Origin of the sequence: Brevibacillus sp. HB1.2 (assembly GCF_013332495.1) — a bacterium.
Classification (GTDB): domain Bacteria; phylum Bacillota; class Bacilli; order Brevibacillales; family Brevibacillaceae; genus Brevibacillus; species Brevibacillus porteri.
In genome coordinates, this window is the sequence record NZ_JABMIU010000008.1 from 173015 (window position 1) to 230685 (window position 57671).

The 57671-nt window shown below is 43.9% G+C and carries 52 protein-coding genes, 1 other RNA gene and 1 pseudogene (2 of these 54 running past the window's edge); 30 read left to right on the top strand and 24 right to left on the bottom strand.

The features are described 5' to 3' along the window. The 3 genes from HPY28_RS19075 to HPY28_RS19085 all read right to left on the bottom strand — a co-directional run. On the bottom strand, positions 1-581 hold the 5' portion of the coding sequence (locus HPY28_RS19075) for a response regulator transcription factor (protein ID WP_017251702.1). Its footprint begins 100 nt before the window's first position; the window shows 581 of its 681 coding nt (coding positions 1-581); it begins with the start codon at positions 579-581; the stop codon falls past the left edge of the window. Positions 582-832: 251 nt separating this feature from the next. Next, on the bottom strand, positions 833-3403 hold the full coding sequence (locus HPY28_RS30835; RefSeq protein ID WP_174231176.1) for a winged helix-turn-helix domain-containing protein: 2571 nt from the start codon (positions 3401-3403) through the stop codon (positions 833-835). A gap of 241 nt (positions 3404-3644) precedes the next feature. Beyond that, positions 3645-4763, bottom strand: coding sequence for a hypothetical protein (locus HPY28_RS19085; RefSeq protein ID WP_174231177.1), 1119 nt, complete (start codon positions 4761-4763; stop codon positions 3645-3647). Positions 4764-4900: 137 nt separating this feature from the next. Here HPY28_RS19085 and HPY28_RS19090 point away from each other — a divergent pair, with 137 nt between their 5' ends. Further along, the gene (locus HPY28_RS19090; RefSeq protein ID WP_174231178.1) at positions 4901-5974 is read left to right on the top strand and encodes an RDD family protein; all 1074 of its coding nucleotides are present in this window, start codon (positions 4901-4903) and stop codon (positions 5972-5974) included. A gap of 106 nt (positions 5975-6080) precedes the next feature. Here HPY28_RS19090 and HPY28_RS19095 read toward each other — a convergent pair whose 3' ends face one another. The 4 genes from HPY28_RS19095 to brnQ all read right to left on the bottom strand — a co-directional run bounded on the left by HPY28_RS19095 (position 6081) and on the right by brnQ (position 12560). Next, the gene (locus HPY28_RS19095; protein WP_174231179.1) at positions 6081-8402 is read right to left on the bottom strand and encodes a S9 family peptidase; all 2322 of its coding nucleotides are present in this window, start codon (positions 8400-8402) and stop codon (positions 6081-6083) included. A 205-nt stretch (positions 8403-8607) separates the two neighbouring features. Next, positions 8608-10200 carry a sensor domain-containing diguanylate cyclase gene (locus HPY28_RS19100; RefSeq protein WP_174231180.1) on the bottom strand — a complete coding sequence of 531 codons (1593 nt, stop codon included), beginning with the start codon at positions 10198-10200 and terminating at the stop codon, positions 8608-8610. 190 nt (positions 10201-10390) lie between these two features. Beyond that, positions 10391-11038: a 2OG-Fe(II) oxygenase gene (locus HPY28_RS19105; protein ID WP_174231181.1), complete on the bottom strand. Its 648-nt coding sequence runs from the start codon at positions 11036-11038 to the stop codon at positions 10391-10393. Between the two features lie 175 nt (positions 11039-11213). Continuing rightward, positions 11214-12560, bottom strand: a complete 1347-nt coding sequence (brnQ, locus tag HPY28_RS19110; RefSeq protein ID WP_174231182.1) for a branched-chain amino acid transport system II carrier protein — start codon at positions 12558-12560, stop codon at positions 11214-11216. 778 nt (positions 12561-13338) lie between these two features. Here brnQ and HPY28_RS19115 point away from each other — a divergent pair. The 4 genes from HPY28_RS19115 (at position 13339) to HPY28_RS19130 (ending at position 17231) form a co-directional block, all read left to right on the top strand. Continuing rightward, a complete protein-coding gene (locus HPY28_RS19115; protein ID WP_254613158.1) occupies positions 13339-14817 on the top strand; it encodes a hypothetical protein in 1479 nt (492 codons plus the stop codon). A gap of 184 nt (positions 14818-15001) precedes the next feature. Further along, positions 15002-15418: a DUF6220 domain-containing protein gene (locus tag HPY28_RS19120; RefSeq protein ID WP_174231184.1), complete on the top strand. Its 417-nt coding sequence runs from the start codon at positions 15002-15004 to the stop codon at positions 15416-15418. Continuing rightward, positions 15415-16038: a DUF2306 domain-containing protein gene (locus HPY28_RS19125; protein WP_174231185.1), complete on the top strand. Its 624-nt coding sequence runs from the start codon at positions 15415-15417 to the stop codon at positions 16036-16038. The genes HPY28_RS19120 and HPY28_RS19125 overlap by 4 nt, the downstream gene beginning before the upstream one ends. A gap of 497 nt (positions 16039-16535) precedes the next feature. Continuing rightward, complete coding sequence (locus HPY28_RS19130) at positions 16536-17231, top strand: hypothetical protein (protein ID WP_174231186.1); 696 nt, start codon at positions 16536-16538, stop codon at positions 17229-17231. A 623-nt stretch (positions 17232-17854) separates the two neighbouring features. Here the strand turns inward: HPY28_RS19130 and HPY28_RS19135 are convergent. The 3 genes from HPY28_RS19135 to HPY28_RS19145 all read right to left on the bottom strand — a co-directional run bounded on the left by HPY28_RS19135 (position 17855) and on the right by HPY28_RS19145 (position 20224). After that, positions 17855-18916, bottom strand: a complete 1062-nt coding sequence (locus HPY28_RS19135; protein ID WP_174231187.1) for a hypothetical protein — start codon at positions 18914-18916, stop codon at positions 17855-17857. 217 nt (positions 18917-19133) lie between these two features. Then, positions 19134-19820 (bottom strand): restriction endonuclease, encoded by a 687-nt coding sequence (locus HPY28_RS19140; RefSeq protein WP_174231188.1) that lies wholly within the window; start codon positions 19818-19820, stop codon positions 19134-19136. Between the two features lie 290 nt (positions 19821-20110). Beyond that, positions 20111-20224: a flagellin gene (locus tag HPY28_RS19145; protein WP_371813511.1), complete on the bottom strand. Its 114-nt coding sequence runs from the start codon at positions 20222-20224 to the stop codon at positions 20111-20113. 330 nt (positions 20225-20554) lie between these two features. Between HPY28_RS19145 and HPY28_RS19150 the strand changes: the two genes are divergently transcribed. After that, a complete protein-coding gene (locus HPY28_RS19150; RefSeq protein WP_174231189.1) occupies positions 20555-21904 on the top strand; it encodes a hypothetical protein in 1350 nt (449 codons plus the stop codon). Positions 21905-22540: 636 nt separating this feature from the next. Here the strand turns inward: HPY28_RS19150 and HPY28_RS19155 are convergent. Further along, the gene (locus HPY28_RS19155) at positions 22541-23173 is read right to left on the bottom strand and encodes an HNH endonuclease (RefSeq protein WP_174231190.1); all 633 of its coding nucleotides are present in this window, start codon (positions 23171-23173) and stop codon (positions 22541-22543) included. 157 nt (positions 23174-23330) lie between these two features. Here HPY28_RS19155 and HPY28_RS19160 point away from each other — a divergent pair, with 157 nt between their 5' ends. After that, positions 23331-24476: a DNA-methyltransferase gene (locus tag HPY28_RS19160; protein WP_174231191.1), complete on the top strand. Its 1146-nt coding sequence runs from the start codon at positions 23331-23333 to the stop codon at positions 24474-24476. 121 nt (positions 24477-24597) lie between these two features. On the opposite strand, the gene HPY28_RS19165 is transcribed toward HPY28_RS19160, so the two are convergent. Further along, the gene (locus HPY28_RS19165; protein WP_174231192.1) at positions 24598-26841 is read right to left on the bottom strand and encodes a hypothetical protein; all 2244 of its coding nucleotides are present in this window, start codon (positions 26839-26841) and stop codon (positions 24598-24600) included. 16 nt (positions 26842-26857) lie between these two features. After that, positions 26858-27247, bottom strand: coding sequence for a hypothetical protein (locus tag HPY28_RS19170; protein WP_174231193.1), 390 nt, complete (start codon positions 27245-27247; stop codon positions 26858-26860). A 980-nt stretch (positions 27248-28227) separates the two neighbouring features. Here HPY28_RS19170 and HPY28_RS19175 point away from each other — a divergent pair. Both HPY28_RS19175 and HPY28_RS19180 read left to right on the top strand, forming a co-directional pair. Beyond that, positions 28228-28632, top strand: a complete 405-nt coding sequence (locus tag HPY28_RS19175) for a hypothetical protein (protein ID WP_174231194.1) — start codon at positions 28228-28230, stop codon at positions 28630-28632. A gap of 108 nt (positions 28633-28740) precedes the next feature. Then, entirely contained in the window at positions 28741-28947 is a 207-nt protein-coding gene (locus HPY28_RS19180) for a hypothetical protein (protein WP_174231195.1), read from the top strand. A gap of 146 nt (positions 28948-29093) precedes the next feature. Here the strand turns inward: HPY28_RS19180 and HPY28_RS19185 are convergent, their stop codons facing one another. Further along, positions 29094-29447: a helix-turn-helix domain-containing protein gene (locus HPY28_RS19185; RefSeq protein WP_174231196.1), complete on the bottom strand. Its 354-nt coding sequence runs from the start codon at positions 29445-29447 to the stop codon at positions 29094-29096. 194 nt (positions 29448-29641) lie between these two features. On the opposite strand from HPY28_RS19185, the gene HPY28_RS19190 reads away from it, so the two are divergent. The 13 genes and pseudogenes from HPY28_RS19190 to HPY28_RS19250 form a co-directional block, all read left to right on the top strand. Next, positions 29642-30127, top strand: a complete 486-nt coding sequence (locus tag HPY28_RS19190) for a hypothetical protein (RefSeq protein WP_174231197.1) — start codon at positions 29642-29644, stop codon at positions 30125-30127. A gap of 128 nt (positions 30128-30255) precedes the next feature. Then, the gene (locus tag HPY28_RS19195) at positions 30256-30423 is read left to right on the top strand and encodes a hypothetical protein (RefSeq protein WP_174231198.1); all 168 of its coding nucleotides are present in this window, start codon (positions 30256-30258) and stop codon (positions 30421-30423) included. Positions 30424-30542: 119 nt separating this feature from the next. Next, positions 30543-30983, top strand: coding sequence for a hypothetical protein (locus tag HPY28_RS19200; RefSeq protein WP_174231199.1), 441 nt, complete (start codon positions 30543-30545; stop codon positions 30981-30983). Next, a complete protein-coding gene (locus HPY28_RS19205) occupies positions 30980-31225 on the top strand; it encodes a hypothetical protein (protein ID WP_174231200.1) in 246 nt (81 codons plus the stop codon). Before HPY28_RS19200 ends, HPY28_RS19205 begins: the two co-directional genes overlap by 4 nt. A 70-nt stretch (positions 31226-31295) precedes the next feature. Beyond that, positions 31296-31847, top strand: a complete 552-nt coding sequence (locus HPY28_RS19210) for a JAB domain-containing protein (RefSeq protein WP_174231201.1) — start codon at positions 31296-31298, stop codon at positions 31845-31847. After that, positions 31835-31987: a hypothetical protein gene (locus HPY28_RS19215; RefSeq protein ID WP_174231202.1), complete on the top strand. Its 153-nt coding sequence runs from the start codon at positions 31835-31837 to the stop codon at positions 31985-31987. The genes HPY28_RS19210 and HPY28_RS19215 overlap by 13 nt, the downstream gene beginning before the upstream one ends. A 627-nt stretch (positions 31988-32614) precedes the next feature. Then, complete coding sequence (locus tag HPY28_RS19220) at positions 32615-33103, top strand: hypothetical protein (protein WP_174231203.1); 489 nt, start codon at positions 32615-32617, stop codon at positions 33101-33103. Positions 33104-33433: 330 nt separating this feature from the next. After that, positions 33434-33913 carry a hypothetical protein gene (locus HPY28_RS19225; protein WP_174231204.1) on the top strand — a complete coding sequence of 160 codons (480 nt, stop codon included), beginning with the start codon at positions 33434-33436 and terminating at the stop codon, positions 33911-33913. A 188-nt stretch (positions 33914-34101) separates the two neighbouring features. Next, positions 34102-34590, top strand: a complete 489-nt coding sequence (locus HPY28_RS19230; RefSeq protein WP_174231205.1) for a hypothetical protein — start codon at positions 34102-34104, stop codon at positions 34588-34590. 108 nt (positions 34591-34698) lie between these two features. After that, positions 34699-36819, top strand: a complete 2121-nt coding sequence (locus HPY28_RS19235) for a hypothetical protein (protein WP_174231206.1) — start codon at positions 34699-34701, stop codon at positions 36817-36819. Continuing rightward, complete coding sequence (locus HPY28_RS19240; protein ID WP_174231207.1) at positions 36774-37277, top strand: hypothetical protein; 504 nt, start codon at positions 36774-36776, stop codon at positions 37275-37277. Before HPY28_RS19235 ends, HPY28_RS19240 begins: the two co-directional genes overlap by 46 nt. A gap of 335 nt (positions 37278-37612) precedes the next feature. Then, entirely contained in the window at positions 37613-37786 is a 174-nt protein-coding gene (locus HPY28_RS19245; protein WP_174231208.1) for a hypothetical protein, read from the top strand. Positions 37787-37866: 80 nt separating this feature from the next. Further along, positions 37867-38886 (top strand): annotated as a pseudogene (locus tag HPY28_RS19250) (recombinase family protein); the annotation flags it as partial. A gap of 497 nt (positions 38887-39383) precedes the next feature. Here HPY28_RS19250 and ssrA read toward each other — a convergent pair. The 4 genes from ssrA to secG form a co-directional block, all read right to left on the bottom strand. Then, positions 39384-39739: a transfer-messenger RNA gene (gene ssrA / locus HPY28_RS19255) on the bottom strand. Between the two features lie 153 nt (positions 39740-39892). Then, positions 39893-40366, bottom strand: coding sequence for an SsrA-binding protein SmpB (gene smpB / locus HPY28_RS19260; RefSeq protein WP_017251652.1), 474 nt, complete (start codon positions 40364-40366; stop codon positions 39893-39895). A gap of 148 nt (positions 40367-40514) precedes the next feature. Beyond that, positions 40515-43037: a ribonuclease R gene (gene rnr, locus HPY28_RS19265; protein ID WP_174231209.1), complete on the bottom strand. Its 2523-nt coding sequence runs from the start codon at positions 43035-43037 to the stop codon at positions 40515-40517. Between the two features lie 142 nt (positions 43038-43179). Further along, positions 43180-43422 (bottom strand): preprotein translocase subunit SecG, encoded by a 243-nt coding sequence (secG, locus tag HPY28_RS19270; protein WP_007728789.1) that lies wholly within the window; start codon positions 43420-43422, stop codon positions 43180-43182. Positions 43423-43704: 282 nt separating this feature from the next. Between secG and HPY28_RS19275 the strand changes: the two genes are divergently transcribed. The 5 genes from HPY28_RS19275 (at position 43705) to HPY28_RS19295 (ending at position 47556) form a co-directional block, all read left to right on the top strand. Further along, the gene (locus tag HPY28_RS19275) at positions 43705-44100 is read left to right on the top strand and encodes a YqzM family protein (protein WP_007728788.1); all 396 of its coding nucleotides are present in this window, start codon (positions 43705-43707) and stop codon (positions 44098-44100) included. An 82-nt stretch (positions 44101-44182) separates the two neighbouring features. Continuing rightward, complete coding sequence (locus tag HPY28_RS19280; protein WP_174231210.1) at positions 44183-44935, top strand: ABC transporter ATP-binding protein; 753 nt, start codon at positions 44183-44185, stop codon at positions 44933-44935. Continuing rightward, positions 44932-45696, top strand: a complete 765-nt coding sequence (locus HPY28_RS19285; RefSeq protein ID WP_017251648.1) for an ABC transporter permease — start codon at positions 44932-44934, stop codon at positions 45694-45696. The genes HPY28_RS19280 and HPY28_RS19285 overlap by 4 nt, the downstream gene beginning before the upstream one ends. Before the next feature lie 107 nt (positions 45697-45803). Next, the gene (locus tag HPY28_RS19290) at positions 45804-46328 is read left to right on the top strand and encodes an RNA polymerase sigma factor (protein ID WP_017251647.1); all 525 of its coding nucleotides are present in this window, start codon (positions 45804-45806) and stop codon (positions 46326-46328) included. Next, the gene (locus HPY28_RS19295) at positions 46318-47556 is read left to right on the top strand and encodes a YjgB family protein (RefSeq protein WP_017251646.1); all 1239 of its coding nucleotides are present in this window, start codon (positions 46318-46320) and stop codon (positions 47554-47556) included. The genes HPY28_RS19290 and HPY28_RS19295 overlap by 11 nt, the downstream gene beginning before the upstream one ends. Positions 47557-47598: 42 nt before the next feature. Here the strand turns inward: HPY28_RS19295 and HPY28_RS19300 are convergent, their stop codons facing one another. Further along, positions 47599-48609, bottom strand: a complete 1011-nt coding sequence (locus tag HPY28_RS19300; RefSeq protein WP_017251645.1) for an ABC transporter substrate-binding protein — start codon at positions 48607-48609, stop codon at positions 47599-47601. Positions 48610-48792: 183 nt separating this feature from the next. On the opposite strand from HPY28_RS19300, the gene HPY28_RS19305 reads away from it, so the two are divergent. The 3 genes from HPY28_RS19305 (at position 48793) to HPY28_RS19315 (ending at position 52140) form a co-directional block, all read left to right on the top strand. Next, positions 48793-49800, top strand: coding sequence for a FecCD family ABC transporter permease (locus HPY28_RS19305; protein ID WP_017251644.1), 1008 nt, complete (start codon positions 48793-48795; stop codon positions 49798-49800). Next, complete coding sequence (locus HPY28_RS19310) at positions 49800-50837, top strand: FecCD family ABC transporter permease (protein ID WP_174231211.1); 1038 nt, start codon at positions 49800-49802, stop codon at positions 50835-50837. Before HPY28_RS19305 ends, HPY28_RS19310 begins: the two co-directional genes overlap by 1 nt. Positions 50838-51312: 475 nt before the next feature. Further along, complete coding sequence (locus HPY28_RS19315) at positions 51313-52140, top strand: ABC transporter ATP-binding protein (protein WP_017251641.1); 828 nt, start codon at positions 51313-51315, stop codon at positions 52138-52140. 172 nt (positions 52141-52312) lie between these two features. On the opposite strand, the gene eno is transcribed toward HPY28_RS19315, so the two are convergent. From eno to gap, 5 genes are all read right to left on the bottom strand, one after another. After that, entirely contained in the window at positions 52313-53599 is a 1287-nt protein-coding gene (eno, locus tag HPY28_RS19320) for a phosphopyruvate hydratase (protein WP_174231212.1), read from the bottom strand. A gap of 85 nt (positions 53600-53684) precedes the next feature. Continuing rightward, on the bottom strand, positions 53685-55226 hold the full coding sequence (gene gpmI, locus HPY28_RS19325; RefSeq protein WP_017251639.1) for a 2,3-bisphosphoglycerate-independent phosphoglycerate mutase: 1542 nt from the start codon (positions 55224-55226) through the stop codon (positions 53685-53687). A gap of 12 nt (positions 55227-55238) precedes the next feature. Next, entirely contained in the window at positions 55239-55997 is a 759-nt protein-coding gene (gene tpiA / locus HPY28_RS19330) for a triose-phosphate isomerase (protein ID WP_017251638.1), read from the bottom strand. A 21-nt stretch (positions 55998-56018) separates the two neighbouring features. Further along, positions 56019-57203 carry a phosphoglycerate kinase gene (locus HPY28_RS19335; RefSeq protein ID WP_017251637.1) on the bottom strand — a complete coding sequence of 395 codons (1185 nt, stop codon included), beginning with the start codon at positions 57201-57203 and terminating at the stop codon, positions 56019-56021. Positions 57204-57302: 99 nt separating this feature from the next. Next, positions 57303-57671 carry the final stretch of a type I glyceraldehyde-3-phosphate dehydrogenase gene (gene gap / locus HPY28_RS19340; protein ID WP_007720484.1) on the bottom strand. 636 nt of this gene lie beyond the right edge of the window, so the window shows 369 of its 1005 coding nt (coding positions 637-1005); its start codon lies beyond the right edge, outside the window; it ends in the stop codon at positions 57303-57305.

Sequence of the window (57671 nt, forward strand, 5' to 3'; positions counted from 1 at the left end):
ACGGTGCGATGGTCGCCAAAGTAGTCCATCCCCCAAACCCCATTCAAAATGCTATCTCGGGACAAGACCGTCCCTTCATGCTTAATGAAGAACAGAAGCAGCTCATACTCTTTTGGTGTCAATGAAATCGGGACGCCTGCAATCGTAACGGTGTGAGCTCGTTTGTTTACCGTCAATGCTCCAAACTGAGCGATATCATCTCCCCTCCCGATGCTCCCCTCTGCCCTTTTCATCAGAGCTTTGGCACGGGCCACTAATACTTTTGGGCTAAACGGTTTGGTGACGTATTCGTCCGCGCCAAGCTCGAATCCCATCAACTGGTCATCATCGTCTACTCTTGCTGTAATGATCATGATGGGAATGTCGGATTGTTGGCGGATTTTTCTGCACACCGACCAGCCATCCATCTCGGGCATCATAATATCTAGCACAACTAAATCGACAGGGTGCAGAGCGAAAAGTTCCATCGCCATTTTTCCGTGCTGCGCTTCGTACACTTCCCAAGCTTCTTTTTTAAAATAATCCGATACAAATTCACGTATGAGCTCGTCGTCCTCTACGAGTAACACTTTCCGTTTCATTTCCGCACTCCTTACTCGTGGTTGTGCTTTTATTGCATAGATTACCAGTTTATTGTGAAACTTACGAATCCATATCTCACCGTCGCCATTCCGATGACCGCCAACCTTGGTTTTACAAGATGAGTATAGATGGCTGATGTGACCGTTGTGTGTACATGAGATGGATTTGTAAAGAAAACAAACACCCGAAAATGGCTGAGGCCACTGAAAGAGTGGACTTTTTCAGTGGCCTCCGTATAGGCGGGGTGATTCTAATGGTCGATCTCACTTTCTCTTAATCTGACGATGGCTTGTGCCCGATTTTTCACCTGGAGCTTGCTAAAAACTTGATGCACATGCCCTTTTACCGTCCCCAGTGTGAGATGCAGCTTGTCCGCAATCTCCGAGTTGGACAACCCTTCACCGATCAGTGCCAGTACTTCCGACTCTCTTTCCGTCAATTTTTCCAATGCGGGGGATACCCGGATTTGAATATCTAGCGTAGGAAATTCCTTCTCTACACTTTTGAGCAGCATCGAAAGATAAGCCATCTCTTGCTTGGATACGTTTTTGCTTTTATAGAGCGAATAGAGCATTTTGGCAGCGCCAGGGCCTTCATCCAAAAAAGTGCGTACATAGCCTTCTGGCGCGGCTAACGTTACCGCCATGCGCATACACGCCGTCGCTTCATGATGCTGTTTTTGGATCATGTATGCTTGGCTGAGCAGAAGAAAGGCTTCAATCCTACTCCCGAGCCGATCCTTTATTTCCGCTTCGTGCTTTAAGCTGGTTAGTAGCATGATGGCTGCACTGTCGTTTTTTAAATAGATGTATGCCCGGGCCAACGTCATTCGCTCAAATTCATGTCGGGAAGCGACAATATCGACATTCATTTTCGTGTAAGGCTCGGCCCATTTTTCTATTTCTTCCCGTCGATTTTCTTCGATCCATAATCGAACGCGGAATGTTTCTACAAAAGACATCCAATGGGGAGGCGCATCGTGCTGGCGGCATAGCAATGTGATTTCCTCCATGGCCAGCCACATCTCGTCGTGACGATGCTCTGCTTTTCTCCATCGAGCCAAAGTCAGATACACGGGGACCAATACGCCAAAATTCAAGGAGATGGTGCCTAACTGGATTGCTCGCGGTACAAAATATTTTAACTGCTCAAAATCATTTTTCTCATAATAGAGCTCAGCCATCACGATGGAACCGTAGGCTAATATGCCAAGACCACTGTGCTTCCAGATCGCCCGTAGTTTTGGATAGTATTCATTCACGTTGGACAAATACCCGCTCAAGGCCACACGACTACGCAGCACGTACGGCTCATCCGAATTCAGCTCTATACCGACGATGAAGTAGCGGCTGAATTTTGGCTTCATTTGAACTGATTCTTCCATATATTTGAGGGAAAGATCTACATTTCCCCGCATCACTTCGATATATCCCCGAAGCACACACATTTCTACTCGACAGTCGTCAAAGCTCCCATGATTGGTCCGTGTTGCTTCGTCAGCCAATTGAAGGAGGATTTCCGCCTGATCAATTTCGTTGGATACAGCATGCAGCCAAGCAAAAGCAATGCACAGCTCGGGGTTGCATTCCAACCAGGACTTCTCAAAGTATTTCATCCATCTGCGCAGTGTTATATTTTCGTACTGTTTCAACATCCACGGCGCATGTGCGACGATCAAACGGCTCGCCCGGGTCCAATCTTTTCCGAGAAACGCATGCTCAGTCGCCTCCATTATCCACCCGTGACTTTCAAACCAACAGCTTGCAGAGATATGTAGGGCAGGAAGCAATTCGTTATATGTTTTCCTTACATGGGAAAGCAGAAGTTCTGCGAACAAATGGTGATAACGATACCACTCATTTACGCCATCCAGTGCGATGACAAATGAATTCGTTCTCTCCAGCATGCGAAGGATGTCGTGAGCATCCGGTTCTCCCGTAACGGCTGCGCATAGATCGCCTGTCAGACGCGGCAGTATGGACGTTTTCAACAAAAACTTCTGCACCTTTTCTGGAAGTCGTTTCAATACTTCTTCCGACAAATATTCCCCGACATACTTGTCATTACCGGAAAATTGATGAATGACCTTAGACGCTTCGGGCTTTCCTTGCATGGACAAGGCTGCTAACTGCAAACCGGCCACCCATCCCTCCGTTCGTTTGCTTAGCATGCCAATATCTTGTTCCGACAGACTCAGACCCAGTTGCTCATGGAATAAGCGTCGACACTCCTCCTCATTGAACCGTAGAGTGTCTGAGCCCAGTTGCTTCAACTGTTTCCGAACGCGTAGACGGTGTAGGGCAAAAGGAGGTTCCTCCCGCGTAATTAGAACGACATGCATATATAAGGAAGCATGCTGAAGCAGTGTCTGCAGTCCTTCATGAATGGAAGGCTCCTTAATGAGATGGTAATCGTCCAATACCAGATAAAAATCACGTTCAAATCCCGCAATTTCTTCGAGTAACACGGACATCAACTGCTCAGCAGAAGCCGTGTACTGTGGGTGGAGCACCGAGGAAGATTCTTTGCCCAAGTCTTCCTGAGCCATATCAATTGCCCTAGCAAAATATCGCCAAAAGCGCACGGGATCATTATCTGATTCATCCAGAGAGATCCAACCGGTCGGTTTGCCAGAATTTTGCGTCCATTGACTGACTGCTGTCGTTTTACCGAAACCGGCTGGCGCGCACACGAGAATCAATCTTGCAGCGCCCGCTTCATCGATTTCTTTCAATATCTGATGTCGAAGTAACAAGTCCGAACCATACTTCGGAACATGAAGCTTGGTTGCGATAAGTGGACTGTACGTTAATAAATCCATACGCATCTCCTGCCTAGAAGTAAAATGACATTCATGAAGGAAACATGGAAAGTAGCCTTGCTATCGATGACCTGAAGCGCAATGAGGTTGGCTAACGAGGAAAAAGAGTCTATATAAAGATAGGAAATATTGCTCAGATTAAAGATACAGCAAAGTGATCCATGAGTGGATATTTTTTTTATGAACGTTGCTTCCAAACAGAGAAAAACCCGACCATTACAGATGCCGGGTTTACTTTGAGTCATCTAAACATTCTGTTGATTCGTCTGGCTTCTATTGCGACTTTTTTACTGTACAGCCTTTTATCCTGTTTGAGTTGCAGCATCTTGGCACACTGGTGCGCCTTTCTCAAAACGTTACTGCTGTAGTTGTTTGTCGATTTCAACATCTGGTCGGCCCAGCGATACGCTTCTCTAGCCAAAGACTCGTCGCTATCCTTTGCCTTCAAGCTGATATCCAACAAGGTCTCGCTCAAGCTTCTGCCCAAACCGGCACTCCTCCAGGAGGAAAAGAGTTTGAGCTCTGGCTCGCACTGTTTAACGCTGGCAAAAGCCTTGACCAAGTCCTGCTTGAGCAAATGGATTTCGGCCATTTTTAACCAAAGAAATACTTTGTCAAACGAATCTTCCTGTTCCGGGAGATCCTGTGTGAGATAGTGAAGTGCCTTGTCGTACTCTTCCAATTGTTTTGCCTGATGATACAACAGAGAATAATTCTTTTTGTCAGAGCCCAGTTGCTCTTCTAGCTTCTCCAGTAATTTCCTGGCTTTTGCCATGTTACCGAAATCGCTTGCTCTGTCCATTAACGTAATCAAGGACTCATCCTCGCGATTGGCAGGGTAATTCCTAGCCTTGGATTGAAACCATCGCTCCATATGTTCAGCCGTATACATCGTTTCCAGTTCCTCTTTCTTATCCTGAAAGAAAGAGCTGATTCGGTACAGATCGTTCTCTTTGATATACGTGATCGCCTCTTCAATCCCCGCCGAAATGATATACTCGGTGTCAAAGCCATAGTAGGTATCGAAATTACATAATTTTGCCTGCTCAAACAGTGGGATATGGTTCACATCCTTACACTTCGCCAACAAATAAGCCACAATGTCCATGGATTCATGTAATCCTTGATACGGATGGGATTTATGCATCTCAATCTCTTGGCTCATCAAATAGTGCAGGAACTCTTTGTCTGCTTCTGTCACAGTCTGATCGTATTGAAGCTGAACAATCAGTGCGTATCTTTTCAGCCCGTTCTTGTCATAACCGTATGCATCCTTACACTTGCTATATGCAAAAGAGCCCCAGATGTCTTTGGAATGTTTGATCAATGGCAATTGCTCGGGTATTTGGTGGATTTCCATATGCTATTCTCCTCTCCCCGGAATGGGACGGCAGCGCCTTACTCATCTTTTTCCATTCTAATCGTCTACATTTGACAATACAATTTTCAAAGTGGTTAAATGTAATATGTTTACATTTTTTCAGGAGGTGCACAAAATTGGAGCAACAACCGTCATCATCATCGGTACCGACAGAATTTTCTCCTCTTGCCCAACAAGAGCCACCAAAAAACATGGGGGATTTATTGAAATCGTACGACAGGGCGACGATTTTTTTCACGAGATGGGGAGCCCATGTTCTGGATCATATTCTTCTCGCTTGTTTTCTAATCGGTTTACTCTCCCTTGGGATTTCCATTGATAAAGACGCCAACAGTCTTTACTTCTTCATCCTAGCCGCCATTATCCTATGTTCTTATTATGTACTGTTAGAAGGACTTACCGGATATACGATCGGAAAATTTACTTTTCGCATCATTGCTGTCAATGCAGAAGGACGGCCGCCGGGGTTATGGAAATCATTCATCCGTTCCCTCATTCGTCTATTCGAAGCAAATGCGTTTCTTCTAGGCGGGTTGCCAGCCGGTATCAGTGTGTTGGCTTCCGACAAAAAACAACGGTTAGGCGATCTAGCAGCGAATACATACGTCGTTAAGGTGAAGGATCTGAACAACGTCAGCAAAAAGCAAACAACCGTACTCGCTGTTGTCTTCTCCAGCGTTGCTGTTTTATCCATCATTAGTATGATTTTTGGGATAATCGATCTCGCATCAAGAACGCCTACCGAAGAAATTTTCTATAGCAAGGATAAAAAACTTCAAATAACAGCCCCTTCCGATTGGAGCAAGGATTCAGCCCTTCATGATGAGGCTGATATAGCCATCTCCAATCGAATCAGCGAAAAGTATTTACTAGTACTATCAGATGCCAAACAGAATCTCGACAGTTCATTCACACTTCAGGACTATGCAGACTTCGTTGAAGCAAACATTGAAGATTCAGTAGAAAATGTATCCGTTGATAAACCGATTCGTACCGTAGTAAATAACCAGGTCGCCATCCAATTCAATGCCAAAGGGGAAGGTGACGGCGTCAAAATCGCGTATATTGTGACAGTGTTCGAAACGCCTACACATTTTTATCAAATCATGGCTTGGACTGAGCAGAAAAGGTTTGATTCGCTCAAACAAGAACTGCAAAAGGTCAGTGCAAGTTTTCGCGAGGTAAAATAGCGACTGCCTTCTCCTCGGAAAAAAACTCCATAGTTTTAATAAAAAAGGAAAAGAGGAGCTCTTCTTAGGGCTCCTCTTCGCAGTTCACCGTTTTCTTTCCCACACACTATTTCTCTATCGGCTCTTTATCAATGGCCTTTTTGCTGGCTATTTGATTCCCCCACGGAGGTTCTGCTCTCATCAAGTGCCGTACAAAATAATCCCACTTTCTGCGGATAAAGTACGGTTCCAAAGAAAAGCCGTGATGTCGGTTGGGCAATAGCAGCATGTCAAAATCTTTATCCGCTTTAATCAGCGCATCCGCCATCCGAATCGTTTGGGAAGGATGCACATTTTCATCCATATCTCCGCTCACCAGTAAGAGCTTTCCTGTCAGATTGGCTGCCAGACGTGCATTGTCTTGATCCTTGTACAAGTCCGGGTCATACAGACCTTGATAGCGTTCCGCCCATGCTGCTATATACAGCCGTTGATCATGATTACCACACGCGGAAACCGCAGCCTTGTAAAAATCCGGAAATGAGAGCATGGCCCTTGTTGAAGCGTAGCCTCCCCCTGACGAGCCCCAAATGCCTACCCGATCAACATCCACATACGGGTAGCGCTCAGCCAATTGCCTTACCGCAGTCACATGGTCAAGCAAACCTCCTGCTTCCTCCAATTTTCCGTTCGAGATATCATGGAACCATTTAGAACGATAAGGTGTCCCCATTCCATCTAGGATCAATACGATAAAACCCAACTGCGCCAAAGATTGTCCACCACCCAGCGGGTCATGGCTTCGACCGGGATCGAGCGCGAAAGCTTTCGGCGTATTGATGATCTGTGGTCCCCCGTAAATGTAATCGACGACCGGATACTTGCGTGAAGGATCAAACGGGAATGGACGCAGCATCACCCCATAAAGATCGGTCACACCGTCTCGTGCTTTAACGGTAATCCTTTCTGGAAATTGGTACCCCATCTCGAGCAGCATTTCTACATCAGCGTGCTCCAATTCACGAATCAGGGTGCCATCTATCGAGCGGAGAACAGAAACAGGCGGCAAATCAACTCGCGAAAACGTATCGACGAAATACTTCAGATTGGGAGAAAACACAACATCATGCTCTGCATCTTCTGGCGTCAGCAACGACAGATCCGTTCCATCCAGACGAACGCGATACAGGTGTTGATAATAAGGATCGCGCCCCTCTTCTAGCCCCCCTCCAGTGATATACACCCATCCCTGCTGCTCGTCCACTGCCATCAATTTTCGTACCGTCCAGGAACCCGATGTGATCGGATTGCGAATTTCCCCCGTTTTGCCATCACAATGGTAGAGGTGGCTCCACCCATCACGCTCTGAGTGCCAGATGAACGAACCATCAACCAATAACCGAATATTCGGATTAGTTTCCCCGAGATTATGCAGGTCTTGATTCAAAAACGTATCGCTTTGTTCCCGAAGTAGTGTGCAAACCTCACCGGAGCAAGGATCAGCCACGGAAAAATCGACAGAGCGAGCATCACGGGACATCCGGGCGAAATATACCTGTTTACTGTCGGCTGACCATCCGGCCATTTGCATCCCCGGAGTGAGGGGTGAGACTGGACATGCCAGTAAAGGCTCGTTTTCAATCTTAACTGTGGTTCGCCTTTCCAAATCACAGACGACCAGCTCAGCCAACGGTACGTGTGGATCGCCAACTAGTGGATAACGGTACGAGTGGAGTACCGGTCTGACTTCTTCGCCTTTCGGAACCGATTGAATCAGATACAAATTGCGCACCTTTCTTTGATCAAGCCGATGGGTCAACAGCATCTTGGAATCGGGTGACCAAATTGCTACTGGAGGAAGCTTTATGTTATTCAATCGCTCCCCCACCGTCGAGAGCCGACATTCAGGTTGGGTTCCGTAATCATAGTAAGCCTTGCCGTCGCGGGTTAGCCTGAAACGCTTTCCGGTCTCGAGTGACCGAACATACAAGTTGTGATCATATACGAACGCCACCCACTTTCCATCTGGAGACGGCAGTTCATCCATCGACGGCTTATCCACATGATCTATCGGCTTGCAGCTGTATTCCTGTAAATCACAGTTCCAGACAGTACCGCCCACCTTAAACTGGAATGACGATCCATTCTCGGTAAATAAAAGTTCCCCAAGTGGCAATGTTTCTGCGCTATACGTTTCTCCTGCCCTTCTTGACAAACAGACAGCTAATCGTGCGTGATCGAATGCTGGCTGACTCGTATTCTGTTCAGCATCCACGATCACATATTGCCTGCCAGTCCCCTTTTCCAAACGGATTTCTCGGATGTACCAGAACCGATTCCCACTGATCCAGTTTGGCCTGACAAAAGCATTGAATACTGCGTCGTAATAATTGGCAGGATGCAAGCGTTGTGCCCTCTCATACTGTTCCCCTGTGACAACATTCTCCATGTGAATCCCCCTCTTCCAAAGTGAGATACAAGAATCATGTGCTTCACAATTTCAAACCTGAAGTTTCCTTAATTATCCATTTGTTACATGCATATGTAAATCGCGAGATAATATATCTCTGAATTTACTTTTTTAGCACCGAACAAGTGATTTTTTTTTTCAAAAAGAAAGAGGCGCTCTCTCGCCTCTTCGCTCCTCATATAGATTACTCCACTTCCGCTATCATTGTTTGGTTCCTACCCGATCTCTTCGCTTTGTACATGGCCTCGTCAGCTACATGCATCAGATCTTCAGCAGAAACAGCATGGGAAGGATAGTGCGCAATACCTTGTGACACGGTTAGCGGCTGCCCGATTGGATTTGTACTTGTTTCTAAGGTATGGCGTATTCGTTCGGCCACCTGATAGGCCTCCTCCAAGCCAGCATGGGAAACAAGGACAACAAATTCCTCACCGCCAAAGCGACTGCTCACATCTTCGGGCCGAAGTGATGAAGAAATCATTTTCGCAAAATGTTTCAACACCTCATCTCCAGACTGATGACCATACGTGTCATTAATGGATTTAAATCGATCAAGGTCCATCATTATAAGAGAAAAAGGGATTTGCTCCATCATCCATTTTTGCATGGTTTCCTCGAGTGTTCTTCTGTTTGTTAGCCCTGTCAACGGATCTGTTCGCGCATCATGAGCCAACTGATCTGTCTGTTTTTTGATATCGTTTAATGTAAAGCGAATGGCTCGAGTTAACAGCTCAGCCTCTCGATTCCAATGCTGTTTACCTTCCGAGAACTCAACCTCTTCTCTACCCGCCTTGCTCACAAGATCGGCCAGGGATACGAAAGGCCTTGCTACTTTTCGCGCGAGCCCAATCACAACTAGCATTAATAATAGAAAAGGAGGCAGTGTATACAACAAAACGCGTTGAATATCACGATTTACTTGTTCATAAACAACACTGATATGCGACACGACAACGACACCCCAGTCGTTCTCTGGAACCTTCACGTAGGCGGCCAATTCCGTCTGTCCCCTCAAGTTGACGATCTGTTCATAGCCACTTTGCCCTTGAATGAGCTTGTGCACGGCTGGATTGGCACTGATATCCTCTCCGATCCGACTTGCATCACGATGGAACAACAAATGACCGTTTGATCCTACGATGTAGAAAGATGAACCTAGCTCGTCCGTTGGGTTGCTCCCAAGGATCGTATTTAAAATGTTCTCTTCATGAAGATAAATCGTTCCTCCGATAAAACCGCGGTAGATTCCGTCCTTATCGAAAATAGGCTCGCTAATAAGCACAACGAGACGTTTCGAGCTTGCAGTAATATATGGTACAGAAATATAGGGCTTTTTTAATGCCAAGACCGTTTTCGCCGCTTCCGTTCTCAAATATGTTCCTGCTGTACCAATTGATTCGGGAGACACACTTCGAACAAGTCCAGTTTCATCCACCACAGTAATCGAATTAAAATAGTTGTTTGTACGACGTATCAATTCAAGCTTCGCATGTATTTCATCTGCATTCATCGCATTCATATCGGAAAAGATGCTCGCCGAATGCTGTAAGCTACTCCGCATGGATTTTATCAAAGTGTCTATGGTGTGACTCATTTTAAGTGCACTTGTGTGATTTAAGGTCAACGTCGTCTGAATCAGTGCCTGTTTTTTGGATTGATAGAATGAGATAAGTAGGATAGTAACAGTCAGTACAACGGATAAAGAGACTAGTCCTGTTAAAAGTGTCACTAGACTAATCTTTTTCGAGTGGTTTGCTTTCTTCTGTAAGACAGGCATCGGATGCCCCCTTGTATTTAGCATATAGCTATTATGCAATAAATAACAAATAGTCTAACACTTGATAATATTCGTTTCAAGTATATAAGGAAGTTCAAGCAGACAACTTTTGGCTTGAGGACATAAAAAAGCCACCTTTGTCAGGTGGTAGTTTTGTTTATGAATTTTGTGGGACACTGGACATCATTATCTAGGAGACCCGAAAGCTTTGTCTTCTCATCCACATCGTTGCGACCCACTTTTCCCCATGGATCACTTGTGTCCCTGCATGCAAAGTGAACTCGTTTAATTCTTGATTGCTATAAAAATATTCAAAGTAGACAGCCATGCCTTTGGTAGGGAAAACAGATAAATTAAGCAAAGGGAACACCGTTCCTCCGCCTTGCTCCACATCATTCAAATACATTACGAGCGTACTAATGCGATTGTTCGTACTTGCTCGACTCGTTTCTGCAAAGAAATCATAATGGGGTTTATATTCTTGGCCAGGGGTATATCGTAGAACTTGCAAGCCATCACCATGCTCAATCGGAATGTTCATGATTTGGGAGATACGCTTCTCGATTCTTGTAATCGTCTCCGTCTGCTCGCAAAACACCCCGCTGCTCGTTCGAATAGAATTGACTGAACGATCTTCGCCTATTTTTGAACGTTGCAATCGTTCTCTGGAATGTTCGATTAGCTCATCGCATTCGCAATCGCTAAGCACATTTCCTAACACGACAACCAGTGGTTCCTCATACTTAGCAAGAATTCGAATCTCTCGATCTTCTGTCTTGATCCTATTTCCAGTATGATCAAAAATCGTCCGTTCTTTCTCTGTCGTGTGCCCTTTCACCCTATGCACCCCATATATATGACATCCATCGCAAAAAATAGAATACCATAGAATGGGTAATTCCAATCTGTAAACTTTAGAAAAATAAAAATATTTTTAACTCTCACTCGATGCTGATTGACTTATGAACAAAACCCGTCTCCTATATGGTAAGAGACGGGTTTGTAAGTTATTTTCATGCCTCTTTTTGTTTTTGAACGTGATACGTATTCTTCCGGAATACACTGATCATGTATCCGCATACCCCGCCTATAAAAGAAGGCAGCAACCAGCCCAAACCTACGTCATACAGTGGTAGGTACTGAGTAAAATAATGATAGACAACACTGTTTTCGAGTCCAGCAGCCTTTAAGCCATCAAACAGACTAATCAGAAAAGTGAAAAGTAAACTTCCTTGATACACTTCTGGTCTGCCATTGAATGCTTTGTGCAGAAACGTCAAGAAGAGTAACGAGATCGCAATCGGATACATGGTCATTAAGATCGGAACGGAGACCTTAATGAGTTGCGTTAATCCAATATTGGCAACGAGTGTACTGAAAACAGACAAAATAACCGCGAATTTTTTGTAAGAGATCTTCGGAAACCATGCATGAAAAAAGGAAGAGCAGGCTGTAATAAGTCCTACACTAGTAGTCAAACATGCCACTGTAATCATTAATCCCAATAAAATGGCACCATAAGAACCAAAGTAGTAATTCGAAACTTTCGCCAAAACTTCAGCGCCATTTTCTAAGTGGCCCAACTTTTCTACACTAGAGGCACCCATAAAGGAAAGTGCGGTATAGAAAAGTGCGAGAAGTAAACCGGCTATCATTGTTGCTTTTGCGCACGCAGCCAATACTTGTTTTTTGGCAGTAACTCCCTTTTCTTTAATCGCATTCACGATGATCATTCCAAAAACAAAAGCTACAAGCGCATCCAATGTTAAATACCCTTCTTGAAAACCCTTGAAAAATACATGGGATGTGTAATCTGCTTGCGGGGCTTGAAGGGCTCCAATTGGATAAATAATAGCCGTTACTGCAATAATTCCAATAAACGTTAATTTAATTGGAGTTAAGATTTTTCCGACTACATGGATAATTTTCATAGGATTGAGCGATAAGAAGCAGGCAATTGCGAAAAACAGGATGGTAAATAGAATCAGCGGTGCCGGACCTGCCTGTTCTGATAGGAAAGGCTTTACCCCAATATCAAACGATACATTGCCTGATCTCGGTATCGCAAAAAACGGACCGATTGCTAGATATAGAACAATCGTGAATACCATTCCGAATACGGGATGCACGCGACTGGCTAAAGAGCGCAAGTCGTCTTTTCCCGAATAAACAAAGGCTGTGATCGCTAACAAAGGTAACCCGACCCCTGTAACTAAAAAACCTGCATTGGCTATCCATACATTTGTTCCTGCTAATTGGCCAAGCATGGGCGGAAAAATTAAATTACCCGCTCCAAAAAACAAAGCAAATAACATGAATCCTATCGTAACTACAAAAGAAAATGGCGCTTTCTGTGACACAAAAATCCTCCTAATTGTTCTCTATCTCTCATTCATAAATGTTCATTCAGATGGTTGCTTACCCAACCCTCATTTATTCATTCTGATACTATACTCTAAATAAACATTCTTTTCAAACATACATAACTCAAAGTACCGCTCCGCTTGCAAGAGAAAGACACTCCAATCGCTATAAGCTCAGTTACTCCAAGTTGCCGGAAATCAAGCTTACACCCCTGATACAGTTTACTACAAGCACCCCTATTGTCGCAGCAGGAAGTACCTTCCCTGGAATAAGCCGCCATTAACCAAATTTATATATTTCAGAAAATATTTATTTTTCTTAACTTGAAATGAATTGTCAATTTTCCTTATAATTACAATTAAGCCTTTTGTTGATAGAAAGGTCATATAATTCTACCTCTATGGAAAGGAGATGTAAACTCATGAAGAAGGTCGTAAAAGTAGCAGTAAACAAGAACAAACAAGTGCAAGAAATGAAAGCGCTGAAATGGCGTGTAGTTGTTGATGTGTGCTTGTAAGAGAATCAAAAAGCATTCGTGATTTCCATAAAATTATAAAAACTAGGAAGGACGGGATTGCCGATGAAAAAGGTAGTGAAAGCACAACTTTCTAATAATCAAAACGTTCAAGAAATGAAATTGCTTCCTCTTCCAATTTTAACAATTGCATGTAGAATGTAATCAATTGTTCAAGAGCACCTCGTGTGCTCTTGAATTTTTTGCATAAAGTTCTCACTTTCCAGGCAGTAAGCAAACATGACAGGATGGTGCAGTTTATGAATCAAGCGCATTTGTTGGAAAGATATCATCAGTTGAGAGAGCTTGCCGAGGACGCAGACGCATGGCTAGAATCAGAGATCGGTTCCGATCTATGGGTGGATGGAATTAACGTATTTTTAACGGTATCACCAGAGGATTTTATTGAGGGACTTGAGCAATTCGAGGGTAACTACGGTTTTAACAACCATGGAATTGTAAGCGATATACGTCAATTTCAACGTTTTTGTAGAGAAGCAGCAGCGGATGGTGAATTTCCTTTATATCAGGCTCTAGCAGTTGGGATGACCTGGTTAAGCTTGCAGTCTCAAATAAACGGCGGCTATTTCAATTTGCCCGTTCAAATTACCAATCACTCCATCGCTTTGTTGTTAAGCCCAACCTATTTAGCTGTTTGGGCACATAGTTACAATGAAGGGATTGGATTATACTTAGATCTACATTCGACGCTACCAACATTATTCCGACCAGAACATGGACGGATCTATCAAAATGCAGGATCGTATTTGGAAGGAAGTCACATCAAGTTTCCTTTTCAAAACTACTTCCACGAAATTGCTCATATCCTCTTCTTCCATGACGTCTACCAACGTGTACTGGGGAGCGAAGATGAATGCAGAAGCTACTGGACACATATCGAAGCATGCATTTATGGACTTGAGGAGCAGGTGCTCGCTGAAATGATGGAAGTGCAACCAGATTTGCATGCCATTGATGATGGATTCGGAAGTAGTAAAGGATTCGAGGAGTTCATCTCTTATCGATTTGGAATTCTCGGTGCTTTAGAGGATAGATCGATACCAAAAGACACGGTTCGAACGTACATCAAAAGAAACATGCAATTAGGCGAAGCGAATGAAAACATCCCTGATAATGAGGTAAAAGCGAGGATTCTTGCTAGTCATAAGCTAGATGAGGAACAATTACAAGAACTCGATACTCACTGCAAGTCATTTGCTACGGCATTGCAGGTACATAGCTTGTGGGGAATCAAAAGCTATCAACGAAACTCGATTCCAGCGTTTCGTGAAGTGGTAGAGTTACTCTCTCCTGATGCGTACTGCCTGCAAAAACTCGAAGAATCTCTGCGACCAGATTCATGGAGTACATTAGAAGATTTGTTATCGAAAAATCCTTTTGTTGAGATATGCTCTCAAACAAGAGAAAAAAATATTCAAGTATGGAACTGGCGCGATACCCTGTCTCGATTGGCAGAGATGCGCGGATATTTGGCAAACGCTAATGAACCTGGTTATGGCGAGACCAATCAAGAGCTATTTGGGATAGCGAAGCGTTTAGCGAAGGTAATTCACGAGGAGAAACAAAAAGTGGGCCTGGAAGAGCAGTATGAAATCCAGTACGCCGACATAAACCGAGAAATTAGCGAATCATTAAACCGATTGCCAAACGTGGAAGTACGCGATCATTTGCACAATCTTCTCTCCAAACCGTATTACTTTGTGTTAGAGCCCAATTAATAGCTGAACATGAGTCAAAGACCGGCGATATTTACTATGTTGGTCTTTGTTTTTTTATGCATGTGTACATAATTCGTTATGAGGTTCAGATTTTATCCTTTTTTTAGAAATAGTTTAGGGTTTGTTTTGAACTCGCGTTTAGGATGGGGGTAAGACAAATTATTCAGATGGGAGAGGTTTTTACATGCTTGAGATAAATGAGATGATTCCCCTTCCCCCTCCTCGTGTGAAAATATGGAGGTACATGTTTATTGTCCTCGCATGGGTGTTTTTTGCTTTCATTATTGTTCAGGTATCACTGGCAGGTCTTGGACTGTTCGTCAACGGAGAACATTGGGAACTGCATAGAACCCTGGCTCACTATTTTGCATGGATTCCAGTCGGCATGTTGGTTCTCTCTTTCCTTGGAAAGCTGCCCGTACATCTTCGTTGGATTTGTTTCGGATTATACCTTATGACCGTTGCGCAGTTCCTTACCGTTATTTATTCCCCTAACTTAGGAATCCTCTCTGCGCTTCACCCTGTTATTTCCTTGTTTCTCTTCTGGGGATCTCTCTCCACCGTAAAAAATACTCATAATTTAGGGGGGAAGAAGGCATGAAACTCCCTAAAATTTGGTGGGTATTATTTCTTGTATCTCTAGTGGTTATCGTTCCATTTCTATTTCCCTATTTAACATTAGATCCTGCAAACAGTCGAATAACGATTATTCCCGGCACTATTCACTATCCTTTATTAGTTGCTCATATCGTTGCTGCTTTCATTGCTCTTCTCACTGGTTTCTTTCAGTTTGTCGACCGAATTCGTCTAAAGAACCCAAGGATACATCGTTTTCTTGGGAGGATTTATGTGTACAGTGTGTTTATTAGCGGACTCCTCTCTTTAGCGAGTATCTTGTATGCAGAAAATTTCATGAAGGCAACAAGCTTCCTTGTCTTATCTTTCGTTTGGCTTTTCACATGCTGGAAAGGGTATCTTACCGCAATCAACAGGGAATTTGAGGAACACCGAAAGTGGATGATTCGCAGTTTTGGAATGACATTAGTTGCCATAAGCGCGCGTCTATTGGTGCCAATACTACTCCTTCTATACTATATTTTTCATGGTTTTTCTCTTCCGCATGGTATGGAAACCGTCATTGGAGAGGTATTGAATGTAAACATTTGGGCTGGTCTCATTCTTAATTTTGTTGTTGTCGAATGGGCTATATTGAAGAAATAGGCTTGCTTAGTCACCCATATGCACGATGGAGTGGTAGCGCAAAGAAGGACTGTCTCGATCGTTGAATCGGGACAGTCCTTCTTGTAGATCGGTTTCGTGAGACACAGCTTTCCCTCACCGAATCAAAAAACGAACGAGGAAAGTAACCTAGAAGTAAGAGTTCCGATGTAGATTGCGTTTGTTTTTTAGTGGCGATGCTCGATTGAATCAACCTTACAAAGTGCTTTTTCTACCAAATCATAGTTGCCGCCATGGAGTTCTACCACTACGGTGATGTAGGCGCGAAGTTTATTGGAAGAAATTTTGAAGCGATCACGAAAAAGGTAATCCATACCATAGGGGTAGGCTCTATGTCTAGGAAGGAGATCGTTAAGCCACCATTAAGTCTATAACATTTTATGGAAATATTTTGAAATAAAACCAAATGATTGAAGGAGCTTAATAAAACAAAAGCGAATCCTAACAGAAAATATTTCTTATGAAAGGGTGTTCTGTTCATGCTTAAAAAAAGTATGGTTTCTGCTTTAGGTCTACTAGTAGTTACCATGTCTCTATCCATTCCTACCAAGGCTACTGAACTCACAACATCTTCTCAGGAAACGTTACTTCAAAATCATTCAACCGACTCTCGTAAAGTATCAAGAGTAACTAGTGTTAATTTTGGAGCTACAAGACAAATTTCAAAATCAACTCCGATTCCTCCAGATTGGGTCATTACAACAGTAATGAGTGACTACTACGTCATCCAATATGTAGGTGGAGCAAAGTTGGGTCAGACAGTACAGACTGCTAGAACGACCCCCATTCCAAAAGACTGGGTGATCACTGTTGCAACAAGTGATTTCTTTGTATGGACGTATGTAGGAGGAGCAAGCTTCGGATATACAATTCAGACCGCAAAAATAACCCAAGTTCCAGAAAACTGGGTGATTACTCTAGCAACTTCAGATTTTTATCAACTGAAGTATGTAGGAGGGGCAAGCTTTGGACAGACCGTACAGACCGCAAAGTTCACTCGAATTCCAGCAAATTGGGTAATCACACAAGCAACTTCGGATTTCTTTGTATGGCAGTATGTGGGAGGAGCAAGCTATGGAACGACCGTACAAACCGCAAAAATTACCCCAATTCCACCAGGCTGGGTCATTACAACCGCTACATCAGACTTTTATATCCTTACTTATAGAGGATAGTGGTAGTTAGAGTAAACATGCATAATGACAATGACACCTACTCGTGAGAGCGGGTGTTTTTTCTCTTCATCTGTCATTGCTATATGTTTACTGTCAACCTGGACTACAGATTATCGTCGTTCTTCTTCATTGACACACCTCAAAATTGCCAAAAGTCTCTCACCCCAGTTTGCCTAGCGACTCCTATAACATTAGGTTTAGTCCAGTATACTTGGGCTGAATTTCTAAAACGCTTGTTATATCACTCTTCCCAATCGCAATATAGAGAGCAGTTCCCTCCCCTCATAAACGCAAAAAACCTACCCTCATCAGGTGGCTTCTTTTATGTATTTGGTGGAGGCGGGGGGATTCGCCCCCCGTCTGACCTTAGCGCCCCGCAGGAGTAAAACGGCGATACATGAGCATCTCCGAGCGCAGTCACTCTTTTATATTTCGGTACCGGATTCGCGGAGTGACGCGCTGACCCGTTACCTAGCCTGATTGATCTTCTTCCTTTGGCTTCAGGCGGAAGCCCCCGGTGTATCCCACTAAAGTTGAGCGCTAGTCATGCCACATGGGCGATGGAATGGCAGCGCCTCACTGGTTATCTTTCTGATTATGTAACTTGAATAAGCTGCTTTTTATTAAACCTCTAGCTCCTTCGTTTTCTTTTCCATATAGTTCGGCCATAAAGTAACAATATAATGACCCATTGTCTGCTTAAAAGTATCTTCGCTAACTTTATACTCTTCTGCTGTAATTGTAATCTTATCTGAGAAACAGGTAGGACAAAAAACAGCTCGATACGGATTATCCCCAAGTTTATTCTCTAATTCAACGAGGTCTTTTGGAATTAAAATAAGATTACTACTACAATTGCAAATAACTTTAACCATTGCAAAATCTGTGCGTCCTGTACTCTTTCGTGGCGGCACTAAATCTTGTCTAATGATTTTATAAGATATTTCAATAGCAGAATAAATTTCCTCCAATCCCTTTGACAACAAATCAGCAATTAATACATGATCGACAGTTTTATCCTTTGGCTCAAATAATATTCCCGTTAAATCCTCTCTTACAAGGTTAACAGCCCCACGTTGCCTTAAAAACTTATAATGTACGATATCATTTCTGATGTCCCTTAACTTAGTCCAAAGATCAGAGTTTGACATTATGATTAGTGGCCTTAAATGATTATCATTTACATACATTTTTTTAAACAATTTAATAACATTATACCGACTCAGATATGAAGTTTTTGGCTGGATCTGTTTCTTAATAAGTGGATTTAGCTGATAAAACTTCCATTTTAATTTTTTGAAATTTAAAAAATTTGTTAATTCCCACTTCTCGCCACCTATACCCGCCAATCTTTTTGCTGGAACCATTTTCAAGTCAAGGTAGGTATTCAATATCTGAAATAGGTGCTCCCAGAAAGAGCAAATTCTAACAATCGCATGTTCAGCGTGAAAACACAACGTCTCATGACTTGTTCCAACATCTCTAAGAGCCAAATAATAACATGTTGAGGTAGCTATCTCTTGTTCAACGTAATCCTTCAGTTGATAAATTAGCATGCTATGAAGTATATCGTCAAATTTTAGTATACCTTCTCTATAGCTTACTTTATTGAATATGTATTTTGCTCTTACTTTATTATATGTGGACTCTATATCTTGATTAAGTACGTATAGATTCAAAGACAATTTCCTTCAATCCCCCCAACTGTTTATAATTCTAAAACAAATATGTAGTAAAAATTGTACAAGGTCATAAGGGCGATGAAGTGGTAGCGTCTCATTGGTTATAACAATGAGAGTAGGTTCCCTTTTTCAATTTTATTACGTAAGCTCCTAATACAACGCTCAATATATTGTTTATGTCTTCTAACTACCACTTCCCGTATGTCCTCCCCTCACATGATTATCTTCTTAATTTCACTTGCTGCTTTCTCCATCGGGTTATCATATCGTGGACGGTTACTCCGTTGATCAATCGTATATTAAGCCGTTCTGCTGCTTCTTGGGCCGCCTTGGTAAAATGACTGGTTGTGATAATCCAGGCATCATAACAACCATGTACTTGTTTACCTGCTTTGAGTCTAAGCACAATATCGTTACCAACGCTTCGTTTCCAGCGCTTGCACTGAACTGCAATTTTATACCCTTCTTTTCCTTTCAGAATCAGATCGACTTCATGATCGCCTGAGCCACCGATACGTTCCACAGAGTACCCTTGATCGTGATAATAGAACTCCATCAATCGCTCGAATTCTGTACCAGACAGCGTTTCTATATCAGCACTCATAATTTCGTCATCTGTTAGTTTTGCTCTGGTTCTACGTTGTTTCTGTGGTGTTACTGTATCCGATGAACCCTTTATCTTCTTAATCACAGCCGACTTGTTTGTCCGATTTACTTGTCTTTTGTAACGTGTCCATATGGTTCCCATTATCTCTGCTAGAAGCACGCCTGCACCGATAAACAGGAAGAAGAAACCCCAGTGTAATCCGGGTGCAACATAAAAGAATAATAGTACAGCCAGCATAACGAATAACCCTCGGAACAGAAATACAATTTGCCGCTCTTCCGCATAGTAGGTTCTAGCCATGAAAGTCCTCCTGATTGTGGAACTGCTTACCATCCACTCATAAGGATGATCTATAAGTAGCGAGCCCATTAGTACAATTTTACCGAAAACCTGACAAACATGTAATCAATTTGGCGAATTCCGTCTCTATTAATACCTATCTTGTAACAATTGAGGGACGATCAAATCTTTTCTATAGCAATTTCGAGCGCAAAAAAGGCATGGGTCATAAGGAACCATACCTTTCAGATCGACCATTATTATTCTGATCTCACAGTAGCTTCTGCTAAAAGTCACCACTTCTTCTTGACTCATCTGAGTAATTGCAGAACTGACCCAGGTGTCTGATTTGCTTGCACCAACATTGTCTGCGCCGCCTGAGTCAGCATATTACCCTTGGTCATCTCCATCATCTCTTTCGCCATATCTAATAATTCACTACATTATTATGATGTGTTCCAATACATTCTGATAGAATGTATACTCTTTAGCGGCATGATGACAAATGGTATTCTAATAAAAGCATCGTTTTTGATGCATGTTAAGTGGAAATAGAGCTAGATTCTTGACATTTTCACGCCTTCACTCCCAATTCAGGTTACAAATTCAACCTTGGGTATAGGTATACTTTATCATGTTGCTCGTGAATTATTTAATTAGTCTGTACACTTTTCACCGTGCCGCAATCCAGTGACAGACAAAATATTTATATTTTGTTTATCTGAACCAGGTAAGGTTTAAAAAGGAGTGTTTAAATGAACAAAAGGGTAGGATCTCTATGGAAAAACAAATCGTTAATAATTGAGTGGATCTTTTTCCTAGCTATCATAATCGGCTTATTTTGGCTTTATAAATCTTGTACACTTTTTGAGATTGGGCGATCAATAGACAATTGGAATCACCAATGGGAATGGTCAATACGCTGGTATGGGTTATTATCAATTTATTGGATTGAAATTGTACTACTTGCGTTTGTATGGGATTTGCTTTGGTATCGCCTTCATATTCAAGTAAGAACTTTTTACAACAAGTTCTCTCATTTATGGATAAAGAAAAAATGGCTTTTAATAAGATTGATCCGGTTCAAATATGGATTCGCCAAACTTCGCCATCATATGAGAATTGCTTTTTATTTCGGAGGATCAAGCAAAAATCGTGTAGAGATGATAGATTATGTTGTTAGTCCTACACCGTTCGATCTGTTTAAGATGGTGTTTTCATTTATTTTAGGTAAAGCTTCAATCCTAGCGGGAATTCTGACCCTGCTCACTTTCAACAATTCAATGTTCAGTACAATTCAAAATACTGTTATTAACATATGGAATCAAAGGGGCAATTTTGTTTGGGATAATTTAGCAAAACTTTCAGCTCTCGTCGTATTTGTGCTTATTATTTTTCTCTGGTATTTCATAAGTCGTCAAGGAATTGTTCGCCGCTCAGTAGCACAAGCAAATCGTAAAAAACTTGAAGAAGTTATTCTACTACATCGCAAACTTTCGCACTATTCTATTGAGATTATCCTTAAGGGATCGGAAAATTTAGAGTATGCGATCGATTGTTACGATATGCTAGTTGACTACTGGACGTACAAAAGGTTTCCTAACGCCTCAAAAGTAGGCTATACAGAGCATCTATGGTATAGGTGGAGTTATCGGGAATCAGAATATTTTATGTTTAAAGATATAGCTGAAATAGAACAATTCACGGAAGAAATTGAAAACATGAATTCACCTGACAATAAGGAAATATCTCGATGGTTTTCAAGATACAAGTACGAATTAAATATTGCATCAGTCAAATTATTATTTTCGAGGATTGAAAAATTAGATCATCTACTTTTTACTAAAAAGGGCTTTGAAGAATTGGTAAAGGTTCCAGAGAAATATTCAAACTCCTTTGACACTGACGTACCAGAGCAAAATAACAGTAAAACCATTCAAGAAGAGCGAGAGTTTTTCAAAAAATATGTGTTGGAAGAAAGAATTATTGAAGGGTTTGAGCTTATCTTTACCTTGTATAGATATTTCGTAGTTCTAGAAAACATACTCCACATCGAATCAGATAAGATCGGACGAGGAATACGAACATTCACTGGAAAAGAATAAATATTCAGGCGGGCAATACCCCGTCTATTTCTCGCGTGGTTATAGGTTTTTGTCATTAACAAGTTTTTATGTATATTTTCATCTCTATTATGGTGCTATGTTTCGCTATAGAGCCCAATTAGATAAAAGCTGTTTCATCTCTCATATCCGTTGCGATAGTCAATGTACATCATGAGCGACTGTCTCGCTATTCATAATCAACACTTTCAATAACTCCAGTTATACCAACACTTTGATACCTCCACGCCCCCCACAAGACTCCGGCAGAAACAAAAAAAGTCACCCTTTCAGGTGACATCTCGCATATGTATTTGGTGGAGGCGGGTCGTGGCGGTTTAAAACCACAATACACCGACGCTTGTTGCTTCGAATGTTTGGAGAGGTGGCATAGTTCAAATTACTAGGAGTTCAGCGTATCATCTAAACAGCGAAATTTCGTCACCAAGACGCACATAAAATATGCAGTTAGAATGTTAACGACTTTTACCATTAACAACACAGTAATTTGCGAGGCTTTTCAGCATATCTCGCTATGGCTAAATTTTATTTGATACCCTTGATTGAGGGCATCCTAATTGGTAGAGATGAACTGACTCGATTTTTGTCTGCCGAAGCATAAGGTCAATTTGTTGTATTTTATAATTTCCCAAAAATATTTTGATTATGATATTTTAAGTAAGCAAAATTAACGGCATGTTGTGGAGCAATAAAAATAGAGTCAGCTTCCAATGGAATCCCACCTAAGTCTAATAAAACATGATGATTAGGGCACACACAAATCATATTCTCAAGGACATCAGGCCCAAAATGCGGTTCTCCCAACGGTATCAAATGGTGGACTTCAGAATAATATCTGTTTTCACGGATACGCATTTTCAACCCGCATATTTGACATGTGTTATCGTAAATTTGTTTAATTTTCTCTACCAGCAATCTGTTTCTCACACGAATAGCTACTTGTCTTTTTAAGCTTACTACTACATTGTTTACATCAAAGGTCATCGAATCTTTGTCATTGTTCCCCAAAACCTTTATGTAATCTGGAATTTCAGAAATACCTTGAGGTACATGTAAATCATGGCCATGCTGTAGATATGGAGATGATTTATACTCTTCAACTGTAGAGAACAAAACGTAGCCATTTCTATCGAAAAGAGCACCTGGAAAGTTCTTTAAATGATGGTACCACTTACCATCATCTCTGTATAAGGCATGCTCTGCACCGACTCCCCAAGTATAATTAAGACCCTTACCGTTGACCCTAGTCAAAACAACTCCCCCTCAGTTAAATAACCAAACACCCCGTACCTCACCACATCTTATTTCATTACAGTAGTCTTTGGTCCCATTAAAAGTAGGTTTCTTTCACAAATCTATTGAATTATAATTAGCTAGATATAATAACATATAAGCAGGTGTAATTACAATGAAAAGAGAATTGCGTTTATTGATAAACAAGTTTAATCCAGCTTTCAAAACTAAATATGGATATGCTTTATGCGAAGATTCTCTAGAAGTACTAAAGAAAATACCTGATGAATCCGTTGATCTGATTATGACTTCACCGCCATTTGCATTATCCAGACCAAAGAAGTACGGGAACGAATCACAAGAGGCGTACGTAAATTGGTTTATTGAAAAATTTGCTGATGATCTTCTTCGGATCTTAAAACCAACAGGAAGCTTAATTGTTGATATCGGAGGGAGCTACAAAAAAGGAGCCCCCGTACGTTCACTTTACCATTTTGAACTCGCGATCGAATTGGTGAAAAGAGGATTCCATCTTGCTCAAGAGTTCTATTGGTTTAATCCAGCAAAGATGCCTGCACCAGTACAATGGGTGAACATCGAAAGAATCAGGGTAAAAGATTCTGTGAACCCAGTTTGGTGGTTTTCAAAGTCAGAAAGACCTAAGGCAGACAATAGGAGAGTACTAAAATCTTACACTAAGAGTATGGAGAGACTGTTAGAACGAGGCTATAATGCTGGGCCAAGAGATTCAGAGCATGTTGTTGGACATAAGTGGTCTATAGATAATAAGGGAGCAATTCCAGAAAATCTTTTCATTCACGCTTGGCCTTTTAGAAAAGAACTTGTCGACACCGAGGAAGTCCATAACATACTAGCTATCTCAAATACTTCATCTAATGACGAATATTCAAGAAGGTGCAGAAAATTTGAGAGGCACAAACACCCTGCACGTTTCCCTCTAGAACTGCCTTCATTCTTTATTAACTTTTTAACAGAGCCAGGTGATGTCGTCTTTGATCCTTTTGGAGGTAGTTGTTCAACCGGTAAAGCAGCTGAAGACCTGGAGAGAAGATGGTTCACTTGCGAGATCGACCCATATTATGTTGAAACGTCACTCCTACGATTCTTTCCTACTTTATGGGTACCTAATAATAACATGATTTCCAGCAAAAATAATTTTCAAAGAAGAGGCGAAAAGGGACGAAAAGAATTCCAAAAGAGATCTGAAAAAAAATCATGTAAAAGGGTTCGAAAACAATTCAAAAGTGTTCCACTTAGAAGATATTTGGTAAAAAAGAAGTCTAACAAACACCTTACTTAGAATTAGTTATCAACGCACTTCCGCTGTCGAACTCTTTGTTTCTTTGATTATTAACTGTCTACATTGGCATCATAAAATCAAGCCCCAATTGGTACACAGAGTAACAACTGGGGCCAGTTTTTTAGTCTTCTGATTGAGTCGATGCGACTTCCATTGAAATGGCGTGCGTCATTTGTATCAACATTTCACTGACAGTTTCCGCCACACGTTGGAGTTCTTTCTCTCGCATTTGTTCATATTCGGCTAAAAACTCATCAGAACCGGAATCTTCCTTTTGATCTTCCAAATTCATCAATATAGCATGATAACAGATGTTCTCAAGATACATATCTTTTAACGTATCAAGTACACCTTCCTGCCTTTTTCTAACAATTTTATTAACCAGACCCGCTAAATGCTTATTTCCGCTAGAAACAAAAATATCAATTGAATCTTCTGATCTGTCCACTTGAGCTACTGAATTTTCATCCCATTGATTGTCTATCCAATATTCATCCCCAAAGTCTACCCATTGCATTGAAATATTTGGTGTTTTAACACTATTTCCTTCCACACCAGCATGTTGTGGTAAAGGTATAACTTCTACAGCTATCGAAACAGAGAGCGTCTTTGAATTTTTTGGGGAGACCTCTAGGGATAACTCGGTAATTTCGCCAACTTGGACAGATTCGTTGATTTCAAAATACGCTGTACCATAACCATTGTTAATATTTGTAACACCTTTAAATTCCCCAAAATTTGAAGGTAATACAGTTCTAAAAGTCTCTTCACTGCTAAAGTAATCCGGATTAGCATTGGTTCTGAAGCGAATTGTAAACCCCCGGCCTGCATATACCTTTCTAGGTGCAAAGTTTAATATTTCAAGCAATGTTGGAGGTTCCGCGACAGGAATTGGAGGAAGTTCGTTTTTCGGTTTTCTCGATTCAGGCGGTGAAACCCTTGGAGAATCCCCTTCTCCACCAACCTTAGTATGAATCTTAACCCTGCTAGCAAGCCTTTTCCTAATATTTTCGAGAGCTTTAGAGTCGGTTCTTTTCAAGTACTTTTCTTTTCTAGTCTTATTCCTATCATGTAGTTCTTCGTCACCACCTAAAGTTGAAATAACCAGAGATTTCAATTCATCAAGAATCGATGTATCTCTCAACGACTCACGAGTACTTGGAAATAATTGCCTGCGCGATTCGTTATCCAACTCATCACAAGTTATTTGAACAATCAAATACTTGTCAAGATATGATAATTTCAATTCATTTTTAATTATTGTATTCGGTAGCTCTCCTTGCTTTTGGCCGTTGAATGTAATTATGAACGGCTTTGAAGCAGTTGTATATTGGTTTATTCTATTGGAAGCGTTATCCCCTTCACCTGATAATAACCACCAATTTATCGTTACCTTACCACTTCTAAACTTCAATGTCGCTCGGTTCTGATATTCAACATTTTCATTTCTTTCAAGCAATCTTGAATTACCACCAACTGTGCGATTATCATGTTCACTTCCCGACCGTCTGTTTTCAATTCTAAACGGGAGCACCGGATCAAACAAATAATGGTGAGCTAAATACCAGAGCGATCTCGTTTGAGCAGTCATTACACTCTTGTATTTACCCAAATCCATAGAAACATGTCTTACTAAGGTTCCACAAACAAATTCTTTGTAGTCTTGTTCTACTTCAAATGTTATCGGATACTCTGTTTTACTATCGACTAAATACTCATAAAGACCGTGCTTATCTGTTTTAATATCTCCAGGATTAAAACGAACAATTGTAGCAGCAATAATTTTAGGATCAAAAATAGAGCGGGATACTATTATGGTGTAATTGGAATATGATAAGGCAGTGGATCCCCCTTGACCAAAAGCCCCAGCTAAAAACATTTTCTTTAACTTGCGACTAGCATTTAGACTAAGAATAGATTGACAGAACTCTTCTGCCTTGATACCTGTTCCCAGGTCTCTTATATCAACAGTTGGCTTATTAGGATCAAGAGAATCGTATAGTGTAACGCTTACCTGCCTACTAATATCCCTATACCCATCTTTTTTAAAGTTATCAATGTTAGATAATTTTCCTCCAGGAATGTTAAACCAAAGCTCAGCTGCAGAACGTGGGGAGAGTACATCTTTTGGTTGACCTAGATCCCACCACCTTCGATCGATTACCGCATCAATCGCATTGGTTACCCTTTCAATAAGGCCTGCTGCTGGATCACTACCTAAATTAATTGTAGCTAGATTGTTTTCCCTATCCCCGACAGCTCTCCACTTTGTTCTAAAGGAATACTTTGTTTGTATAAGAGTCAGAACATTTAATACTTCCGTATCTGTTCGTGCAGATAATATTTCTTTAAGGGCTTCTTGCATAACCAATTAACCTCCTTTAATCTTCCTTCCCTTTTTTTGATTTCTTCTCAGATGTAATCGGATCATCCAAACTAACAACAAACTGATCTTCAGACACAATATCAACATAATACTTCAAAGATTTCGAGACATCGAACTTAAATTTCAACTGTAGGAATTGAATAAATTCACGACATGATATCCGGACGTTTTTTGTTTTTTCATCAATCTGAGGCACACTAAACCCTGAACTATCACCATCTTTCAAAAACTTTACATATAGTTTTTTTGATGAAGTATCGCAACCCAATAGTACACTAGATGCATTTTCAAAATAAATCAAACAACCAGCATTAAAGCTAATACCATAAGATGCAATAGTAATAGATGGTATTGCCTTGTTTGGAGAAAACCATTGTATTGTCATTGTCAAAACCACCTCTTCAATAGATTTTAATATCGTGCTTTTATTATGTCAATATTGTATTTATTTTTCAATAAAAACGTTTTTTATTTTCGGATTTATATACACTTACTTTCCCCATCTCACCTACTTAATCTAGTATCTTAACGAATGACGAGAGTACCTAGTTAAAATTCTCTGGTTCTTGACCTTTGGAGAAGAAAGTTACGCATGAGACGATATTCAAAAATCACGACATCTGCGAAAACGTCCCTGACTCTTATCTTTTTCATAACGAAAATTACCCGGTCAGAGTACGAAAACATACATCAACGTATCGATAACCTCCATAAAAATGTGGCCAAAATGAAAATAATCAGCTTTACAATACAAAAGTGGCAACGGTAATACAACCGTCAATCTCGCTTATAGAACGCAATTTTATACTTATAATCGTTCCGGACGTCTAATGCGATCTAACGTAGTCTCCCTCCTGCTGAAAACACTTCCCTCGACATTTTGAACCTACTCCAAAGGCAAACCATATTCTAAACAGAAGCGTGGAGGTCGATTCAACTGAGGTGTTTTGATTTTTCTCACGTTACGGAGTCAGTCCCGACCTCTGGATTGAGGCTTATTCATTATTAGGTACCTCTTTTTTTCATTCAATAGCTTCCTGAGAATCTCATTTAAGTAAGTGATTAAATTCTCATTGTCCCCCACCTTAGAATATAAAAGAATTGCAATTTTGATCCTAAAGAAGTAATATAGGCTACAAGATGAATACGACACTTCAGCACCGGAGTCAGTGGACAACCTCTACTAGTTGAGGATAACCAAAAGGCAGGACGAAGTTATTTGGTAAAACCTATATATTAGGTTTGGATAATAACGCTGATTACAAAAGCATCTCAAAAATCATTTGGGATATTTTTGTAATGAGTGTTTTTTTGTGTTTATCGAAAGAAGTGCTTCCATAATTCAATTGAAGAGGATGAATGTGAATGACTGAAAATTTACAAATTCTAAGCAAAGCATTACAGGTTAACATGGAAACTAGTTTCATTGAAAACATCAGGGATATTTATCGTCAATACGGTTTTTCTGATCGACAAAAGAGGGCATGCGAACCATTTTTATTCGATTTAACGAAGGAAAACGCTGCTAAAGCATTAGAAATAACACCAAAGGCATGGGTGTTTGTAAGAAACTTCTTAAGTTGCGAAGAGTTGATAGAAGTGATGACTAGAATTGTGGAAAAGAAGAAGCCAAACAGCCAATATCTGAATGTGCTGGTAGGAAATCAATTCTTGGCACCTCTAATTGATCAATTGCTCAAGACATCTTGCGAGGAAAAAATAGAAAGGTGCATTAGAAGACGTAACATGAACATCAAACTACGCAATTAATCAGTTATACTTTCCCCCTTGTTCATTTACGAGTAAGGGCTTTTTGAAACAAAGGAGCCTTTAAACCCATATTATATTCGTGAATATAATCAGAAAGGATTTGAAGATATGTTGTTACCAAATTTGCCGACTAAAACAATGGGTGGAAAAATGTTTTGGAACACCCTAGATTTCAGTAATGGATGGAAATTGCAGCAAAACCTTTTCACTGGACATTTACGTATTCTTGATCAGGACGATGTGAGACAAGCTTGGGGACTTGATGAAAGTAATTTTAGGCATACCTTCCGTAATTTCGTTGAAACCCGTTCCTAGGTTATCTGAACGATCTTTGGTTAAACTTTTCCCTAACATACTAATGATCAAATGAGTATTCTAGAAAATACCTTTTAACCAAAAGCCTATTCTCCCCTACACCTTTTCCAAAGATTAAAAGAAGCGGAAGTGAGTTAAACCTAGACTCACTTCCGCTTTTCAACTTCCCAAGCAAAAACTGCTTTTATAATTGACAAAATAAGAGCTCGGTCAGAAACTGGGCGTTCTGACAACATCACGACAATTTCTCCAAGTTCTGTTTGAGCGTATAAAGGATCCATAGAGTGGAACAATTGCTCCAAAGGAATCTCCAAGCTTCGGGAGATCTTTTGCAGGCTTTCAATAGTCAGGTTCTTCTCGCCTCGTTCAATCTGACCAATGTAGTTGGTGTGCAGACCGGAACGCTCACCAAGCTGCTCCTGACTCAATCCCTTGTCCAAACGAAGAACACGAATTCGTTCTCCTAATGCTTTCGCCAACTGCTTGGTACTTGCTTCCATTCAACCCACCTCCACTCAAGCGTACAAGAGGTGGATTTCGTTTAACACACACTATAAATGTTAATTGACTAATCAATAACATTCATTAGATAATGTAGGAAGATTCTACTAAATTCAAGTGTAATTCCTATGATCCGACAGTCACGAATAGAAGAATAGATAAGGTGATACTCATTAAGGGAGGATGTTCAAGAATGCGAAGCATTGAGGTACTTGAAGAAAATCCATTAACAGGTAACGAAATTGATTTTGAAGAAGTGATAGGGTTTGTCATTATGGCTTCTACTAATCTCGGAATAGCAGAAGGCCATTGGCAGCATCTAGTTAGGGAAATGGTTCTGGAAGTGGAAAAGACCGATTCCCTGATTGCCGAGGAGGCTTATTTCAATCCAAGCTACGTAAAAGATGGATTGATGAGCTTGTCAAAATGGACAGTGACGAAGGCAAAGCTCAGTCATTCCATTGACCGTAAAGAGAAGTTGACTCTAATGGGTGATGGTCGATTAAGTGAAGTATTCGTGACAGAAAAACAAGCTGTAGGTTATATGATTCTGGCAGCAAAGAAACTGCACTTTTTGCATGAACAGATAAAAGCACTAGAAATGGAAGTACATTACCTACTTATCACGACGGAGAGCGAACAGGCGTTAGACGTATTCTTAGACTTCATCGAAAATTAGTAAGCAACGGTGAAGTATTCGTTAAGTTAACGCGACTCTTCTGACTCCAAGAGGAATATCGCGAATCCTCGCTACTCTCCTATCACTCCAACAATCTATAACCAAAGAATAGAAAGGGGTATACACCCATGTTCCAACTCATCGTCGTACTTGTCATTGCCTTTATCATTTTTCGAACGATCCACCGTATCTTTAGCATCACTTATTTAAGTGGCCAAGTTCTCTTCACCATGATTCTCGGCTGTCTGGTAGCTGCGTATGCCGTGGTGGAGTTCTTTCTTTCCCTGATAAATTAACATGGGTCAATCTGAGTATTAATCAATAACAATTGTACAATATCAATAAAAAGTGAGAGAGGCATCTTCCCGAAATAAAAAGGGAAGGTGCCTTTTACTGTTCAAGGAGGCAATCAACCATGCGGCCCATCAAAACGATTCAGGATGTCCGGTTACTACGGGAAGCACAAGTGTTTACCGACACTTTCATCACATTTTTGGAAGGAGAATTTTTGGAACTTAAGGAAGCCTTCGATTTCGATGGTTTAGATGAGGATTTCACGTTGGGCATGCACGGTTACATGTTGGTCTTGGAGAAAGGTGACAATCTGCGTGACTTGTCTATGGTGGGACTGGATCGAAGAATGGGGGGACTATTAGGAAGCCTGCCAGAGTTCATAGAGAAATGGGAGCGCAATGGTGAGTATTGGTTCAAGGTAGTCGTAATCTATTCCAACGAGTATGGCATGGCGTTCTATCTTTCATCAGCAGCCATAAAAGACAATGAGCAAGTCATCTCTTGGTTGGAAGAACAGATTGAAAGAGACGCTATATATCAAATGACGGGGGAAGGAAGATGAACAAAGAAGAGTTGATTCGGGAGTTCAAGCGGGAATTAAAAGGAGGATATCCGCTTTACCTTGAAGATAGACGTATCCTGTATATCATGAACGGGTTACTGTTCATTCGAAAAATCGAGTGTGAAGGCGGAGAAGTTCAGGTCAACATAGATAGAGTACGGGTGATTTTGGACGAACTGGCGAATAAACGCATTCGAGAAATGAAAGAAGCCATTGAAATACAGCGATTTCTCGAAGAATAATCTAAAACGATAAAGATTAAGGGGCTTCTTCTTCAAGGAAGTCCCTTGTTGATAATTGAGGGGAGATTAAATGAACGAAACCAAGATATTAGCTACTGGAAAGAAACCAGCCAAACGGGTCAATATAGTACGTATTCAGATGGTGAGGGAATCAAGCCTTTTGTACCCTCAACGCCGTATTCGGATGGCCAAGGATGCAGCAGGCCTGTTCCAGAAGTTTCTACAAGATACGGATCGCGAGGTGTTCCTATTGCTGTGTTTGTCAACCAAAAATGAACCAACTGCGATTCACACTGTTTCCGTTGGATCGTTAGATAGTTCGATTGTTCATCCCCGTGAAACCTTCAAGGCGGCAATCTTAGCAAACGTCAGTTCCATCATAGTAGCGCACAATCATCCCAGTGGTGACCCTACGCCAAGCAGAGAGGACATCCAGGTGACAAAGACACTTCAGCAAGCGGGAGAACTTTTAGGTATCACTTTTTTGGACCACATTATCATCGGTACTGACGGTACCTATGTTAGTTTAAAGGAAGGCCGGTACATTAAGAATGAAAACGCAGAAGATTTTTTCTTCGGACAGATACGTGACACGGGGAGTTACCAAAGTTGTACCGATTGAACGAATTAATCTGGATACTTGTGAAGCATGTTCTTGAAGGCATGAGTAGAAAACAGGCGATAGTCAGAGTAACAAAAGAACGTGGACTAAACCAAGAAGACTTTCAAGCAACACTGCTGTGGCCGATCAAGCAACGATGATAGATTCAGGGGGGACAGTGGTTTGCCCTTTTTTTCTTTCACACACAGAGAACCCTTTTGATAAAAGTCGATGTCGAGTCGTCGACGACTTCACCACTATTAGGGGATCTAGCTGTTCAACGACGTAAATGTAATCTGGATCTATTAGGTTTGAAAGAACATATTCAAATGAAGAAAATATCTACGGATCAACTGGAGAACGTAGGAATTCCTATCATCTGATGATCAAACCGATAAAAATTTCCATTCGAAGAAATAACAGAAGACGATAGCCTCCCCCCTACGTGACCTGAAATCAGTCAAACTAATGAGTTCAGAGAACCATTTTCCAAAGATAACGAATACTTGGCAACCGAATACGTCCTACCCTCCCCTTACAAGCCACCTTCTTTTGCTGATTGACGATACTTGTCGGGCAAAATGGCACAATAAATATGGATTGTTACATTCCCAGCTACAGTTGGCTTGTAATTAGGCAGTTTATCAATACCTATCAGAGAAAAATAAAATGAATAGCATGTGATAACCGAAATTTGGTAAAACCCGAGTTCGCTCGCCCTTTTGCTGTGCCTAATCTAAAAGTATAATGAAGTCACATTACCTTAACCATCGAAAGGAAAAACTCCCATGAATGAAGCTATTACAAGGTCTCTTGATACCTCAAAAGGGAAAAATATTAAAAAGCTGATCGATAAGTGCCATCAGCTATACGACCTTTGCTCCATCAATATATTGGACCAGAAGCAAGCTAAGAAAGTTATCGGCACTAATCAAGAGGAATTTGACATACTAGTAACAATCCTTACTTCGAATGAACCAATCTCTAAATTATTTCCATTCGATCGAGTGGAACGCACAAAAAAATATGAAGAGACATTGAAAAAGATTACTGATTTCCTGAAGAAAGAGAGGAACTCTCAAACTCGAAAATCTAATGCAGCTACAAAGGAGTTTGAAGAAAGATCTCACAAAATGCTAATGATGGCTTCAAAAAAATCATTAGTTAAACTGATTATTAACAACCTGCCCAGTAGTAAAATCGAGAAAGCTATCAAAATAATTGAAAAGCATCAGAGGAAGAAAAAAAAACCGAATGAACCAGAGAGCGATGATTAACTCACTCTCTGGTTTTTTCAATAATATCAGTTATTTTTTTGTCATATAGATATACAGAGAAAAAAAGAGAATTCTACAGTATTATCATCAAATAATGAGATAAACCACGTAAATCCAATGTAGGATATACATGCTTTTCCTTTCCGGGAGCATATGCTTCCGAGTTACCTACTCGTTATTATTTTCCCCCATTGTAGTCAAAATGAAGATCCCACATGGACATGTTAAATTAATAGACATAAAGCAAGTACTTCAGTTCCAGCGCAGAATCACATCTTTTGTTCTTTGACAGCTGAATACAAGCATCACTCATTTCAAGGAGGAAACCACATGGAAAAATTGAAAATTGCCGTCATCAACAAATGGTTGCTCACAAAAGAGGATACAGCCACTTTAGAAAAGATGGCATCAGAAGGCAAACTCATTTCACAGGATTTGACGACTGCTAAGCTTGATGAACATCATCCAGTTGATCATCCAGCGAATGATGATCAACATCATTTGGTTAAGTTGTTGTTAGAATACGGCACAGAAAAAACCCAGGAAATACCATCGGATATTCCTACTCAGAAACCAATGGAATTTTTAAGTCATGTTGGAAACAGGTTTTGTACAAATACTTTCAAACTTCACAATAACTATCTGGAATTCAGATGCTACGCTGGTGAAGGGCTCCCTGTTGAAAGTGTTAGACATATCATTCATGGGATAAACGAGTATTTCGGTCCAAATATTAAAGATGTTTTACAAGGACTTGAGATTGATAATTATCACGTGACGTTTATTGTAACGCAGATATTTCGTTACTAAAGTCAGATTGATTAGCTCATTTCAGAGTGATTAATATCCGAATATTCCGTTATCCACTGTACTGTCCCTAAAATGTAGTCAGTAGCAACAACAGAGTCCACCCCTACCCCATCTGTTGCTACTGACGCTAAATTCGGGACATCAAAAAAGAAACCAATAAAAAATTCAAAAAAAAGGAGACATATCACATGTTTAAGTCAACGAACAAGCGTATTCTGGAGCGTCCGATTTCTACCTTCCCTCTCGTACCAGATGGCGTATATAATGGTCAGCTCGAATCAGTCGAGATCAAAGAACTGGAAAGCAGCTTTCATCCCAATGGTAAACGTACAGCGGTCAATTTCAAGATCAACATCAAACTTCCAGATGACGAAGTAGAAACCTTGTATGTCTCCCCTACTTATACTTGGAGTATGAAAGGGAAGCTTATCAAACAACTAGACGATCTTGAAGCACTACCAGAACCAGGTGAATCACTAGATTTGGATCGTTTGGAAGGCATGAACGTGACTGTATATGTCGAGAACACTGAAAAAGACGGTCAGACCTACAGCAACATCGTAAAAATGACAAAAAGAAAGCCCGCTGAAGTACCGAGACCACCAATGCCTAGGAAGAGAGCTAACAAACCAGTTGAAGTGGACATAGACAGTTTCTTTGGCGATGACGATATTTAGATTTGGAACTGGATGATCTAACAGAACGTGGATAATAGTCATTGTCCCCTGTAAGTGATTTACAGGGGATCGTTTACCCATGTTTGAGACAAAGAGAGGAGAAACAGCATGTTTAGAACGGAGAAATCATCTACTGAGATGATACACATGCTCGAGATCTTGAGCAATCCCGATGAGGTACGAGAGCTACGGGTACTTCATACTAATAAAGGTACAGTGAGTGGGTACTTTAGTGACAACGACTCACTTGCAGAAGCAGCTCAAGTTTTCAATGGTGAGTTTCCTGTCTACGTGACCCTGAATCCTGTCAATCCAGCGTTACTTGCGCGTGCAGAGAATCGGGTTATGGAACGAGCCAAACAGACAACTAGTGATGCAGACATTGCCCATCGGTACTGGTTTCTTGTAGATTTTGATCCCGTACGACCGTCAGGAATTTCATCTACCAAAGAAGAGCACCAGGCGGCGGTGAAACTTGCTGAACAGGTGAAAGCTACTCTGCTTGAACAAGGATGGCCTGCTCCCCTTCTTGCAGATAGTGGTAATGGCGCTCATCTACTCTACTACATCGACTTGCCTAACTCTCATGAAAGTACGGAGCTTGTCAAAAAGGTTCTACAAGCATTGGACTTGCGATTTAGTACACATCAAGTGCAGGTCGACACGACAACTTATAACGCTGCACGTATCTGCAAACTGTACGGAACAATTGCTTGCAAGGGGGACAACACGAGAGAACGTCCCCACAGGTTGTCACAGATTCTTGATTGTCCGGATGAACTATTCCCGGTGTCTATTGAGCAATTGCAAACGGTAGCCAATCAATTTCCAACAGTAAAGGAGCCTCATAAAAAGGGAAAGAAGGCAGTGACCAATCGCTCTGAATTTGACCTCGAAACATGGCTAGCTGAGCATAAAATCGAAGTAGCATTTAAAGCACCTTGGCAAAACAAAGCAACAAAGTACGTACTGGACACTTGTCCGTGGAACGAAGCTCACACCAATCGGAGTGCCTTCATCATCAAGTTTGACAGCGGAAGCATTGCAGCAGGCTGCCACCACAACAGTTGTTCCCATAACACATGGGAAACGCTGCGGGATTTACTTGAACCAAACGAGAGAGATACTTCAAGTAAATCAAAGGATGGAGAAGAAACACAGGCGGACATTCTTATTCTACTTGGGGATGAAGCAACTTTTTTCAGAAACGACATGGAAGAAGCATTCGCAGCAGTAGAGATCAACGGCCACATCGAGCGCTGGAAAGTGAAAAGTCGTCCCTTTAAATTGTGGCTAACTAAAAAATTCTATGAGAAAACAGGCAAAGCACCTGGCACCGATGCGATGAATCAAGCCCTCGGTGTCATGGAAATGAAAGCCATGTTTAAAGGAGAACAGCACTCGCTACAATTGCGAGTTGCAGAGCTCGATGGCGCATTTTACTACGACCTAGCTGACAAAAGCTGGAGAGTTGTAGAAATAACTCCACAGGGTTGTAGCATTTTAGATAACCCCCCCACTCTTTTTGTGCGAAACAAGAACTTGAAAGCGCAAGCAGAGCCTGACTTTGATGGAGATCTTCGATGCGTTCTTAACCATGTGCGATTAAAAGATGCCGACGACCAATTACTCTACCTTGTTTATCTAGTTACCTGTTTAATCCCGAACATCCCTCATCCAGTTCTCGTATTGAGTGGAGAAAAGGGAGCATCGAAATCTACAACGATGCGAATGACGAGGTCGATTATTGACCCTGCAGTTCGTGATTTGCTTACTATGCCCAATAGTAAACAGGATCTCGCTCTTTCCCTAGCCAACAACTACATGCCATGCTTCGACAATCTCGACACGCTTTCCGCAGAAAAAAGTGACCTGCTATGTATTGCCTCCACAGGAGGAGGATTCAGCAAACGAACACTGTATAGTGACGATGACGAAACCATTTTAGAGTTTCTTCGCTGTGTCGGACTTAACGGGATTAATGTTGTAGCGACAAGAGCTGACCTGTTAGATCGCTCCATCGTGATTGAGCTAGAGCGGATTGACGAAAACGAACGAATGGAAGAAAAAGAAGTATGGAAGGCATTTAATGCGACAAGCCATCCATCGTCGGTGGCGCTTTGCACACACTTTCTAAAGCTATGGAGATCTACCCTACAGTACAATTGGACAAACTGGCACGGATGGCAGACTTCACACGTTGGGGCTATGCTATCGCAGAAGCACTAGGGTTAGGTGGGAAACGATTTCTTACGGCGTATTTCAACAATCAAAACAAGTCCAATGAAGAGGCTGTTTCTGCCCATCCAGTCGCTGCCACCGTCTTAGCACTGATGAAAGGGAGACACAAATACAAAGGGACAGTAGCAGAACTACTGAAAGACTTAGAATTGATTGCACTTAAAGAGAAAATTAACGTACATGTCCCATCTTTCCCGAAAGCCGCTCACATGCTGAGTCGCCGTTTGAAGGAAGTGAAGTCTAACTTGAAGCAGTTGGGCATTGTGTACGACATTCGTCATGCTGGGGATGCAAAGGTGGTTCGCATCGAAAAGCTACGATCAGCAAAACTCAATAATGAGGATAAACCAAATAATTTGAACGATATTACCCTGCCAAGAAAACAGCTACAGCTTTCTACTAAGGAATGGATAGATCTGAGAGACCCAATCGAGGATGAGATATAGTTCCGACCTATGATAAACCTAGCGTACCGTCAGAAGCGGAAGTACCGTCATTTTTCATTCTCAGATCGCGATCGTACTGACACTACTGACGCTACTTGCAGGTCATTTAAGGACATGTCTACCTCCCAGAAAAAACGAAAAGGCAGAGCATTCAGATATATATTATAAATTTGATCCCTACTGATACGATAGGGATTTTGAACACTAAAGGAACAGCAATTCTAAGTTATTAAAGCAAGTGCTCCACATGGCACTTCGTTACCCGACATCAATCGAGCTTAGAGAAAAACGTGTGGGTACGAGAAAGACTGAATACAGATGGGAGACATAAAACGATGATCCAAACACACAAAGCAACCATAACTCGCAAAAACCTGAAGAGCGGCCAGTACCTATCTGAGAAAATAATCGTGATCAAGGAAGAGGGAATTGACTACGACGCTGACAGCCGCTACTACTCCCCTGCCGTTAGCCTGCTCGAGAAAATGTTCGAAGAATTGAAGAATTAAAGAATTAAAGAACTAACTAACCACCCATTCCCTCCCCTCGACTGGGAGGGAAATTTATTTGAACAGAGGAGAAACCAACTATGAACAAAAGAGCAGCCATCTATGCTCGCTTCTCAAGTGACAATCAGCGTGACGAATCAATCGACGCTCAGATCCGTTCCATCGAAGAGTACGCCAAGCGCAACCACTACGAAATTGTAAAAATCTACGCCGATCGTGCTAAGAGCGCCACATCCGACAAGCGCCCTGAATTCCAAAAGATGATTCATGACAGTTCACTCGACCTGTTTGAAGTAGTCATCGTTCACAAACTTGACCGTTTCAGTCGTGACAAATACGACAGCGCTACCTACAAACGAAAGCTAAAGCAAAACGGAATCAAACTGGTGAGTGTCACCGAAAACTTAGACGGCTCACCTGAGAGTGTGATCCTTGAATCCCTTCTTGAGGGGATGGCTGAATACTACAGCAAAAACCTCGCCCGGGAAGTAATGAAGGGCATGAAGGAGAACGCCTACCAATGCAAGCATACAGGTGGTCTTGCACCTCTGGGCTATGATGTCGATCCAGCGACAAAGCAGTACATCATCAACGAAACGGAAGCTGCTCCTGTCAAAATGATTTTTTCTATGTACCTCGACGGATATGGCTACAATAAGATCATTGAAGCACTAAACACCAAGGGCTACAAAACCAAACTAGGCAAGCCTTTCGGCAAAAACAGCATCCACGACATCCTTCGGAACGAAAAGTATTCCGGTGTGTACGTCTTCAATAAAACCGCAAGCAAGAATGCTTTCGGTAAACGAAACGGACATGCCATCAAAGGCGATGAAGATGTGATCCGTATCCCTGACGGCATGCCAGCACTCGTCTCTCCCGAAGATTACCAAAAGGTCGTCGATAAAATGGCAGCAAACAAGCGCTCCCCTGCCGCTTATAAAGCAAAAGTATCATACCTGCTCAGCGGTCTGATTGTCTGTGGTGAGTGCCTGGAAAAGCTGGGTCAAGGCTTTGCTATGATGGGTAATTGCCGACCGATTGGTAGAAACAAGATGAAGTACGTCACCTACCGTTGCAGTAATAGAGACAACAAAAAGAATTGCGACAACAAAGAACTGCGCCGGGAGCATATCGAAAATTACATCATCTCCGAGTTGCACAGCAAAATTTTCAATGACGATGTGATTCCCCAACTGGTCGAGCAACTAAACGAACACCAGAATTCGTTGAATACCGAAAGACAAGAGGAACTGACAGCGCTCAAAGCAAAACTGCAATACGTCAGCAAGCAACTCGACAACATCGTTTCAGCAGTCGCCCAAGGCTTTACTCAAGCGTCTTTCCTGGAGAAAATGTCAGAATTGGAGGAACAGAAAAACAATCTTATGTTCAGCATCAAAGAGCTGGAAATGGACAACAAAAAAACAGTCATCACAGAGGACATCCTGAGACAACTGTTTGGCATGTTCAAGTCGTATGTAGCTGAGAAAAACATTCCTGAAATCAAGAAGTTCATCGGTAGTTATGTCGAAAAGGTGATCGTCTACAAAGAACATGTAGATGTTATATTCAAGATCAAAATTGTGGATTTGTTAGGTGGAGGCGGGGGGATTCGAACCCCCGTCCGAAAACAGCGATACATGAGCATCTCCGAGCGCAGTCACTCATTTAAATTTCGGTACCGGATTCGCGGAGTGACGCGCTGACCCGTTACCTAGCCTGATTGATCTTCTTCCTTCGGCTCCAGGCGGAAGCCTCCGGCGTATCCCACTAAAGTTGAGCGCTAGTCATGCCACATGGGCGATGGAATGGTAGCGCCTCACTGGTTATTAAGCAGCGAGAGAAAGTTGTTTGTTGCCAGTTAATGGCGTTCCGCGTTGTTGACGAGGTCCGCAGCCCCCCGGCTCGCTTCTCATGCTCTACCATCCCCGTCGAATCCAGAACGCCCCCAGGTAGGTGAGAAAAAGTCTAGGTGAAGAGCCATTAAATCCGCACCTAGACTATATTGAACAGTGTATAGGCTTGTTGTTGCTTATTAAATATAGCACAGGCGACAACCAAAACTCAACGTTGATTGCTGCCAAGCCTGCCAGTGCAATCCAATCAACCTTTTTGACGTTCGCGCAGAGCACGATCGATATCACGCGCAGACTCTTTTTTCTTGAGGTCTTCGCGCTTGTCGTAGTTCTTTTTTCCTTTGACAAGTGCGAGCTCGACCTTGGCCCAGCCGCCCTTCAAATAAATGCTGAGTGGGACCAGCGAGTAGCCTCTTTCGCGAATCAGACCATTGAGCTTGAGGATTTCCAAGCGGCGCATCAGCAGCTTGCGAGTCCGCTCTGGCTCATGGTTAAAACGATTTCCCTGCTCGTACGGACTGATGTGCACATTGTACAGAAGCAATTCGCCATTCTGCACACGGGCGAAGCTGTCCTTGAGCTGGACACGCGCCGCACGCACGGACTTGATCTCCGTACCGGTCAGCTCAATGCCTGCCTCGTATACTTGCTCGATGTGGTAATCGTGGCGCGCTTTTCGGTTTTGGGCGATTGTCTTGGTTCCGGCCTTCTCTTTTGACATGGAGATCACCTCACTTGTACGTACTGCGTTTCGTACCAGTTAGTCTAGCAAATTTTGCCCATTGTGACAAGTCATTTACCCGGTAAATAGCCATCCCCGAAAAGGGAAACGGATCGCTCCGAGTACTTTTCGGGGTTTAAACAATTGTTTAACGGCGTTTCCGTTTCACCTGACTGGCTACATTTTTGCGATTCTTTTTCTTGGACTTGACGAGATCTTCCCAGAATCCCTTCTGGCGTTTCGCTGGGGTATCTCCTTCTCCTGTACCGATTGGCAGCACTTCTTCACCGTTCGATGCTTTGCCCGATCCAGTACGACGAGGAGGTTTGTTCCCTTCCGCTTTGCGGCGATCCTTGTATTTCTGACGGATTTCCGCCGGATGCTTTTTATCCTTTTGTCGATCTGGTCGATCTGGTCTGCCAGGACGATCTGGTCGGCCTGCACGTGAACGATCTTGTTGCTTGCCACGTGTCGGCTTACGATCCCCACCGCGACCATCTATTACGCGTGGCGTGCGTTCACGGCTACCACGGAAGCCAGCCTTCGGCATCCCGACGATTTCGAAGTCGATGGTGCGTTCATCCACGTTGACATTCGCTACACGTACCTCGACGACATCCCCGATCCGGTACTGCTTTCTAGTACGCTCACCGACCAGCGCAAACATTTTCTCATGGTAATGATAGTAGTCGTCGGTCAAAAAGCTGACGTGCACCAAGCCTTCAATGGTATTAGGCAGCTCGACAAAAATCCCAAACGAAGTGACGCTGGAGATGACACCTTCGAATTCTTCTCCCACTCGCTCAAGCATGAACTCCGCTTTTTTCAGATCGTCTGTTTCACGCTCGGCATCGACAGCCAACCGTTCACGCTGTGACGCATGCTCTGCGATTACTGGCATTTGCTCTGCCCAGTACCCCAGACGTTTTTCTGATATTTGATTCCCCAACTCGATCCATTCGCGAATACGGCGGTGGACGATCAGGTCGGGATAACGGCGAATCGGCGAAGTGAAATGGGTATAAAACTCCGTTGACAAGCCGTAATGCCCCAGACTTTCCGCGTCGTAACGCGCTTGCTTCATCGAACGTAGCATGACGGTACTGATAATAATTTCTTCTGGCGTTCCTTTTACCTCTTCCAGCAGCTGCTGCAACGCACGTGGATGAACAGAATTGCCCTTCCCGCGGATCGAGTAGCCAAAATTCGTGATGAACTCCATGAAGGCCATGAGCTTTTCAGCGTTCGGGTCTTCGTGAATCCGGTACATGAACGGCTGCTTCATCCAGTGGAAGTGCTCCGCTACTGTTTCGTTGGCAGCGAGCATGAACTCCTCGATGATCTGCTCCGCAATCGATCTCGTGCGAAAGCCGATTTCCGTAGGTGTACCCGCTTCATCCACATAAATTTTCGCTTCGCGGAAGTCAAAGTCAATGGCACCACGCTGCATACGTTTTCCACGCAACTTCAATGCCAAATTCTTCATTTCCTCGAACATCGGGACGAGCTGGCTGTACTTCTCGATCAGCGCTTCGTCCTTGTCGTCCAAAATACTTCGTACATCCGCATACGTCATGCGCTCATCTGTACGAATCACGCTCAAAAATATATCGTACTTAACGGTGTTCCCGCCTGCATCCATCTCCATATCACAAGAAATCGTCAAGCGATCCACCTGCGGATTGAGACTGCATATTCCGTTGGACAAGCGATGTGGAAGCATCGGAATGACGCGGTCAACCAAGTAGACACTGGTACCGCGACGATACGCCTCATTATCCAGCTGGGACTTATCGCGAACGTAATAGCTCACGTCAGCGATATGAACGCCGAGTCTTACGTTTCCATTTGGCAGCTTCTCAAGAGACACCGCATCATCCAAGTCTTTGGCATCTGCTCCATCAATGGTGACCATCATACGATCACGTAAGTCACGCCGACCCTTGATCTCTTCCTCGGATATCTCATCTGGTGCCGCCTCAGCCTCAGCTAATACGTCCTCAGGAAAAGCCTCAGGCAAGTTAAACTTACGGATGATCGACAGAATATCGACGCCCGGATCGTTCTTATGTCCGAGAATCTCGACGACTTCACCCTCTGGATTCACACGCCCCTCTGGATAGCGAACGATGTTCACGACTACCTTGTGACCATCTACTGCTCCATTAAAGGAGTCCTTCGGGATAAAAATATCTTTGCCGATTCGCTTTTCGTCGGGGATGACAAACGCGTAATGCCTCTCATCCTTGAATGTCCCTACAACCTGCTTGATTCCGCGCTCGACAATGCGGATGATCTGCCCTTCCAGGCGATTGCCGCCCGCTTCTTTTTCCACGCGGACAAAAACCGTATCGCCATGGAGTGCACCATTCATATCATTCGCATGTACATATACGTCATCCGAGTCAGGTGTCTCCGGGATCACAAATCCAAAGCCCTTCGGATGACTTTGCAGACGTCCGCGTACCAGATTCATTTTTTCAGGCACGCCATACCGATTCGCTCTGGTGCGGATCACCTCTCCGCTCGCTTCCAGTGCATTCAGCGTTTTCACAAGCTCCTTGAACGTGACAGAATCCTTGATTCCAAACGCTTCTTCCAGTTCCCTCACCGTCATCGGGTGGTATGCTTGCTCTCGCATAAACGCGAGTATTTTTTCTTGGTCTTCCATTCACAAACCTCCTTTTTCGCGTGGCATTCCCGCGTTTCTCCATGACCATCCTATTATGTAGTATTCACCGTTCCTGCATATCGCAATCGGAATAGAGAAAAAGACAGCAAGTTGCACTCGCTGTCTTTCGGCCGTTCGTCTATTACGCTCCTGATTTCAAGAAATACCCGAGCAAAATCGCAAAAATCATGAAGCCAACCGCAAATACAACGGTCAGTTTCCCTAAAAGTGCGTCAATCCCGCGGGCTTTTTGTTTGCCCATCAGTTGCTCTGCGCCGCCACCAATCGCTCCGGAAAGGCCGGCACTTTTTCCCGATTGCAGCAACACGACGATAATTAAGCCAATACTTGCGATCACAAGTAAAATTTTCGCAGCCAATGCCATTTTCATTCACCTCAAAACGTATTTCCAAGGCGGAAAAAACCAATACAACAACTTTATCACACTTGTCTGGTAACAGCAACCCGCTATCCCTTCCATTTATAAGAGAAATTCTTTCAAATAATATTGACCGTTATAAGGTAGAATAAGAGCAACGTGTTTTTACGAAATAATGGCAAATTGTGTACTTTCTTTGTCTTGTTTGGTAGTCTCCTTGATATTGTCAAACTTTTGCCGTAAAATTACCATGAAACTTTATTATTTGCTTTGGGAGGTCTTTGTCAGATGGCTGGGTCCAACAAAAAAGACATGAATCAAAACGATGTAATTGATTCCGCGAAGGCCTTTTTCACTTCGTTTGGTATCTTGTTTCTAGTTTTTCTCATTGCACTTGTAGGATCAATCATTTTCCCACCAAAACATGGCGAAGAAGCCAATGGTGGCGGCGCACCAACTGCACAAATTGACGCTGCTGCTGTATTTAAACAAAATTGCGCTTCCTGTCACGGTCAAAATCTCGAAGGCATTGCAGGTCCAAACCTGACGAAAATTGGAGCAACGCTCAGCGCTGACGACATTGCTAAAATCATCAAAGATGGTAAGGGCGGCATGCCTCCTGGAATGCTGAAGAAACAACCAGAAATTCAAGCGGTTTCACAGTGGCTGTCGGAGAAAAAATAAGTACATAGATAGCCAGTAAGAGAGAAACACCGAAGACTCGTCCTCTTCGGTGTTTTCCGCGTTAATGGGGAGGCTTTTACATATGACCATCAAGATCGAAGCTTTGGGGAAACAAATCCACTCTCCCACGAGTACATGGTTGTTTCGTGACGTAAACGCTAGTATTAAAGAACCTACGATTATTGGAATTCTGGGAAGATCAGGCCAAGGAAAAAGCACCTTGCTCCGTATTTTGGGTCGTCTTCTGCACCCTGATGCCGGTAAGGTTTTTTTAGAGAATACAGAAATGGCATTGTGGGACGCGAAAGCTTGGCGAATGAAAATCAGTTATGTGGCACAGCAGGCTGTTATGCTGCCAGGCAGTGTGGAAGACAACCTGCGGACAGTAAGTACCTTGCATCAACGTCCTTTTGATAAGAAGCTCGCCTCTGACTTGATGGAGCAGTTATATATGGAAGAGATCGATTGGTCAAAACCAGCCGCTCAACTGTCCGGTGGTGAAAAACAACGACTCGCTCTCGTTCGCAGCTTGTTGCTTCAGCCACCTGTCCTGCTGCTGGATGAGGTCACCGCTTCACTCGATATGAAAAGCAAGCAGGCTGCTGAGCGTCTCCTCGTCGATTTGCACCGGCAAACGGGCACGACCTTAATTTGGGTCACGCATGATTTAGAAGAAGCGCGAGTGGCTTGCAAGCGCATTTGGTTTATGGCCAACCACCAGCTCGCAGAAGACGCTGAAGCTGAAGCGTTTTTCCACTCGCCCCAATCCGTTGAAGCTCGTGAATTTTTGCAAGATGGAAATGTCTATGCTGCTCCAACCGAGGTGCAGCGATGACGCATACTTTTACGTTTTCATACATGTGGCTACTCTTTGCCTATGCCTTTGTTTTCATTGCCCTTCTGCTCTCTGTTTGGCAGAAGCTCGGTTTGGAAAAAGACATTTTGATTGGCACCATCCGTTCGACCGTTCAGTTGCTCGCGATCGGCTATGTCCTACATTTTGTCTTTGCTGCCGATAGTGTCTGGTTTATTTTCGTGATCATTCTCATGATGATCTTGGTCGCTTCGTGGAACGCTGCCAGCAGAGCGAAGCATTTATCGGGGATCTTTTGGCGGATCTCCCTTTCACTTGCAATAACAGAGATCATCACCATGGGACTGTTGGTTGTACTCGGGCTTGTCTCTCCTACGCCGCAGTACCTCATCCCGATGAGCGGCATGATTATTGGCAGCTCTATGATCGTCACGAGCCTTTTTCTCACGCATATGAACAGAGAAGTAGAAGCCTCTCGTGGGGAAATCGAAACGCTGCTTTGTCTGGGAGCCACTACACGCCAAGCCGTGCATGTGGTGTTGAAGCGCGCTGTCAAAGCGAGCATGATTCCTACCTTTGACACGATGAAAACAATCGGACTCGTCCAATTGCCAGGGATGATGACCGGAATGATCGTCGCGGGTGCCAGTCCCATCGAAGCCGTGCGCTACCAAATCCTCATTATGCTCAGCTTCAGCTCCTCTGCGGCTATTTCGGCTGTTCTGATCAGCATGCTCAGTTATCAGCTCTGGTTTACCCGGGATTCTATGCTCCACTCGTAAATGCACACACTGCCGGACCTTTGCTCCCGGCAGTTTTTTTGTTTTTGTAATGAAATGCACCCTGAGTCGTCAAATTACAAGTAGAACGTACAAAAGGTGGTTCAGCTATGGACAAAAACGGTTTAATGGAGCAATGGTTCCTGCGCTATGGCGATGATATTTACAAATTTCTTATTTACTACACAGGAACCCGCGATGTAGAAGACCTCGTTCAGGATGTCTTTTTAAAAGCGCTTCGGTCTCTGGATGCATTCGAAGGCAGATCGCAACCGAAAACATGGCTATTGACGATCGCGAGGAATACCGCCATCGATCATAAACGAAAGCAACGTCTTCGTAATTGGCTGCCAGATAAATGGCTGGCGAATGTAGAGACGGAAGAAAAAACACCAGAAGAAGTTCTGCATGTACATGAGGAGCAGCAAGCACTTTATCATGCAATCCGTGAAGTAAAGCCCGCTTTTCGCGAGGTGCTCATTTTGCGTGGAGTCAAAGGACTGTCCTCCAAGGAGACGGCTGAAATACTTGGGTGGTCCGAAAACAAAGTAAACGTGACACTGCACCGTGCCATGAAGGCTGTCAGGGAAATACTTGAGCGTGAGAAAAAGGAGATGATTGGCGATGCGATCTAATTCAGACCATGACTTACTAGCTAAATTGAAAGGGATGCCGGATATGAAAATGAGCGGAGAACAAAAGCACGAGATCGTTTCTGCTATTCGCCAAACAAATGTGAGCAAATCTGGGGGGACTGCTTCTTATCGTGGTTTCTCTGCGCTTGGAAAGGGATTGGCCCTCTGCTCGGTACTTGCTGTGACCGTCTGGCTGGGAGCCTCACTCCTTACGAATCAACAACAGAGTACAATGCCGGGCACCGTTGCGCCTATTGCTCCTGGCTCTCCTACTGCTTCTCCGGGACCGGGTCCAAACAACAGCGTAACGACACCGCCATCTCCGCAGTCAGAGGAGCTCTTGTCACAAATTCGCTCAAATGCGAAAGAAGGCAGAGTTATCTCCCTTCCTTTCGTTCTAGAAAAAACGGTAGATGAAGTCGAAAAGGGCTGGGGAAAACCTGAGAAAACCTACACGGCAAATGGATTGATCTACTCCGCCTACCCGAAAAAAGAAGTCGTATTTGGCTACAACAAAGGTATGCAGATCGTAGACATGCACAGGACAGATTTACGTTTGCAGCAAATTAGCCTGTCTGCCGTCGAAAAGAGCTGGGGAAAGCCAGGGCGTATCAGCGAGTTTGGTAATCAAACGATTTACACCTACGATGTCACAAACAACTATCAGGTGAAATTCCACTTCCAAGGAACAAAAAGCACGAACAAGGAAGACCTGATTCTTGTTGAATACCATCTGTATTACCCGCAAGGAAACAAAAATCTCATGCTGTATGCGAACAATGCCGAGATTTTGCAAAGCGTGCGTGATCTCGCCCGGAAAGGCCAAACCTTTGGCAGTCAGTATCATATAGAAAAAGATATGTTCGATGACGCAGAAAAACAGCTGGGCAAACCGGATGTCGTCTCCTTCATCAATGGCATCACGTACAATACGTACCGGGATCTCAATCTAGTCTTCGCCTTTAACAAAGGAATGCAGATCGTTGATATTCGCTCCTACGACCCACGCCTGCAAGCAATCACACTTGCCGAGGTGCGTGAAACACTTGGGGAGCCAGCTAGCAAAACCACAACAGGCGGCCAAACCATCTACACCTACAAGGTAACCCCTGATTATGAATTAAAATTCATTTTCTCAGGTATCATGACCGATGACCCAAACACCCTCTACATCGATCACGTAAACATTTACTACCCACGAGGAACATTCAACAACATGGCAGGATAACCACACAAAAAAGACGGGAGCATCAGTCCCGTCTTTTTTTCATTATTTACCGATGATGTAGCCTTCCAGCTCATCCAGTACTTTATTGGCTGCGATTACGCCACCGGAAGTATTCCAGATGGTGTCATCCACTTTGAATGCTTTATTGTTTTTCACGACGTTCAGGTTTTTCCAGAGAGGATCGTTCGTCCACTCTTGCTCCAGCTTGGAAGCCTCGCCTTTGCCTGTTTCGTACGTGAAGTAGAACATGATGTCGCCGTCCATTTCTGGAATGCGCTCTTTGGTTACTTCTGCTGCAAAATCGTCTTTGTCTTGGGAAGCTGGACGTGCCAGGCCAAGGTCTTTGAAGATCGCGCCAGTGAAGGTGTTTTTGTAGTAGATACGAACTTTACCTGGCATGAAGCGCACAACGGATACTTTTGTGTTCAGCTTGTCGCCAGCTTTTGTTTTGAATTCTTCTACGCGCTTGTTCCAGTCAGCGAGGACTTTTTCACCCTCAGCCTTTTTGTTTACTGCTTCTGAGAACAAGGAGAAGTTTTCTTTCCAGTCGCCGCGTGGCTCGTCAACGAATACCGTTGGAGCAATTGCAGTCAATTGTTGATAAATTTTTTCGTGACGGAATTTCATACCCAGAATCAGGTCAGGTTTCAGTGCAGCGATTGCTTCCAAGTTAGGTTGACCTTCTGTACCTACGGATTTTGTACCCTCAAGGAAAGACTTGGTGAAATCGTAGAATTGAGTAGGATCAACGGTCGAACCTACAGCTCCTACTGGCTTTACACCGAGAGCCATCAAGGTTTCTGTACCTTGGTTAGTCAACATAACGATGCGTTCTGGTGTACCTTTAATGGTTGTTTCGCCCATCGCGTGTTTCACTGTGTAGCTTTGGCCGGAACCCTCCGAATTGCCTGTTGCTTGATCAGCAGGCTTTTGTTCTGCCGGCTTTTGTTCACTTGCTTGCGGAGTACCACAACCTGTAACAACCAGCAAGAGCGCCATTAAGACAGCAAAGAAAGCTTTACCGCTTGCGGTCCGATATGTACGAGAAAACATGATGAAAGGACCCCTTTCCCTTTTCTATAATGAGAATTCATATCAATGACAGAGTCTATCCTACTCCCCTGCTTGTCAAAAGTCAATCACAATATGATAATGACTATCAACGTCATTGACACTTCCTTTATGTAGCTCTACACTTAACTATGAAACCATCTAAGAAATAAGGATGTAGCCATCATGAATTCTTTTTTAGCTAGCAACTTTCGTAAAATTCTGGGAGTGATATTCGCCCTTCTTCTCCTGACTTACCTCAGTTATGCCAGCCTCATCTTTGGCGTCATTGACACGAGTTGGCAAACTGCGATTGATGCCTACACGAATTTCAACGGCTCCAATGAGCACATTGTCATTAAAGAAGTGCGAGTACCGCGTGTGCTCAATGCGCTTACGGTCGGTTTTTGCCTCGGCTTGGCCGGAACTCTGCTCCAATCCTTGACGAGAAACCCTGTTGCAGACGTTGAACTGTTCGGTCTTAATGCAGGTGCTTCTCTTTTTGTTGTGTTCGCCGTTACTTTTGTCGGAATCAGCTCCTTGACTCAGTTTACGTGGATTTCCTTTTTAGGAGCCGCTGTAGCAGGTTTGATCGTTTACTTGCTCGGTTCATTCGGCAGAGATGGGCTTTCACCTGTGAAGCTGGTTCTAGCGGGTGCAGCTATCACCGCTTTGGCTTCCTCAATCCGACACGGCATGATGGTCCTTAATGAAAAAGCTACTGACGAGGTGCTGTTCTGGCTAGCAGGGTCAGTCGGAGGCAGAAAGCTGGAGTATTTAGCCACTGTCTTTCCTTATATGATCATCGCCTGGATCGCTGCTTTTGTCCTCGCACGTCCGATTCAAACCTTATTGATGGGTGATGACGTAGCAAAAGGTCTCGGACAACGCACATTATTGGTCAAATTCAGTGTTGGAATCGTCATTGTTCTCTTATCCGGTTGCGCGGTTGCTGTTGCTGGACCCATTGGTTTTGTCGGATTGGTTACTCCGCATCTGGCCCGCTATCTCGTTGGAATCGACACTCGCTGGGTGCTTTTGTACAGCGGTCTGCTTGGTTCCATCCTACTGCTGTTAGCAGACATCGGCGCTCGGTATATCGCAATGCCTTCAGAAGTTCCTATTGGAGTAATGACAGCCCTGATCGGGATTCCTTTCTTCATCTATGTCGCACGCAAGGGGCTGGATAAATAATGAAAGACTACCTGTCTCTTCGCATCGGCAAGCGCTTTTCATCGTTTCAGCTACATAAAAAGACGATCTGGTTTTCGCTACTCGCCTTGCTGATCGTCATCGCAGTGGCGGTTGTCAGTCTCGGAATGGGTGAAATGAAAATCGCCCCGCTCGATGTGGTCAAAGTTTTGTTGGGAATCGGTTCAGAAGAGAATGCTTTGATTGTGGAGCAATTTCGCCTGCCGCGCATCGTCATCGCTATTCTGGTAGGTGCCGCACTTGCCGTTGCTGGTGCCATCATGCAGGGCCTCGTCCGCAATCCGTTGGCTTCCCCAGATATTCTTGGAGTATCCGGTGGAGCATCTGTTTTTGCAGTCGGCTTTTTGATCCTATTTGAAACAGCGAGCATCAAATGGCTTCCTCCCATCGCTTTTTTGGGAGCGACATTGACAACATTCCTGCTGTACGCCCTCTCTTGGAAAAAAGGCGTTACGCCGCTTCGTCTCGTCATGATTGGTGTTGGAATCAAAATCGCAGCGGGTGCCATTGTCACCATGCTGATCATGTTCAGCCCGTTTTTGCTACAAAATAAGGCATTGCTCTGGCTGACAGGAAGCATCTACGGCGTTGCCTGGAACGACGTATTCATGATTTTGCCGTGGGTCGTCGGACTGATTCTCGTAGCCGCCTTACTTGCTAGACGCTTGAACATTCAACAGCTCGGCGATGATCTGGCGACGAGTCTCGGCAGTTCCTTGCAATTGGATCGCTTCCTCCTGCTCATGATTTGCGCGGCTTTGACGGGAACAGCCGTCTCTGTTGGAGGAGACATCAGCTTTGTGGCTTTGCTGGCGCCACACATTGCCAAACAACTGATTGGTCCGTCCTTTGGCGGTGCCATGACACTCTCGGCTTTCTTGGGTGCCATTATCGTATTGCTTGCGGATTTGATTGCACGCATGGCTTTTTCACCAATCGAAGTGCCTGTAGGGGTATTCACCTCTGCCATCGGCGCTCCCTTTTTCATCTACTTGCTGTACAAAAACCGAAATCGCTAGTAAAGAACTTTGTCCCGCTGTGGTGGTGGGAGGAAACAGGAGAAAACGCTCAGCTTCTTGTCCCACCCACTGAGGGATTCACTGCCCGACTCCATGCAAAAAGCGAAACCGCTTCCAAAGTGGTTCTTTCAGGAAGTTTTTCAGAGGTGGAGGCTTAAGAACGTGTCTCGCTTTTTGCATTCCGTCTCGGTCGGCGTGCCAAAGATCTTCGCTTATTTCTCCTGTTTCCTCTACGAGCTGTCGTGCTATACGGATTTTAAAAAGCCTTTAAAAGATTGATGAATGTGATCAGTAACGCCAGAGAAGAATATTTCCAGACGTAGCGACTTGTGGAGTCCTTCGGAGCGGACAGTGCACGCTTCCAGTGGGACGTAGCCTGGAGCCTAGACTGGAAATATTCTTCTCCCATCATAGCCACATGCGGCCCTGAATATATTTTTTAACTTCCTATGCGTTTGAAAGGAGTCCAACCCATATGCAAGCTTTGGAAACCCAACGGCTTACGTTATCGTACGGAGAACGCAACATCATTGAAGCATTAGATTTAAACATCCCGCGTGGAAAAATAACTGTTTTCATTGGTAGTAATGGCAGTGGTAAATCGACATTGCTGCGCTCTCTGGCACGTTTACTCAAACCAAAGGAAGGTGCCATCCTGCTTGAAGGTGAATCAATCGCAAAGCGCTCTACCAAAGAGGTAGCCAAACGTCTTGCCATCCTTCCTCAAGGCCCATCTGCACCAGAAGGATTAACGATTCTGCAATTGGTCAAACAAGGACGCTATCCTTATCAAAACTGGCTACAGCAATGGTCAGAAGAAGACGAGCAGATGGTCAACAAAGCATTGGCAGCTACTCAACTCACGGATATGGCTAACCGTGCCGTCGACAGTCTCTCTGGCGGACAACGTCAACGCGCCTGGATTGCAATGACGCTCGCCCAAGGTACCGAAACGATTTTGCTGGATGAGCCTACGACTTATTTGGATATGTCGCATCAGATTGAGATTTTGGACCTGTTGTTTGAACTGAATCAAACAGAACAGCGCACCATCGTCATGGTGCTTCACGATCTGAATCTCGCTTGCCGCTATGCCCATCATATCGTTGCCGTTCACAATCAGACCGTAGTGGCAGAAGGGGCTCCAAACGAAGTACTGACGACCGACCTTGTCCGTACGGTTTTCGATATGGATTGCCAAATTACGCAAGACCCGCTGTACGGAACTCCTATGTGCATCCCGTACAGTAAAAGCCGCCTGGGCTTTGTGCAGGCCGAACCCAAAGCATTCGCCATGTCATAAACGCCAAACAACAAAAAGACTGTCCATCAGTAGTATGGGCAGTCTTTTTTCGTATGCAAAAACTTGAGTGCAATGGCATGTTTCTTTCATCCTACAAAAAGAACAGTGGCAGTCCCGGACTTTCTTGCATCCTGGACTGCCACTGTTCTTTTTATCTATCAATCATGTAAGCTTACTTCTTCAGGTTGTAGAATGCAGAACGACCGCCAAAACGAGCTGTATCAGCGAGTTCGTCTTCAATACGCAGCAATTGGTTGTACTTCGCTACGCGGTCAGTGCGGGAAGGCGCACCAGTCTTGATTTGACCTGCATTTGTAGCCACTGCGATATCCGAAATCGTAGAGTCTTCGGTTTCACCGGAACGGTGGGAGATCACCGCAGTATAGCCAGCCAGCTTCGCCATTTCGATTGCTTCGAAGGTTTCTGTCAGCGTACCGATTTGGTTTACTTTTACCAGAATGGAGTTACCTGTAGAGGTTTCGATTCCGCGAGCCAGACGCTCGGTGTTCGTTACGAACAAGTCGTCGCCTACCAGCTGAACTTTGCTACCCAGCTTGTCAGTCAGTGCTTTCCAGCCATCCCAGTCGTCTTCAGACAAACCGTCTTCGATAGAGATGATTGGGTATTTGCTTACCAGCTCTTCGTAGAATGCGATCATTTCTTCTGTTGTTTTCACAACGCCTTCGCCTTCGAAGTGGTATTTGCCATCTTTGAACATTTCTGTAGCTGCAACATCCAGCGCGAGGAACACGTCTTTGCCTGGCTCATAGCCTGCTGCCTTGATCGCATCCAAAATGGTTGTGATCGCTTCTTCATTGGATTTCAGGTTTGGAGCGAAGCCACCCTCATCCCCTACTGCTGTGCTCAGACCTTTTTCACCCAATACTTTTTTCAGAGAGTGGAAAATTTCCGCACCTGTGCGCAGCGCTTCCTTGAAGGAAGTAGCACCTACTGGCATGACCATGAATTCCTGAATGTCTACAGTGTTGTCTGCGTGCTTACCACCGTTCAGGATGTTCATCATAGGAACTGGCAACATTCTCGCGTTGAAGCCACCGAGGTAGTTGTAGAGAGGAACGCCGAGAGAGTCTGCAGCTGCACGTGCTACTGCCATGGACACGCCGAGAATCGCGTTTGCGCCTAGCTTGGCTTTGTTTGGTGTACCGTCGAGCTGAATCATCGCCATATCGATGCCAACTTGATCGAGAGCGTCCATGCCGATCAGTTCAGGAGCAATGATTTCATTCACGTTCTCTACAGCTTTCAGAACGCCTTTACCCAAGTAGCGGGATTTGTCACCGTCGCGAAGCTCAACTGCTTCATACGCACCTGTAGACGCTCCAGATGGAACATCTGCGCGACCCATCGAGCCATCTTCGAGATACACTTCTACTTCCACAGTTGGATTACCGCGGGAGTCCATAATTTCGCGTGCATAAATGTCAGTAATCATTGCCATTTCTCGTCCATCTCCTTTTTTCATGTGCACTTACAATCTATTTCGATAAACGCCAAGCTACCCTTACAGTGTGTCCCAGTAAAGTCTATTTTGCAAGTAACGATTTGCCTGTCATTTCAACCGGTTGCGCTACCCCCAAAAGCTCTAAAAGCGTTGGGGACAAGTCGGCCAAAATACCGTCTTCGCGCAGAGCAGCCCCGTCTTTAGTCACGATTACAGGCACCGGATACGTACTGTGTGAAGTAATCGGACGTCCCGCTTCATCCAGCATCAGATCCGCGTTGCCGTGGTCAGCTGTGATGACGGCTACGCCGCCTTTTGCTACGATGGCATCGACCACTCGGCCCAAGCATGCATCGACCGTCTCGACTGCTTTGATCGTTGGCTCCATCATACCGGAATGACCAACCATGTCGCAGTTGGCAAAGTTCAGGATGATCGCATCAAAATTTTCCGCCTCGATCTCAGCCACAACTGCGTCTGTCAGCTCTGGTGCACTCATCTCCGGCTGCAGGTCGTACGTCGCCACTTTTGGCGAAGGAATCAAGATACGCGTCTCACCTGGAAACTCCTTTTCACGCCCGCCACTGAAGAAGAACGTCACATGCGGATATTTCTCCGTCTCGGCAATGCGCAACTGCTTCAAGCCTTGCTGGGAAAGCACCTCTCCCAGCGTGTTATCCAGATTGGAAGGCTTGTAAGCGACATACCCGTCAACTGTCTCGGAAAAATGCGTCAGGCACACAAAATGCAGATCGCGTGGACGCTCATCTCCGCGGTCAAAGCCACGGAAATCTTCATTCGTAAAGGCTTGCGACATTTGAATCGCACGATCCGGGCGGAAATTATAAAAAATAACCGAATCGCCGCTTTGAACGGTCGTCACTGGTTTTCCTGCCTCATCGAGAATCACGGTTGGCATGACGAACTCATCCATAATGGACTTTTCGTAGGATTCTTTCACTGCTTGAACCGGATCACGATAAGCCGGAGCATCTGCGTACACCATGGCACGATACGCCTTCTCTACGCGCTCCCAGCGTTTGTCCCGATCCATCGCGTAGTAGCGACCTTGTACGGTAGCAATGCGACCAACGCCGATCTCTGCGATTTTGGCTTGCAACTGTTCGATATATCCCACTGCACTGTCAGGCGATACATCGCGACCATCGAGGAAACCGTGGATGAACACATCCGCAAAGTCCTGCTTTTTCGCCAACTCTAGCATTGCAAACAGGTGGTTAATGTGACTGTGTACACCACCATCGGACAAAAGCCCGAACAGATGAAGCTGCTTGCCGTTTTGCTTCGCGTGCTGGAAAGCAGCGATCAGTGTTTCGTTTTCAAAAAAGGCGCCTTCTTGAATCGACTTGGTAATGCGCGTCAAATCCTGATAAACAACACGCCCTGCGCCGATATTGAGATGGCCTACTTCGGAGTTCCCCATCTGTCCTTCTGGCAGCCCAACAGCCAGCCCGCTTGCCTCCAGTGTCGCGTGAGGGTATTGGTTCCAGTAACGGTCGAAATTCGGCTTGTTGGCTTGTGCTACTGCGTTTCCATGCGTCTCGTTACGCAGAGCAAAACCATCTACAATCAAAAGGGCAACCGGTTTTGGTCTTTGTGCCATTGCTTTCTCCTCCTATCGCGACGTAGCTCCTGCCACTAGCTGCAAGTAACTGTCCGCTACAAGACTCGCTCCACCGACCAATGCTCCGTCGATATCCGGCTGTGACATGTAGCTTGCGATGTTTTCCGGCTTTACGCTTCCGCCGTATTGAATGCGCACTTTTTCAGCTGTCGCTTGTCCGAAGCGTTCACCGATTACGCTACGAATAATGGCAATCGTTTCATTGGCATCCTCTGCCGTGGAAGACTTGCCTGTGCCAATCGCCCAAATCGGCTCGTATGCAATAACGGTATCTGCCACTTGTGCAGCGTCCACTCCAGCAAAGGCACCTTCTGTCTGCGTACGAACGACGTCAGCTGTCTCGCCCGCTTCCCGCTGCTCCAGACTCTCGCCTACGCACACAATCGGTACGAGACCTGCTGCTAATGCGGCTACAACCTTTTTGTTCACGGTCTCATCTGTTTCATTGAAATATTGACGGCGCTCGGAGTGACCAAGGATCACGTACTCCACACCGATTTCTTTCAGCATAGACGCGCTGATTTCACCTGTATAAGCACCTTGCTCTTCAAAATGCATGTTTTGCGCGCCGATGGCAATATCCGTGCCCGCCAGTTCTTCCTTAAGTGCAGCCAACGCTGTAAATGGTGCGCAAATGACTTTTTGTACCCCGGAAGTATGGTTGCCTGCCTTGGCATCCTGCGCAAATGCTCTTGCCTCGGCCATCGTCTTGAACATCTTCCAGTTCCCCGCGATAATTGGTGTTCGCATGCAAACTCCCCCTCTTCGCTCTTATTGATTATCTGCCAACACAGCTACGCCTGGCAGTTCCTTGCCTTCCATGAATTCCAGAGACGCTCCGCCGCCTGTAGAAATGTGTGTCATCTGCTCGGCAACGCCTGCTTTCTCCACAGCTGCTACGGAATCCCCACCACCGATGATGGTCGTACCGCTGCATGCTGCCATCGCCTTGGCTACACCAATCGTGCCGCCTGCAAAAGCATCCATTTCAAATACGCCCATCGGACCGTTCCACACCACTGTTTTGGATTCTACAATGACGCTGTGGTACTGCTCTACTGTTTTTGGCCCAATATCGAGTGCCATCCAGCCCTCTGGAATCGCATCAATTGCTACGACCTTCTTCTCGGCATCTGCCGCAAAACGGTCAGCTACCACAACATCAACTGGCATCAGCAATTGAACACCGCGCTCTTTCGCCTGATCCATCAACGTACGTGCGAGGTCGAGCTTGTCGTCTTCACACAGAGAAGCACCAATACCGTAACCCTGTGCTTTGAGGAATGTATTCGCCATACCGCCGCCGATAATCAGGTGATCGACTTTGGTCAACAAATTTTCAATGACAGCAATCTTATCTTTTACTTTTGCACCGCCGACAATCGCTGTAAACGGACGCTCCGGATTGGACAAGGCTCCGCCCATGAAGCGAATCTCCTTCTCCATCAACAAGCCTGCAACTGCTGGTATGTACTCAGCGATTCCCGCTGTAGAAGCATGTGCCCGGTGAGCTGTCCCGAATGCATCATTGACAAACAGATCAGCCAAGGCCGCAAAGCTTTTTGCCAGTTCTGGATCGTTCTTTTCTTCTCCCGCATGGAAGCGCACGTTTTCCAACAGGATGACGTCGCCAGACTCCATCCGTTCTACTGCCGCTTCTACGTCAGCACCATGGCAATCCTCCAGCTTACGCACGTCCTTGCTCAAGAGCGAGGATAGATGTGCCGCGACAGGAGTAAGACGCATCTCTTCCACTACTTGGCCTTTAGGACGCCCAAAATGGCTCGCCAGGATTACTTTGGCTCCTGCCCCCATCATGAAACGGATGGTTGGTACAGCAGCACGAATGCGTGTATCGTCGGTGATTACCCCGTCCTGCATCGGCACGTTAAAGTCGACGCGGCAGAATACGCGCTTGCCTGCCAGCTCAACATCGCGGATAGATTTCTTGTTCATGAACGATCCTCCCAAATCATTGGCTTTTTATTCGGAAAAAAGATATGGGAAAAGGGAGATTGCTCTCCCTTTTTTTCCACAACAGTTCTATTTTACGTGTTAGAAGCCGCGCTGTGCAACATAATGACACAAGTCTACGACACGATTGGAGTAACCCCACTCGTTATCGTACCAGGAAACGACTTTCACCATGTTTCCTTCCAGTACCATTGTAGACAAAGCATCAATTGTGGAGGATGCAGGGTTTCCATTGTAATCAGACGATACGAGTGGCTCTTCGGAGTAGCCGAGAATGCCTTTGAGTGGGCCTTCTGCCGCTTCTTTCAGAGCGTTGTTGATTTCTTCAACAGTTGCATCAGTCTTCAACTCAACTACCAAGTCTACTACGGATACGTTTGGAGTTGGTACGCGCATTGCGAAACCATTCAGCTTGCCTTTCAGCTCAGGCAGTACGAGTGCTACCGCTTT

Coding starts and splice junctions, on each gene's coding strand:
- HPY28_RS30835 (WP_174231176.1), bottom strand. CDS start 3,403: ATGGATTTATTAACGTACAGTCCACTTATCGCAACCAAGCTTCATGTT.
- HPY28_RS19085 (WP_174231177.1), bottom strand. CDS start 4,763: ATGGAAATCCACCAAATACCCGAGCAATTGCCATTGATCAAACATTCC.
- HPY28_RS19095 (WP_174231179.1), bottom strand. CDS start 8,402: ATGGAGAATGTTGTCACAGGGGAACAGTATGAGAGGGCACAACGCTTG.
- HPY28_RS19100 (WP_174231180.1), bottom strand. CDS start 10,200: ATGCCTGTCTTACAGAAGAAAGCAAACCACTCGAAAAAGATTAGTCTA.
- HPY28_RS19115 (WP_254613158.1), top strand. CDS start 13,339: ATGAATCAAGCGCATTTGTTGGAAAGATATCATCAGTTGAGAGAGCTT.
- HPY28_RS19120 (WP_174231184.1), top strand. CDS start 15,002: ATGCTTGAGATAAATGAGATGATTCCCCTTCCCCCTCCTCGTGTGAAA.
- HPY28_RS19125 (WP_174231185.1), top strand. CDS start 15,415: ATGAAACTCCCTAAAATTTGGTGGGTATTATTTCTTGTATCTCTAGTG.
- HPY28_RS19130 (WP_174231186.1), top strand. CDS start 16,536: ATGCTTAAAAAAAGTATGGTTTCTGCTTTAGGTCTACTAGTAGTTACC.
- HPY28_RS19140 (WP_174231188.1), bottom strand. CDS start 19,820: ATGGCTAGAACCTACTATGCGGAAGAGCGGCAAATTGTATTTCTGTTC.
- HPY28_RS19145 (WP_371813511.1), bottom strand. CDS start 20,224: ATGGCGAAAGAGATGATGGAGATGACCAAGGGTAATATGCTGACTCAG.
- HPY28_RS19150 (WP_174231189.1), top strand. CDS start 20,555: ATGAACAAAAGGGTAGGATCTCTATGGAAAAACAAATCGTTAATAATT.
- HPY28_RS19160 (WP_174231191.1), top strand. CDS start 23,331: ATGAAAAGAGAATTGCGTTTATTGATAAACAAGTTTAATCCAGCTTTC.
- HPY28_RS19165 (WP_174231192.1), bottom strand. CDS start 26,841: ATGCAAGAAGCCCTTAAAGAAATATTATCTGCACGAACAGATACGGAA.
- HPY28_RS19170 (WP_174231193.1), bottom strand. CDS start 27,247: ATGACAATACAATGGTTTTCTCCAAACAAGGCAATACCATCTATTACT.
- HPY28_RS19175 (WP_174231194.1), top strand. CDS start 28,228: ATGACTGAAAATTTACAAATTCTAAGCAAAGCATTACAGGTTAACATG.
- HPY28_RS19180 (WP_174231195.1), top strand. CDS start 28,741: ATGTTGTTACCAAATTTGCCGACTAAAACAATGGGTGGAAAAATGTTT.
- HPY28_RS19185 (WP_174231196.1), bottom strand. CDS start 29,447: ATGGAAGCAAGTACCAAGCAGTTGGCGAAAGCATTAGGAGAACGAATT.
- HPY28_RS19190 (WP_174231197.1), top strand. CDS start 29,642: ATGCGAAGCATTGAGGTACTTGAAGAAAATCCATTAACAGGTAACGAA.
- HPY28_RS19195 (WP_174231198.1), top strand. CDS start 30,256: ATGTTCCAACTCATCGTCGTACTTGTCATTGCCTTTATCATTTTTCGA.
- HPY28_RS19200 (WP_174231199.1), top strand. CDS start 30,543: ATGCGGCCCATCAAAACGATTCAGGATGTCCGGTTACTACGGGAAGCA.
- HPY28_RS19205 (WP_174231200.1), top strand. CDS start 30,980: ATGAACAAAGAAGAGTTGATTCGGGAGTTCAAGCGGGAATTAAAAGGA.
- HPY28_RS19210 (WP_174231201.1), top strand. CDS start 31,296: ATGAACGAAACCAAGATATTAGCTACTGGAAAGAAACCAGCCAAACGG.
- HPY28_RS19220 (WP_174231203.1), top strand. CDS start 32,615: ATGAATGAAGCTATTACAAGGTCTCTTGATACCTCAAAAGGGAAAAAT.
- HPY28_RS19225 (WP_174231204.1), top strand. CDS start 33,434: ATGGAAAAATTGAAAATTGCCGTCATCAACAAATGGTTGCTCACAAAA.
- HPY28_RS19230 (WP_174231205.1), top strand. CDS start 34,102: ATGTTTAAGTCAACGAACAAGCGTATTCTGGAGCGTCCGATTTCTACC.
- HPY28_RS19235 (WP_174231206.1), top strand. CDS start 34,699: ATGTTTAGAACGGAGAAATCATCTACTGAGATGATACACATGCTCGAG.
- HPY28_RS19240 (WP_174231207.1), top strand. CDS start 36,774: ATGGCAGACTTCACACGTTGGGGCTATGCTATCGCAGAAGCACTAGGG.
- HPY28_RS19245 (WP_174231208.1), top strand. CDS start 37,613: ATGATCCAAACACACAAAGCAACCATAACTCGCAAAAACCTGAAGAGC.
- smpB (WP_017251652.1), bottom strand. CDS start 40,366: ATGTCAAAAGAGAAGGCCGGAACCAAGACAATCGCCCAAAACCGAAAA.
- rnr (WP_174231209.1), bottom strand. CDS start 43,037: ATGGAAGACCAAGAAAAAATACTCGCGTTTATGCGAGAGCAAGCATAC.
- secG (WP_007728789.1), bottom strand. CDS start 43,422: ATGGCATTGGCTGCGAAAATTTTACTTGTGATCGCAAGTATTGGCTTA.
- HPY28_RS19275 (WP_007728788.1), top strand. CDS start 43,705: ATGGCTGGGTCCAACAAAAAAGACATGAATCAAAACGATGTAATTGAT.
- HPY28_RS19280 (WP_174231210.1), top strand. CDS start 44,183: ATGACCATCAAGATCGAAGCTTTGGGGAAACAAATCCACTCTCCCACG.
- HPY28_RS19285 (WP_017251648.1), top strand. CDS start 44,932: ATGACGCATACTTTTACGTTTTCATACATGTGGCTACTCTTTGCCTAT.
- HPY28_RS19290 (WP_017251647.1), top strand. CDS start 45,804: ATGGACAAAAACGGTTTAATGGAGCAATGGTTCCTGCGCTATGGCGAT.
- HPY28_RS19295 (WP_017251646.1), top strand. CDS start 46,318: ATGCGATCTAATTCAGACCATGACTTACTAGCTAAATTGAAAGGGATG.
- HPY28_RS19300 (WP_017251645.1), bottom strand. CDS start 48,609: ATGTTTTCTCGTACATATCGGACCGCAAGCGGTAAAGCTTTCTTTGCT.
- HPY28_RS19305 (WP_017251644.1), top strand. CDS start 48,793: ATGAATTCTTTTTTAGCTAGCAACTTTCGTAAAATTCTGGGAGTGATA.
- HPY28_RS19310 (WP_174231211.1), top strand. CDS start 49,800: ATGAAAGACTACCTGTCTCTTCGCATCGGCAAGCGCTTTTCATCGTTT.
- HPY28_RS19315 (WP_017251641.1), top strand. CDS start 51,313: ATGCAAGCTTTGGAAACCCAACGGCTTACGTTATCGTACGGAGAACGC.
- eno (WP_174231212.1), bottom strand. CDS start 53,599: ATGGCAATGATTACTGACATTTATGCACGCGAAATTATGGACTCCCGC.
- gpmI (WP_017251639.1), bottom strand. CDS start 55,226: ATGGCACAAAGACCAAAACCGGTTGCCCTTTTGATTGTAGATGGTTTT.
- tpiA (WP_017251638.1), bottom strand. CDS start 55,997: ATGCGAACACCAATTATCGCGGGGAACTGGAAGATGTTCAAGACGATG.
- HPY28_RS19335 (WP_017251637.1), bottom strand. CDS start 57,203: ATGAACAAGAAATCTATCCGCGATGTTGAGCTGGCAGGCAAGCGCGTA.